The organism is Bacteroidota bacterium (genome assembly GCA_016713765.1).
Lineage (GTDB): Bacteria > Bacteroidota > Bacteroidia > AKYH767-A > 2013-40CM-41-45 > Pollutiaquabacter > Pollutiaquabacter aromativorans.
The window spans coordinates 2,479,869-2,536,470 of sequence record JADJON010000001.1 but is presented as its reverse complement, the minus strand read 5'-3'; the positions used below and the strand labels follow the sequence as shown (position 1 = coordinate 2,536,470).

Genomic DNA, 56,602 nt, shown 5'->3' with positions numbered 1-56,602 from the left:
TTCACCACCTGGTAGGGGTGCTCGGAGCGCAAGGCTTCGATGAAACCGTCGTATTCCGGTTGGATCTTCGTGTAGAATGCAGGATACAGGATCGGAAGTATCCTGAAGTGGGTGAACTTGATATCGTAATTGAGAACCGTCAAGTCCGGGCGGAAATTTTCCGCGATCCGGTAGTAGTAATACTGGATCACCGTTGTCCAGTCCGAGATGATCACGACACTATTCCTCGGAGCCGATGCATCCAGCAATTCCATGAGATCCCTGCTTACCGGATACGTTTTACGGTTGTGTGCGGCGTAACCGGGCAGTGAAAAATTCAAGACTAAGGCGATGGGAACGAGGATGCGCGCCCAGGGTTTAGCAGTGAGGGCAAAGATACCTTCGGCAAGCGGAATGCTAAGAATCAGAAACGGTAGTAACATATAGGCATCGGTACTGGCCCATTGGTTATTACGAACCTGATAGATGAAGAGCAAAGCGTAAAAGCAAAGGACGACCAACGCCGTCAATCGTCTGCGGCTTCTGAACATTTCGTAAACTCCCCAAAAAAACGGTATCAGGAAAATGCCCAGTTGTTGGGCCGTCAGGTTGAGGAAGTAAGGGAAACGAACCGCCATCATGCCCGACGAAGTGTCGGTAATGTTCTTCGTATAGGCTCCGCCACGAACATGAAAGAAGAGTGCACCAAGGTCTTTCGGTTGTCCGAACATGAAGGCATAGTCCGATTGCGCTCTCCAAAACATCCAGGCATAACAGGTCAGTGTAAAAACTGCGGCGATAAGCGTGAATCGAATAAAGTCACGTGAGCGGATGGCTGCAAGGAGTTTCGAAAATGTACCAGCTTCGGCAGCAGACTTCTTCTTTTTCGTTGATTTCGATTCAATGGCAGCAACGTAAAAGAAGTCGGACAGGAAGAAAAACGGAATGAAGGGAGAGAACACGATCATGGTAAGGTGATGGTTACTCAGACCCAAAGCCCAGCCGATGGAAGCGAGGAGGAGATAGGGGAATCTGCCGGATCGCTTCCAACTGGTCAAACCGAACAACAGGAGTGCCATGGCGAATACCTGGAATCCGTATACTTCGATGGTGTTGGCCCAGGACCAGGTAACCGGCCCGAGGCCGAAAGCCAGTGCGGCAAAGGCGGCGGATAGTTCCAGTCGAACACTCGCGTTTGACTCCTGGCGGGAAAGGAGCAGGAAATTCCGAAGCGCCAGATAGAGCAACGCGATTGCGGTGCTAACCAAAAAAACTGAAAACAGGTTGAGCCGGGTAATCAGGCTTGAACTGAAGACCGAGCTCAGGCTGTTCCAGATCATTCCGCCCAGGATGTAGGCCGGTGTGCCCGGTGAATGGGCGATGGATCCGAGTTTGATGACCAACGCGAATTCCGCGGCATCGTCAAACATCAGCGAATCGGTACAGGTCAGAAAGTAATGGAAGAAAGGGATCAGGAAACAAGCGAGAAGCAGAACGGTAGGGAGGTAGCGTGGTGCTTGCATGGGTCAGGGCGCTAAATGGAGGAGTGCTTCGAGCTGTCGGTGCCAGATGAGGATGATGACTCCGGACACAGCCACCAGTACACCTATCAAGGACTTTCCGGTGATCTTCTCCCGGATCAGGAAGTAAGATAAGAAAAGGGCAACGACCGGCACAAGCGAGAAGATGGTCTGGGCTGCAGCGGCATCCAGGTATGCTACCGTAAATAGTGACAGACTGACTCCGAGTGTCGGACCGAAGATCGTGCCCAGGACGGCAAAGCGAATACCGCCTTCCTTGTTGATTAGGATGGGGAATACGGTTTGGTTCCACTTCCGTGTTAGCAGGATCATGATCAACAAAGAAAGCGTTCCGATGGAAAGCCGCATAAAGGTCGCGTGGACGGGATGAAGCGGCAAACCGGCCGCAGCCTGGTCCAGCATCCCCTTCTTGGCCAAAACCAGACCGGCGCCCTGGCAAAAGGCTGCCAACACACCGTAGATGATTCCCTTTGCGATCGAACCGTAACGCGTGTCGCTTGCCCGTTCGCGCTCGGATTTCGAGAGGGAGATCCAGATAACGCCGGCAATGGTGATGACCATGCCGAGTATTCCTGCCCAGGTCATGTGCTCGTCCACGATCAACATGCCGGTGACCAGTGCTGCGCCCGGAGCAAATGTGGTCAGGACACTACCCAGTCGGGCCCCCAGCACAGCATACATGGCAAAGCCGAAATAGTCGCCCACGGTAAGACCAATGATCCCTGATAGCCCGAGCCAGCACCAGGCTGGAAAGTAATGTGAACCGAAGATCGCTAGAAACGAAGGGGGAAACATGAAAGCAAGGACGGCAATGAAGCAAGTTGCGAGGACAAGCCGGAAGAAATTCAACGGCCCGATTCCCAGTCTACGTGCAGCCTGCGTAAAGGGAAAGATTCCCATCGCCCAGGTGATCGTGGTCAGCAGGGCGAAGAGTACACCTAAGGGATGCAGATCACTTCCGTGCATATTCCCTTTCGCCAAAGATTGCCGAACCGATCCGGATCATGGTGCTTGCTTCCTCCAGGGCTATCCGGTAGTCGGATGTCATTCCCATCGACAGCTCCGTAAAATGTCCGGCTGCTTTCGGGTAGCGGGCCTTGCATTCGTCGAAGACGGATTTCAGGTGTCGAAATTCGGCACGAATGACTTGTTCCTCATCGGTATTGGTGGCCATCCCCATCAGGCCGCTAACCTGAACATGCGGGAGTGCTCCGGCATCCAGCTGATCGAGGATCGAATACAGTTCGGATTCGGAAAGTCCGAATTTGGTTGCCTCGTTGGCAATGAAAACCTGCAATAGGCAATGGATCATCTTACCCGATTTGCCTGCCTCCTTATTGATCTCCGATAACAAGCGTTTACTGTCGACGCCGTGTATGAGGTGCGCATAGGGAACGACCTGTTTGACCTTGTTGGTTTGAAGGTGACCGATGAAGTGCCACCGGATATCCTGCGGCAATTGACCGGCTTTTTCACTCAACTCCTGGACATAATTTTCGCCGAAATCTCGTTGACCTGTCTGATAGACAGCCTCAATCGCAGCTACAGGTTTGGTCTTGGAAACAGCGACCAGGCAAGCGTTATAGCGTGCGCAGGTTTGCTGCAGTTCCGCCAAAACCTGGGGGTTGAAAAGCATGGGTTAAAGTTAAGCGGCTCAATGGGGCTTTCGCGGTCGGTTTGTAAAACATTTACCCCGCCCGAATGTTGATGGAGCGTGGGAAAATTCGTGGTTGCCGGTGGACGTACCGGAATAGGAAGAGCGCTCGTGAATCGCCTGACTAACGCTGGTCACGATGTGCTTATCCTGGGGCGGACGCATCCCGACAGCTTACCCGCAGGCAGCTCCTTCTGCGAAGTTGATTTTGGAAATCCTGAAGCGCAATTACCCGTTGTGGAAGGACCCATCTCCGGACTTGCATACTTGCCCGGTACGATCCGTCTCAAACCCTTCCGAGGTCTCAAAGCGCATGACTTCCAGGAGGATTTGCAAATCAATGCGCTGGGCGCGATCCGCTTGTTGCAGCACGTGGAAGGTAATTTGAAAGGAAGGGATGGTGGGGCTTCGGTGGTTTTATTCAGTACCGTGGCGGTGCAGACCGGAATGCCCTTTCACAGCAGTATTGCCTTGGCTAAAGGTGCTGTGGAAGGTCTGGCACGCTCTCTTGCAGCCGAATGGGCGCCCTCTGTTCGCATAAATGTGATTGCACCCACCCTGACCAATACAGAACTCGCCAGCAGCATGCTCTCCAACGACCAGAGAAAACAAGCAGCGATCGACCGGCATCCGTTGAAGCGCATCCTTGACCCGGAAGAGCCGGCCTCTCTTGCCGAGTGGCTTCTGACGGGTGCTTCTCAGAGTGTCAGTGGAAAGGTTTTCAGCATGGATGCTGGTATCGGTTCACTGAAAACGGGTTAACTTTCGGCGCATTCCGGTGAAGAAATCCGACTTGCCGCATAAGATCTGTGTAACCTGTTCCCGACCGTTCAATTGGCGAAAGAAGTGGAAGAGAACATGGGAGCAGGTCCGTTATTGCAGTGAGCGTTGTCGCAAGTCCCGAAGTACGAACTAGCATGAAAAAGTGGCACAGTTTCATTTCCGTACCGATCATGGCCTTGATCGCATCCTGTACCCGTACTGCCGAGCGACCTGACGATTCGGGTCGTAGCGCCGCCCCGATTGAATTCCATTCACTAGTCGCCAAAAACCTGGAGGGTGACCTGGTTGGCTTCGATCAATTCAAAGGCAAGACCATCCTGCTGGTGAATACGGCGAGTGAATGCGGCTATACACCCCAATATGAAAAGCTGGAGAAGCTTTACCAGCAATACTCAGGCCGCCTTGTCGTTGTCGGATTTCCTTCGAATGATTTTGGAGGACAAGAGCCGGGTGATGCAACGCAGATCCGTTCCTTTTGCTCGAATAATTATGGCGTTACATTTCCCATGTTTGAGAAAGTGAGAACATCAGGACGTGATATCGCGCCGGTTTATTCCTGGCTGACCGATAAATCGAAGAATGGCTGGAACACGCAGGCGCCCACCTGGAATTTCTGCAAATATCTCATTGATGGAGAAGGTCAGTTGCTTGCCTTTTTCCCTTCATCGGTTGAGCCGGATGATCCGGCAATTCTCCGTCTGGTCAAATGAACCAGTAAGTCAGGACGAGCACAATAAAGAATAGCTCACTGAGCATTATGGGCGATAAAACCTTGCTACCTTCGTTTGGTCGAAATGACACCCGCCTTAACTGTTGAGAATTTCCGAAAGACCTATGGCTCTTTTGTCGCGGTCGATGATTTGTCCTTTCATGTTGACCAGGGCGATATCTACGGCTTCTTAGGACCGAATGGAGCAGGGAAGAGTACAACCATTCGCGCACTGCTTGGTCTGATCCGGCCTACCGGTGGTCAGATAAAGATCTTCGGACAATCGCTCGCGGCGGATCGGGCAGGTGCGATGCGTCGTATCGGATCGATCGTAGAAAAGCCGGATTTCTATAAGAACCTGAGTGGAAGGAAAAACCTGGAGCTGTTTGCCTGGCTCAGTAAGGTAAGGGATGCTCGCCATCGAATCGATCGGATGCTGGAACTGGTCGGATTGTCTCAGCGTGATCGCGATGCCGTGAAAGGTTATTCCCACGGAATGAAACAACGGCTGGGCCTTGCGCAAGCTTTGTTGCATGATCCGGATCTGATCATCCTGGACGAGCCCACGACCGGACTTGACCCACAAGGGATCGTCGACCTTCGCAAATTGTTGTTGCAGTTGCAGGCAGAAGGCAAAACCATTTTCCTTTCTTCCCACATCCTGTCCGAGATCGAGCTGATCGCCACCCGAATGGTGATCATCAACAAGGGCAGAGCGATCGTTGAAGGAACAGTAGCGGAGTTGTTGAGCCGGGAAGATCTGGTGGTTTCCTTTAGTTTTCTTTCAACGCCTCTTTCCAACAATCCGCCGGATGATTTTCCCTGGATCGGGCGCATTCAGCAGCGTTCCTCTGATCACTGGATACTATCCTTATCAGACGACGAGATCCCTCGCGTCAACGAATGGCTGGTCGGTCGTGGCATGGCTGTTACGGCTATTCAGTCCCGCCGGAGATTGGAGGATCTGTTCGTCCGATTGACCATGGAAGAAGGGACGATGAAAGGAGGGAAGTCGCGATGATCCGCCTCATTTGGCTCGAGTTGTTGAAGATCGCGGCCCGACCCAGAAGCTACATTGGCTTCGCGGTGATCTTTATCTTTTGCACGCTTGTACAATTCGCGTTGTACGCGGACGGGATGGAGTACATCCAGTTCGTTACGCAGAACGTAGAGCAGTCGTTTGTATTTGAAGGGAAGATCCTGAACGGAAGCCTGGTTTGCTTTGTGATCTTGCAGGCGTTGATCTTGCAAATTCCCCTGCTTGTCGCCCTGGTCACCGGCGACCTCATCTCCGGGGAGGCTGCCATGGGTACCTTGCGGTTGTGGTTGACCCGGCCTGCATCGCGGGCCTCCATCCTTTTTTCGAAATTCTTTGCAGGACAGTTGTATACCTTCCTGATATTAGTCTGGCTGGGAATACTTGCATTAGGGGTCAGCTTGTTGATCTTCGGACAGGGCGACCTGATTGTCTTGAAAACCGACGAACTGGTGATCATCCCGGCCTACGATGTGCTGTGGCGATTCTTTGCCGCACTGGCCATGGCATTTCTGGCCCTGTCACTGGTTGGCGCTTTGTCGATGTTATTGTCCTGTTACTCCGACAACTCAATCGGCCCGATTATCACGACCATGGCGATCATCATCTTGTTTACCATCATCGGCTCCCTGGATGTGCCGTTGTTCGAACGCATCCGTCCTTATCTGTTCACGACACACATGAATGCCTGGCGCAGTTTCTTCGAGGAGCCGATCCCATGGGAGCAGATACGCGACTCGGCGATCTTTGTCTTTGGGCATATCATCGTGTTCCTCGGAATCGGCCTTTTCCACTTTAACCGGAAAGACATCCTTACATGATCCGTCGACTATTGCCACTATTACTCCTGTTTGGCGTGATGGAGCTTTCCGCTCAGGATGCGCGCGAACTCTTGCGTGATCTGAACGGTAAGTTCCGCAAAGTCCGGGAGTATCAGGCCGATGTGCTGATCCGGACCGATATCAGTTTCGTCAAAGCATTGCCTGTGCAGGCAAGCGTATTCTTCCGTCAGCCCGACCAATTCCGGATCAAGTCGAAGGGTATCGCCATGCTACCCCGGCAAGGGTTCGATCAGGTGGTACGAACCCTGGCCGATACAGCGAGTTATGTTCCTGTCCTGCAGGGAAAAGAGGTAGTCGAAGGGCGGGAATTGCAATTGCTCAGCGTACTCCCTTTATCCGACACTTCCGATCTGATCCTGGGAAAATTCTGGATCGATGTTTCGGAAAAGCTGATTCGACGCTCTCAGGTGACCACTCGGTCCAACGGTACGATGACCAGCGATTACTTCTTCGGGTCCCAACGGCAGTACGCCTTACCCGATAGCATGGTGTTTACCGTTGACACCCGGAAATTCAAGATACCCAAAGCGGTTGCCGCGGATCTGAACAACACGAAAAGTTCAAAACCCATTGATCCGAAAGCGCGGGAAAAAGGGAAGATTTATTTACGTTTTTCCAATTATCGTGTGAACCAGGGACTGCCTCCGGATGTTTTCAAATCCAAGTGAGCAGTTCTCCACGATATCATACGATTCGTCTGATCCTGGGCGATCAGCTTAATGCAAAGCACTCCTGGTTCAGGAGAAAAGACGATGGGATCCTGTATCTGATGATGGAGGTCCGTCAGGAAACGGATTATGTCGTCCATCATATCCAAAAGGTATTGGCTTTCTTCCACGCGATGCGATCGTTTGCGGAAGCCCTGACCGCGGCCGGGCACCACATTCGTTATCTGAAACTGGACGATCCGGATAACCAGCAGGACCTTACCCGAAACATTGATCAGATAGCGCGGGCAACAAAGGCGCGCAGGCTTGAATACCAGCTACCGGATGAATATCGGCTCGATCTGCAATTACGCAACGCTTGTCTTCCGACGGGTGAACCGTATGTCTCCTGTGACAGCGAGCATTTTTATACCGAACGGACTACGCTGGCCGATCATTTTTCAGGGAAGAAGACCTACCTCCTGGAAAGCTTTTATCGCATGTTGCGCAGGAAACATGGGGTGTTGATGGCTGGAGATGAACCCGAAGGATCGAAGTGGAATTTTGATCAGGAAAATCGTAGCCGGTATGACGGGAAAGTCTCAGTTCCAACGGAACTACAGTTGAAGCATGACGTGACGGATTTGTATGCGACTGTGGTGCAGGTCGGGGTTAGGACGATGGGACGCGTCGACCCGAAAGCATTACCATGGCCGAAGAACAGGAAGGAGTCGCTTCGGTTGTTGCACTGGTTTTGCGAACAACTGCTTCCATTTTTTGGCACCTATCAGGACGCGATGAAATCCGGGGAGCCATTCATGTTCCACAGCCGCTTGTCCTTTTCCCTGAATACGAAAATGCTCTCACCCCGGGAGGTGGTGGATGCCGCGGTGGCTGCCTACCGCGATCGCCCCGACTTGATATCGCTTCCACAGGTCGAAGGATTCGTGCGACAGATCCTCGGGTGGCGGGAGTATGTCAGGGGAGTTTATTGGGCGAATATGCCCGGGTATGCGGAGCGAAATTTCTTTTCCCATGTCAGGGAATTGCCCGGTTGGTATTGGAACGGTGAAACCGGAATGAATTGCCTTCATCAAACCATCCGGGGAAGCCTGGACAACGCTTACGCCCATCATATTCAACGGTTGATGATCACCGGCAACTTTGCCTTGCTGGCAGGTGTCGATCCACGTGCTGTTGACGATTGGTACCTGGGCATTTACATCGACGCGATCGAATGGGTGGAGATCACGAACACCCGCGGCATGAGCCAATTTGCGGATGGAGGGCTGGTTGGAACAAAGCCATATGTCTCCTCGGGTAACTATATCGATAAGATGAGTGATTATTGTTCGGGTTGCGATTACGATCGGAAGTCACGGCATGGTGATAAGGCCTGCCCGTTCAATTCCCTCTATTGGCATTTTCATCAGATCAATCGCCCGCTGCTGGAGAAGAACCCGCGCATCGGGATGGTCTATCGTACCTGGGATAAGATGTCGGCAACGGAACGGGATAAAACACTGCGCCAGGCGGAATATTACCTGGAGAACCTGGACAAGCTTTGAACGTCTTAGTTCAGGAACCGGATCAGCACATCGCGAAGAAGCGTCAGATCGACTTGTTCCAGAGGATGGGGCGTCCCGGCGAGCGAAGAAAGTGAACCGTTGTTCAGGTAGCCCAGCACGCGTTGCGTCTCTTCCAGCGAAACCATTTTATCCGCATCACCCAGACCGAGGCAGATTTCGTGCGTCATGAAGAGGAAGTCTTCCTCTTTCAACGGGTGACTTCCCAACCATTGCATCATGGCGGCGGTGGATCGAACGACTTTTTCCCAATGCTCCTCGCCATGACGCTGAGCGAGTGAACGCATTAAAGCGGGCACTTTTTCCCGGATTTTCTCCGGCTGAAGATTCGCCTGTTCCCGGGTGGCGATTTCAGGATTCCAGGAAAGCTTGGTTCCCAGGGTGAAAAGGCGGCGGACGCGGTCAGGTTGCAAGTGCAGCAACCAAAGGGCCGCGTAACCGCCCATGCTGTAACCGAACATGTCTGCCCGTTCGACCTGATGTTCATCCATCACCTGAGTGATGGCAGCAGCCAGGTCATCCATCGTGAACGGGGTGGAATGCACAGCATCTGTTCCGTGCCCGGGAAAGTTGACGGAGATGACGCTACGGTCATCCAGCAATTTAGCCAGCGGTTGCAATTGGCGGACATCGCCTAAGGCTCCGTGTAATAAGACTAACGGCAGGGGGGACATAGGAAACCTCAGCGATTGAATTGTCGAAGGTGATGGTCAAGGTGTCGATACCCCAACCTACCCCATTCTTTTCTGCTCATCTTCCCAAAAGCCGGATGGGCCGGCATCGGATGGTTTAGCGGAAGTTCGCGAACTTTTTCCAATAATCGCTGAAGTTGCTCACGATCCGATTCGAAGGTGGTTGGGGGCGTTCCCTTCTTCAATTGGTCATAGTCGGGAGAAGTTGGGAATTTCCCTTTTTGCCATTCGGGTCCGTAAAGCGCCATCCATTTTCCGACGGTCCGCAAAAGCAAATTGCTCAGATTGCGTGTTGGTCGAATTCCTAATACCTCCCGGATCGGGTCGCTGCAATGGACGACCATTTGGTGGACGTTCATAGTGCCCCATTTTCGCTCGGCATCTGCATTCAGATTCTGGATTCGCTGCAGGATGGAATCGAAATCGGGTGGGTGAAAGAGGTTTTGATTCGACGACATGGATCAATCTTCCAGGGAGTGAAGAATCAATCCACTGCGCAGTTTCGGTTCAAACCAAGTGGTCTTCGGAGGCATGATTTTACCGCTGTCGGAAATATCGATGAGTTGCTTCATCGTAACCGGGTACAAAGCGAAGGCAACTTTCATTTCTCCGCTGTTCACGCGGCGTTCCAATTCACCGAGGCCGCGAAGACCGCCCACAAAGTCGATCCGCTTGTCTGTCCGAAGATCCTGGATGCCAAGAATCGGTTCCAGGATCTGTTTCGACAGGACGGTAACGTCCAATACACCGATCGGGTCAGCGTCATCGTACGTTCCGGTTTTGGCGGTGAGTTTATACCATTGTCCGTCGAGGTACATGCTGAATTCGTGGAGTCGCGCAGGACGGTACGCCGCGGCACCGACCGTTTCGACCAAGAATGATTTACGGAGCGAATCGAGGAATTGTTCGTTGCTCAAACCGTTGAGATCCTTGACAACACGGTTGTAATCCATGATGGCCAACTGGTTGTCAGGAAAGTGGACAGCCAGAAAGAAATTGAACGATTCTTTGCCTGAATAATCCGGTTTCGCTTTTCGTAACTCCTGACCAACCAGGGCAGCGGCAGCGGTACGGTGGTGACCATCTGCGACATAGGTAGCGGGTATCCCGGCGAATAAATCAACCATCTGGTTGACCGTTGCGCCATCCGAGATCACCCAGAACTCGTGACGAATACCATCGTCAGCTGTAAAGTCGTATTCGGCCGGAGCTTGAACTACACCCGCGACGATCTTGTCGAGCGCAGGAACATTCGGGTATGCGAAGAACACGGGTTCGTAGTTGAGCTTCGATACGCGAACGTGGTTCTTGCGGTCTTCCTCTTTATCCGGACGGGTCAGTTCGTGCTTTTTGATGATATCGTTGAAGTAATCATCCACCGCGGCGGCGGCTACGATGCCAAACTGCCGGCGACCCTTCATGGTCTGGGCATAGATGTAGAGGCAATCGGTCTTATCCTTGAAGAAAACGCCATCCTGAACCATCCGATCGAAGTTCGATTTGCCTTTGGTATAGATCTCTGGCGCATACACATTGTAACCGTCAGGAAAATCGATCTCCGGCTTGATTACATGGTAGAAGGACAGATTGTTTCCGGCGGCTTCTGCACGAGCCTCCTTTTCGTTCAAAACGTCATAAGGCTTCGAAGCGATCTTCTCAACAAGTTCTTTCTTCGGACGGATTCCTTTAAAGGGGCGGATGATAGCCATGGTGGTGGGTAGTTGATTCGGGTTTCGGGGACTGGTAGCTGGTAATTTGTAATTAGTAATTAGTTATTCGTAATTCGTTCATACCAGATGCCAGCTACACATTAATAGTCTTTCTCCAGTTACTATTAAAGTTTCGCTATTCGCTCCTGCCTTCGCTAAAGCTACGGCAGGCAGGATTCACTCCCGCCTTCGCTATAGCTACGGCGGGCAGGATTCACTATTTACTGTTCACTGTTCACTGTTCACTATTCACTATTCACTATTCACTATTCACTATTTAATTCAACCCCAAAATCTCCTCCATCGCTTCCGTAAGCGCTTCCATATCCTCGAGTGTCAGGTCGCCCATGTGTCCGATGCGGAAGGTCTTGTCCTTTAGACTTCCGTAGCCATTGGAAATGAGCATGCCGCGTTCACGTAAGGACTTGTTAAGCGCGCCGATGTCGGTTTTGCGGGTATTCTCGATACAGGTGACGGTCATCGATTCAAAGCCTGGCTGAGGAAACACCCGATAGAAGTGGGAAGCCCAGTTGATCATGTATTCGGCCATCTCGACATGCCGGATGAAGCGATTCTCCAGACCCTCTTTTAGAATTCGGTCAAGTTGAAAGTCCAACGCGAACATGTGTGCGATGGAGGGAGTACAGGAATATTGATAGTCCTTCTCGTCGACATACTTCACCAAGGTACCCAGGTCCAGGTAATATCCTCTTGGACCGATAGCCTTCAGACGCTCTTCCGCTTTCGGTGAAATGCTCGCCAAAGCCAAACCCGGTGGAAGAGCCAGTGCTTTCTGTGAACTGGAAATGCAAACATCGATTCCTAATCGATCCACTTCAACCTTTACACCACCGAGCGAACTGACGGTATCGACCAGCCAGATCACATCCGGATACTTGGAGACAACCTCTGCGATGCTCTCGATTGGATTCTGGATGCCGGTACTGGTTTCGTTATGGGTAACCGTCACCACGTCATACTGGCCGGTTTTGAGGTAATGTTCAACGGTCTCCGGCATAGTCGGATGTCCGGGTTCTTCCTCGTGCAGGTCGGCTTCGATGCCGTTGAGACGAGCAAGTTCCCACCAACGCTTGCCGAACGCCCCAACCGAGAATACGATCGCTTTCTTTTGCGTCAAACTTCGAATGGCCCCTTCCATCAAACCGGTACCTGAAGAAGTACTCAAAACGATCTTGTTGGTGGTGTACATCAACTGCTGCAACTTTTCGCTGATGCCGCGCTGCAATGCACTGGCCTCCGCAGTGCGGTGCCCGATAGGCGGTGTGGCCATCTTGGCCAGGACGTCAGGATGAACGTAGGTAGGGCCCGGTATGAAGAGTTTTTTGATTTCCATTTTTAAGCTGGACCGGCTCGGTCGAGGGTCGCAAATTTACGAGTTTTGGAGGGAAGATTCGGCGTAACTGTTCAAATGCGATTGGCAAACGGTGAAGAGTGAACAGTGAACAGTGAATAGTGAATAGTAAACAGTAATGAGTGAAATTTTATCTTCTTGTCCGTTTTTGACTAAAAACCCCATCACAAGTCACTAATTACTAATTACCAATTACTAATTACTAATTACTAATTACTAATCTCCAATCTCTACCGCTCAACACCCTTCCGCCCGCCTTTCTGGTCGCCTCGTATATCTACGTTTTTCATGAGGTTCCATCGTCCGCGTTTGAATCGGTAGCCGTCGTATCGCCCGTCGGGTCCCGACATGGGATCGTCGATGCCGCCTGACAAATGATCAAACAGTATCATCCGTTTCCCCGCTTCATAGCGAAGCGCCATGCTGGCCATGGAGTTGAAGGTGAATACCCGTCGACTGCTGTACACTTTTTCGTTACGAAAAAGCGGGTAGCCGAAACGCGGTTCGTTCTTTTCAAAGTAAAGTACTTCGATCACTTTTTGTGTTTGCCGTTCCGATTTCCCTTTCCAGCCCAACAGGGTATAGAAAGTTCGCGAGCCTTTCTTCACCGTTACGAGCTGATAGTAAACGCAGCCCAGCCAGCGATTGGCTCTCAGTTTCTCTGACTCGGGTTTAAGGATCACCGTAGTGGAGTCGGACAGTTCAAACAGGGAGATCGATCCCGACTTCGGATCACGAACCTGAAGGAAGCCATGGAAATGGTAAACGTCACCGGCATACGACGGAACTACCCATGAATACAGACGAAAGCGCTTGTCTTCCGGCTCCACAAGTCCCAGGTTGGATGCACCCTGATAGGGAGGAGCTGAAAAGCTGAGAGAATCCTTTAAGTACTCCTGTAAATGCTGACGAAAGATCATATTCGCCGCAGCCCGGGTGCTGTCATCCGGTCCGCGTTGAAGGGACTTGACAAGGCTATTTACGGAGTCGGCCGATAGGGGAAAGGGTCGGGCGGTTTGTCCCTTGACTGCTTGTTGTCCAACCAACCAGCAGCAAAGGAGGAAAGAGATTCGTCCCAGAGACATGGAGTAAAAATAAGAACCGCGGTACGAGAACGCACCGCGGTTACTTTTATTCGATCAACAGTCGGATCATGCAGCGTGCATGCGATCCTTCTTGGCTGAAAGTTCATCTTTCGATTCGCGGAAGTCCGGATCATCAACACAACAGTCGACGGGACAAACCGAAGCGCACTGCGGCTCGTCATGGAAGCCGACACACTCCGTGCACTTATCCGTAACGATGTAGTAAATATCCGTGGCAACCGGAGATTGGGCGGCGTTCGCATCGATCTCGGAACCGTCCATGCGTTTCACCATACCCTTCAGCGAGGTGCCGTCGGAGAAGCGCCACTCAGCTCCGCCTTCGTAAATGGCGTTGTTCGGACATTCGGGTTCGCAGGCGCCGCAGTTGATGCACTCTTCGGTAATCTTGATGGCCATACGGTGTTTCCTTTCTACTTTTGAGGTTTCGTAACGGGGAACAAAATTAAACAGAATTTCTTCCCTTCAAAATTTTGCAAAAATCAGACACTATGTCCCTCCAAGCCATCGAACATTTAGGTGCCTGGTTTCGCCAAACGGCTGGAAATCAGGGGGATAGGCCAGAGTTGGGAGAGGAGATCGAAACCCGGCTGCGAGCGGTCGCTGTCAAGAATCCCTGGTTCAGCCGGGAACAGGTGGTTGCGGCTTTTCAGGCCTGGGGACAATGTCTGCAACCCGATGCCATTCAGAGGTGGTTAAACGCTTACCCGGCTTTACGACAATCGCGGTCCTCCAAAGTGATTGGTGTCATCAATGCGGGCAATATCCCATTGGTGGGATTGCACGACCTTCTGACGGTCTTGATCACCGGTCATGCCTATATCGGAAAGAATGCTTCCGATGATTCATTCCTTTTACCCTGGATGGCCGAGAAGTTGATCGAGGCGGACCCTGCTTTGCGATCCCGCATTCAATTTGTCGAAAGGCTCCAGGGTATGGACGCTGTCATTGCCACCGGTAGTGACAACTCCGCGCGTTACTTCGAGCATTACTTTGGAAAATACCCGCACATCATCCGCAAGAACCGGAATGGTGTAGCAGTTCTGACCGGACAGGAGACCGCAGCGGACCTGACGGCGCTGGGAAACGATATCTTTCGTTTTTTCGGCCTGGGTTGCCGGAACATATCAAAACTCTACGTGCCGGCTGACTATCAATTCGATGATTTCTTTTCGGCTCAGGTTGGCTATGCCGATGTCATGAGTCATAACAAGTACATGAACAACGTGGACTACAACAACACGGTGTTCCTCATGAAAAGCTTGCCTTTCCTTTCAAACAACTTCTTATTGCTCAGGGAAGATCCGGCCATCGCTTCTCCGATCGGCGTTCTGCATGTTGAACGGTACGCATCGCTTCCGACCCTGGCTTCCCACCTTCATGAGCAAGCCGAAAAATTGCAATGCCTTGTCTGCTCGAAGAATACGGAAGAGGCCTTGAAAGCCGGAAATCCTGACACCTTATCCTTTGTCCGCTTCGGCACTACCCAGTTCCCATCCCTCTGGGACTACGCCGATGGCGTTGACACGGTAGAATTTCTGCTGGGATTAGCCTGAAGAAAGCTTTTAATTGAGGGCGGATACAGAAAAAGTAATTGTCAATCGTAAGTCAGGAGTAATTGGTAATTAGAAACTAGTAACTAGAAACTAGTAACTAGAAACTAGTAACTAGAAACTAGAAACTAGAAACTTGTCAGTGCCTGAAATAGGTTGACCATAAAATCGACCAAATCATGGCAACCAGAAAGGATTACGAATTAAGCCTGGAGCAGCGCTCTCAGCGGACGTTTAGTGAGAATTTTAAGCGAAAGAAGGTTCAGGAGCTAGAAACCGGCCTTACCCGGGTATGTGACCTAAGTAAACAGTATCAGGTGTCCGGGACCTCGATTTATCGCTGGATCGCTAAATTTGGGAGTATGGCAAAGAAGAAAGAACGGCTGATCGTAGAGGGTGAAAGCGACACGCGCAAGCTCCTGGAACTTCAGAGAAAGATCGCTGAGTTGGAACGAAAATTAGGTCAAAAGCAGATCGAATTGGAGTTCAAGGACAAGATGATCGAGATAGCAGAAGAAATGTACCGGGTTGACATAAAAAAAAAGCTAGGCTCGCAACTATCCGATACTTCTGGTTCCGGCGAGAACGGCTAAGCTGTAGTTTGAACTACTTCTATCAAAGTATCGGCATCAGCAAGCAGGCCGTACACAAGCTCATAGACGTTTACATGAGGAATCAGGACCAGCAAGAGCAATTGCTCCGGGTTGTATACCAGGTCAGGAAGGATCATCCGACCATGGGGATGCGGGATATGTACTACAAGATCCTTCCTTCTCATATGGGCAGAGACAAGTTCGAGCACTTGTGTAAAGTGCAGGGGTTGTGGAGTGTACGCAAGCGCAACTTCCATCGTACGACCGATAGCAGCGGGGTGATCCGATTCGCCAACTTACTTGAGGGAATGACGGTTACCGGAATCGATCAGGTGTGGCAAAGTGATATCACTTACTTGGAAGTGAATGGCAGGTTTTACTACCTCACCTTCATTGTAGACGCCTTCTCCCGCAGGATTGTCGGTCACCAGGCGTCAGCGAACCTGCACACCGTTGATACCACCTTGCCAGCATTACGCATGGCTGTAAAGACGCGAGGAGACTCTATACGATCAGGGCTTATCATGCATTCGGATGGCGGGGGCCAGTATTACGCCAAGGATTTTTTAGACTATACGAGCCAACTGAAGATGCAGAATAGTATGTGCGAATATGCCTGGGAGAATGGAAAAGCTGAACGAATCAATGGCGTGATAAAGAACAACTACTTACGGCACCGAACAATCAACAATTTTGAAGATCTGGTACGGGAGGTTGACCGGGCGGTGGCACTCTACAATCAGGAAAAGCCTCATAAAGCGTTAAAGAGAAAATCACCCACAACCTTTGAGTTAGAATGGGTAAAATTGCAGCAGCAACCAGTACCGAAGATGACAGCGTCATTAGCGGCAAATACCAGATTTACCGGGGCATCGAGCCCCGTGTAAATCTGAGCAACCAGACCTCAGAATCCAGCTGTATTAATGGCAAATAACAATCAAACGAGTTACTAAAAACGGTCAACCCTAGTTAGGCATTGACAACTAGTAACTAGAAACTAGTAACTAGAAACTAGTAACTAGTTACTAATTTCTAGTTTACAATCCCAACGTACCAATTACCAATTACTAATTACTAATTACTAATTACCAGTTACCAGTTACCAGTTACCAGTTACTAGCCTCCATACCCCCCGATAAAGTGAAACAACCGTCCCCAGCGTACCTTGTTGAAGAAGGACGCATTCCGATCGAGGCTCATCCAGATCATGACGGCTTTACCGACTACGTGGTCTTCGGGAACGAAACCCCAAAAGCGTGAGTCGGCTGAATTGTGGCGGTTGTCGCCCATCATGAAATAGTAATCCATCTTAAAGGTATAGCTCGTTGCCGGGCTTCCATTGATAAGGATCTGTCCGTTCCGCTCTTCGAGTTGATTGCCTTCGTAATCGGCAATCACCTTTCGGTACAACGCAATGTTGGAAGAATCGATCTTGATGGTCGCGCCTTTTTTCGGAATCCACAGCGGCCCGAAATTGTCAACATTCCAACCGAAGCGGGGATCGAACGGGAAAATGAAGTCCTGATAAGCCGATTTCGGGATCAGATTTTGTTCCACCAGTTTTACGTTCCCGAAGTGCTTCATTTCTTCAGCACCCGTTTTCGTCATGTGGAAACTGTATTCAACCGGTGAGATCTGCTCGCCGCTCTGACGCAAGCCAAGTCGTTGAACGGCCTGTTCGCTGAATCCCGTGCCATCGGTAATGACGTGGTAACTCGATTGTGCCTGCTCCGGCAGGGGTTGCGATTGCCCGTCAATGTACACCTGCTGATCCCGGATCTCGATGGTGTCGCCGGCAATGCCGACGCAGCGTTTGATGTAGTTTTCTTTCTTGTCGACCGGTCGTCCTTCGTTTTCAGCAGGCCAGTTGAAGACCACGCAATCTCCGCGATGAACACTACCGAATCCCGGTAAGCGATGATAACCGATCTTGATCCATTCGAGGTAGGATTTACCGCCTACCAAGGGCAGGGTATTGTGCGCGAAAGGAAACGAGAGCGGCGTCATCGGTACCCGGGCGCCATAGCTGACCTTGCTGACGAACAGAAAATCGTCCACCAGGAGGGATTTTTCCATCGATGGAGTCGGGATGGTATAGGCTTCAATCAGGAAAGTCCGGATGATCGTAGCCGCGATGACAGCGAAGATGATCGCGTCGATCCATTCTCGTGTGGCGGATTTCCGTTGCCCCGGTTTGGGTTTAAGCAGGAACCAGACACCGACGGTGAAAATTCCGAAGACAATGTCTTTAATAAGGTCCCAATTGATGCGGAATCGTGCCATATTGAATTGTTTTTCGCGTGGAGCGAATTGTTAACGTGCGAAGGTAGCCCCGCCTTGCACCCTTGGCGGTTAATGGGGTGTTAAAATTTACACATCAAAGACTTAATAAGTCCTTCATGCCGAACACCCCGCGCTTGCCAACCACCCATTCGGCAGCCATCAGGGCTCCTGTGGCGAAGCCGGTCCGGTTGTAGGCCTTGTGGATGAGTTCGAGTTCATCGGCTTCGGAGACGTATTTCACCACATCGGTGTCCGGAACATCGTCTTCCCGGGAAGAGAACACCGGTAGCTCGCCTTTACTTTCCGGACCTGCAGTTACGCTCTCATCATGCCGATAGGCGTGCCAGGCGTGCAAGCGGTCGAGGCGACCGACGATCTGCTCGGCCAGCGAGATCGCGGTACCGCTCGGAGCATCGAGCTTCTGCAAATGGTGAGTCTCGTGAATGAGCACTTCGCGGTAGGCCGGTTGACGATTCATGAGCTCGGCTAACCGTTCGTTGATAGCGAACAGGAGGTTGACCCCGATGCTGAAGTTGGAGGCTGTAAAAAGGGTATGTCCACCCAGTTTACAGCGGGCATCCACATCCGCTTTGTGCTCGTACCAGCCGGTGGTGCCACAAACGATCGGGATCCCTGCATCGAAACACCGGTAGATGTTCGCGACCGCGGCATCGGGTTGTGTAAACTCGATCGCGACCTGCGCAGCCTTTAGCGCTTCGGGTGTGAGTGCTGCGATCTCCTCACGGTCGACTTTAAGCACGATACGATGACCGCGTTCTTCCGCAAGTCGCTCAATGGTTTTTCCCATTTTACCGTATCCGATCAACGCGATATTCATGGTTTAGGGAATTGTCAGGGTAAAACGAAAACCCGCCGCAGGAACAGCTTGCCGACTATCCAGCAATCCCGGACGGATGGATAACGATAACTGGTCGGAGACGTCAAAGTCGCGCAGTTGGGAGTCCACATACGCGTCGACGATATTCAGTATGTAAACAACACCGCCCAGGATATAACAGAGATCCCGGTTACGACGATAGTAATCCTTCCTTACCTGAAGATCGCTGGCACTCAGTCGGGGATACGCGTCAACCGTCAGGGGATCCGTATCAATCCGTGCTGCATAGGCGCTTTTGTAGTCCTTGTAATACTGCTGATTGGTACCTGCGAAGTATACGAGCGCTCCGAGTCCGCCATAGAGGATCGGCAACTTCCAGTACTTCTTGTTCATGATCTGGCCGGCGCCCGGAAGAAGGGCCGATGACAAGGCCGCCCGGTTGGCCCGTTTGTTCTGAAGAACCGAAAGTGAATCCTGGTCAGTCCGTTCTTGCGCCGAAGTCTGCAGTGTTACATGAAACAACAGCAGCAGGAGCAGGGCAGTGGAGCAGGGACGAAATGCCGGGAACGGCGATCGGGAGTAGATCCTGCTTGCCGTCATCCGGTAGATCAATAGTTCAACAGTTCGAGGATGCGGTTAAGGTCTTCGTCGCTCCCGAAGGGAATGGTGATCTTACCGGAACCGTCTGACTGATGACTTAACTGAACTTTGGCGCTGAAGTGACTGGAAAGAACTTTTCGGATCTTTTCATATTCGAACTGCTGCTGCGAAGCGGAGCGACCGGAACCTGATGCGCTCTGACTTTCACGCTGGCTTCGTTTTCCGGAAGCCTGGCGGGCACGTTCTTCCACGTCGCGGACACTCAATTGCTTTTCCAGGATTTCCTTGAAAAGCAGCAGTTGATGACCTATGTCGTCAACTCCGAGAATCGCACGTGCATGTCCCATCGTGATCCGGTTGTCGCGCAGTGCGGCCTGGATCTCGGGCGGCAATTTGAGCAGGCGGACGAAATTGGTGACCGTTGTGCGGTTCTTCCCAACCCGTTCGCTGAGTTGTTCCTGGGTAAGGCTGCACTCTTCGATCAGACGTTTGTAACTGATCGCCACATCAATCGGGTTAAGGTCCTGCCGCTGGATGTTTTCGACCAGGGCCATTTCCAGCATGCCTTGATCATTCGCTACACGGATGTAGGCCGGGATGGCTTCCAGTCCCGCCAGCTTGGAAGCACGGAAACGCCGTTCGCCGGAGATGATCTGGTACTTATCGTAGCCGAGTTTGCGGACCGTGATCGGCTGGATGATGCCTTGTTCCTTGATCGATTGGGAAAGCTCTTTCAGTTCCTCCGGCTTGAACTCGGTCCGGGGCTGAAAAGGGTTCGGTTCAATCTGCTCCAGGGGAATGACGGCCACGGAACCCACTACGCCGGTTGGCGTGGGAGCATTGGCTCCTGATGAACGGGTCGTGACGTCGGTCTCGGCGCTTTCGAGCAGGGCGCTCAGTCCGCGGCCCAGTGCGCTGCGTTTGTTATTGCTCATCGGTCACCGGGATTTTCTTGTCCGACTCCTTGATCTTGGTCAGGTTGTTCTTCTGCAGGATCTCGCGGGCAAGGTTGAGGTAGTTGACCGAACCTTTACTCGTCGCGTCGTGCATGATGATGGTCTGACCGAAACTCGGCGCTTCGCCCAATTTGGTGTTTCGCTGGATGATCGTGTCGAATACCATCTGCTGGAAATGGGTTTTCACTTCTTCCACCACCTGGTTACTGAGTCGCAGACGGGAATCGTACATGGTCAGCAGGATGCCTTCGATCTCCAGTTCGGGGTTCAGACGACTCTGTACGATCTTGATCGTGTTGAGCAGTTTGCCCAGACCTTCCAGGGCGAAGTACTCGCACTGTACCGGGATGATCACCGAATTGGCCGCCGTCAGGGCGTTGATGGTAATGAGACCCAGCGATGGAGAACAGTCGATGATGATGAAATCGTATTGGTCCTTCACCTGCTCGAGCACTTCTTTCATCTTCCGCTCGCGGTTGGGCAGGTGGATCATTTCGATCTCCGCGCCGACCAGGTCGATGTGAGACGGAATGAGGAAAAGGTTCGGGGTGGTGGTCTTCTGGATGATATCCTTCGGGTTCACCTCGTTGATGATGCACTCGTAAATGCTCGTCTTGATCGTGCGCGGGTCGAAGCCGACGCCGGAGGTGGCATTCGCCTGCGGATCGCTGTCGATGAGCAGCGTCTTGAACTCCAATACCGCCAGACTGGCGGCCAGGTTCATCGCCGTTGTGGTCTTTCCGACGCCGCCTTTCTGGTTGGCGATGGCTATGATCTTGCCCATATCGTGTGTTTCTATTATCGTTGCTGGTAGAGCTACCGTAGGATCAATGCTCCAGTGTTTGACCGACCAGCATCAGGGTGAGTTGCTTGCCGGCTGAATCGAATTTCTTTTTCGCTTCGTCATGATCGATCTTGATCATGTCGAAGGTGTCATAGTGCATGCCAATGATGCGATCGCAGCGGATAAAGTCCGACGCGATGACGGCATTGTCGATGCCCATCGTGAAGTTGTTCCCGATCGGCAGGAAGGCGAGATCCATCTTCTTGTAATCACCGATCAGTTTCATGTCGAGGTGCAGCGCGGTGTCTCCGGCATAATAGAACTTCCCATCGGGTGTCTCGATCAGGAAACCCATTGGATTCCCTCCGTAGGTCCCATCGGGAAGCGAGGAACTATGAACCGCGTTCACACATTTGACCTTGCCGAACTCGAAGATCCAATGACCGCCTATGTTCATCGGATGGACCTTTTTGTAACCCTTGCTTTGAACCCAGGAACAGATCTCCCAGTTCGAAACAACAGTAGCGCCGGTCTGATTCGCCAGGCTCAACAGATCGGCGGTATGGTCAGCGTGACCGTGTGAAACCAGGATAAAATCTGCTTCGATCTTTCCTGAATCAATGTTTGATGCCAGCGGGTTTTGGCTGATAAACGGATCAAAAAGCAGCTTTTTTCCGTTTATTTCAACCAAAAAACACGAATGGCCGTAGTAGGTAATGCGCATAATCAGTGACCTGCAAAGATAACCGGACTGCCGGTTATAAGTCCTTGAAAGTTACCAACAAAACGACTAAAAAACGGCCTTTTAGGGCAATAATTGTAACACTTGTCTGTTGATCAATCCGGTGAATTCGGTCTGGGAAGACACCCGTTTACCCGTATCTTTTTCCAATGCACCCGACGCTGACCGGATCTGCCACCCACTGGATCATCGTATTGGAATCGGCCTTTTTTGCCGTACTCTTTCTTCAATCAGGATTGGATAAGCTGCTGAATTGGAAGGATAATCTCGGGTTTCATCAAAGTCATTTCGCGACTTCGCCTTTGGCCCGTTGGGGCCGACCGATGTTACTGCTGTTAACGATGCTCGAGTTGATCGCCGGCGGTTTGTCTGTTGTTGCTCTGCTGTTGCAATGGACGAATCCCGGGAGTCCAATCATTCTCTGCGCGTTTTATTTACCGGCCTTGGTATTTCTCTGTTTGTTTTTCGGTCAACGGATCGCGAAAGACTATGCAGGCGCGGCGGCCCTGGTGCCGTATTTCCTCCTGGCGCTTTTCGGAATACTCGTAGCCGGTTGATCAGCGTCCCTGTTTCAGTACGTTGAACAGCGAGTCAAGTCCGGCATTTTTTCCTGATGCCGTATAAGGATGTTCCGTTTCCCATGCCCTCACCTCCGCGATGCGTTCGTTGCCTACAGGGTGGGTGCTCAGGAAGCCGGGGATGGAGAGATCGTGATGCGCTTCCAGTTTTTCAAAGAGCTCCCGCATTCCGCTCGCCGCTATGTCATTCGCCATTAAAGTTTCCAGCCCGATCCGGTCGGCTTCGCTTTCGTAAGCCCTGGAGTAGGATAGATTGCGCAAGGCATTCGCATTGTCGGCCAATACGGCCATCACGCCATTGACATCGCTCAAGGCAACCGAGATGAACAGGTAGCCTGCAAGACTCCGGCTGAGGAGTTTCATCGAGTGTCGTTGCGTGACGTGCGCGTTCTCGTGACCGATGAGGGCGACCAATTGTTCCGGGCGATCCAGTAGTTTCAGGATGCCGCTGTAAACGACAATGTTTCCATCAGGCAGGGCAAAGGCGTTTTCTTCCTTGGAAACAACGACGGTAAACTTGGGTTGGCGATCGCTCGCTGGTAGCTTCAATTGAGCCGCGAAAGATCGCAGTGCCTGGGTCTTCACCGAGTCGATTTCTTCATCGACGACGAAGCTGTCATAAAAGGTGCTGCCCATGGCCGAGTCGTAGCGCTCCGGCAACAGGCTGACCGCTCGCTCCGCCACCCAGGGTACCACAAACCAATAGGCGAAGGCGATGCCACCGATCAACAGCAGGGCGATCAACAGATGCAAGCCGGCGCCGCCGTGTACGAGTCGGGAATAGATTCCCTGGTGCCCCTTGCGACGAAGCGTTTGAAGTAGTTCGGCCCGAAACGATTCATCCCGGATCTCCAGCGATTCTTCCGGGTTTTCGCCAAAGCGTAAGCGAAATACTCCGGATGTGTTTTCAACTTCCAGATCAGACAGTGGAATAAAGCGAGCGGTTCCGCCTTCATCGTGCAGTACGAGCACGTCATGATCCTCCTGGATCACCAACCGGGCGGTCCTCGGAACGGCGCTCTTTCCGTCGAAGTGAATTCCTCCCGCAGTACCCGACATCAGATCACGAAACCGAAGTCGAGCAGGTCGGAAATATCCTCCCCGGTCGCGTCGGTGTATTGGGCTTCGGTTTGTTCCAGCCGGTTGAAGTCGATCGTGCCTTCCGGCTGGATGTTCCGAAACACATATTGAAGGCTACGGGTCACCACCCAGGCATAGCCCAGTCCGAGCGTGAAGATCAGGATCAGGATGTTGACGATGGCCATTCCGAAAATACCCCCGCCGGTAATCGTCGAACGGAACTTAACCTCCCGTTCCTCATCGTGCAGGCTCAGGTTGTTGACATAATAGTTGAACAAGTCACGCTGCCACCAGGCAATGTAGATGCCCAAGGTCAGAATGGTCAGGAAGTAGCCCTTCAGGTTCAGGACAAAGTAGTCGCCTCCGTTTCCCTTGTAGCGGAATTTCATGTTGCCGAAACGCACATTGTTCAGGACGTAATTGCGCAGGTTCATGCTCATCCAGGCGCCGTAGATACCGAAGGTGATAACGGTGAAGAAGATCCACTTGAAGAAATTCACGAACAATTCGTTCCGGTCGCCCCGGTAGCCGAAGCGAATACCCCGCCAGGAAGTCCGGGACATGCGATAACGGTAGGAGCCGTGTATGGCCAGCGGAATCAGTGCGAACAGTCCGCCATATAAGATCACCAATCCCAGCAGCGGGTGGTTCGTAAACGCGCATCCGATGAAGGCGGCCATCAATATGCCAAAGATGATCAGGGCTTTGATGAACCCTTTGAACATTTCCTTGCCGGTACCGTGGAAGGTGAAGCGGTTCTCTTCGAATTCCGTCGCGCCGTACAGGTACTGGAGTTCACGCGCCTTTGCCCAGGGGTAATACAACCCGAGTGTAATGACGGTCAACAGCCAGTTGACGATGATGATGCCGAAATATTCTCCTCCGTTACCGGAGAATGACAGCCGATAGTTGCGGGTAGGGGGTGGCGCCAGGTGAGAACCGGCATCGGTGTTGGTGACGTTTTCCATGGTGAAAGTGTGGAGTAGGGAATAGCGGAAATATAAAAGCCCCCTGATCGGGGGCTTGAGAAGGGGTTATCCGGATCACTTACCGAGATCGTCGAAATCGACATCCGAGTAAGAACTGTTACCGGATTGATTGTGATGATGCACCGGAGGCTCGGGTTGAACGGTCACGACGTGATTCATCGCTTCCCGCATACCGTCCATGAACTTGTCAAAATCCTCCCGGTAGAGAAAGATCTTGTGCTTCTCGAAGAACGGATTGCCATCGTCACCGATCCGCTTCTTGCTCTCGGTGATGGTGATGTAATACTCATTGGATCGCGTGCTCTTTACGTCAAAAAAGTAGGTCCGTTTTCCGGCACGCACGGATTTGGAAAACACTTCTTCGCGGTGATGATTATGCTCCGACATACGGGCAGTTGTGTAAGGGTTTGAGCAAAAATAGAAAATAAATCCAATGCGCAAGGACGACTTTCCGGCCCTTTAACCTCATAGTTTGTCGCGCAGGAAGTGCCCTGTATGGTTACCCTCCGCCTTGGCCAGCTCGTCCGGAGTACCTTCAAAGACGACCTGCCCGCCATTGACCCCGCCTTCCGGTCCCATGTCGATCACCCAGTCGGCACATTTGATCACATCCGGGTTATGTTCAATGATGATCAGGCTGTTACCTTGTTCCAGAAGCATGTCGAAGGCCAGCAGCAGCTTACGGATATCGTGGAAATGCAAGCCCGTAGTGGGTTCGTCAAAGATGAAGAGGGTATGGTCGTGGGAGTTGCCTTTGCCCAGAAAAGAGGCCAGTTTGATCCGCTGGGCTTCCCCACCGCTCAGGGTGCTCGACGATTGTCCAAGTTTCACATAGCCCAACCCGACATCCTGCAACGGCTTCAGTTTCGTCGCGATCTTTCCGTCGTTTCCAAAGCTCTTGATCGGTGAGCTGAAGAACTCGATGGCTTCGTCGACGGTCATATCGAGCAGTTCGGCAACATTCTTTCCCTTATAGCTGACATCCAGGATCTCTTGCTTGAATCGCTTACCGCCACAGTTCTCGCAAACCAGGTGGATGTCGGCCATGAACTGCATCTCGATCGTCACCTGTCCTTCGCCTTCGCACACTTCGCACCGACCGCCTTCCACGTTGAACGAGAAATGCGCCGGCTTGTACTTCCTTGCTCGCGAAAGCGGGAGGTCGGCATACAGAGCGCGGATTTCATCGTACGCTTTGACATACGTGACCGGATTGGATCGCGAGGATTTTCCGATCGGATTCTGGTCCACCAGCTCGACGGCGGAAAGCTTGTTGTAGTCGCCACTGATCTTGTCGTACAAGCCACTCTCATCACCAAAGCCTCCATGGATCTTCTTGAGAGCGGGGTATAGCACTTTCCGTACAAGGGATGTCTTTCCGCTACCGCTCACACCGGTCACCACGGTCATGAGCCCCAACGGGAATTTCACGGTAATGTTCTGGAGGTTGTTTTCCCGGGCGCCTTCCAATTTGATATAGCTGGTGGCCTTCCGTCGACGGTACGGTAAGGGGATACGTTCCTGACCGCTCAGGTACTTGCCGGTATAACTGCGGGTCTCCGACGCGATCTTTTCGACCGTTCCTGCATATACCAGTTCTCCTCCGAGTCGTCCCGCATCCGGGCCGATGTCGATCAGGTGATCGGCCGATCGCATGATCTCTTCGTCGTGCTCAACCACCACCAATGTATTCCCGACGTCCCGAAGGCTAAGCAAGACCTGGATCAGGCGCTGGGTGTCACGCGGGTGCAGTCCGATGCTGGGTTCGTCCAGGATGTACATGCTGCCTACCAGGCTGCTGCCCAAAGAAGTTGCGAGGTTGATGCGCTGCGACTCACCGCCGGAAAGGGTATTCGACAGGCGGTTGAGCGTCAGGTAGCCGAGTCCGACATCACTGAGGAATTGGAGACGGTTCGTGATCTCCAGCAGGATGCGTCGGGCGACTTCCTGCTCGTAGGCGTTCAGTTGCAGTTCCCGGAAAAACCGGAGACTTTCACTCACCGGCATCAGCACAATGTCCGTGATCGATCGGCCGGTGATCTTGACATAGGTTGCGTCTTTCCGAAGGCGAGTTCCGCGGCATTCCGGACAGGTGGTACGGCCGCGGTAACGGCTCAGCATCACCCGGTACTGGATCTTGTATGTTTGTGTCTCCACCCATTCGAAAAACTCCCGTATCCCTTTGAAATACTTGTTTCCGTTCCACAAAAGCGCGCGTTCTTCCGTTGTCAGCTCGAAAACCGGCCGGTGGATCGGGAAATCAAACTTATAGGCGGTCTTGACCAGTTGATCATTCCACTCGCGCATCTTCTCGCCGCGCCAGCAGACAATGGCTCCTTCGTACACCGACAAACTTTTATCGGGAATGACCAGATCCTCGTCGATGCCGATCACGGAACCGAATCCTTCGCACTTCTTACATGCGCCGTAAGGATTGTTGAAAGAGAAGAGCGCAGTGCTGGGTTCTTCGAATTCAAGGCCGTCGAGCTCGAAGCGATTCGAGAAATCATGCTCGCTGGTTGCTCCATTTTCCGGCTGTACGAACACTTTACAACTGCCGTGTCCCTCGTAAAACGCCGTCTGTATAGAATCGGCGATACGCGAACGGTTGGCATCGTTGTCGGATTCAAGTGCAAAGCGGTCGATCAGGACCCACAAATGGCGTGCAAAGCGCGGACCACCGGTCTCAACGGGCAATTCCTGTTTCTTCTTTCGTCCGCTTGCTTTGACCTGAGCCGTCTGAATGCCCAGCGATTCGGAAAGCTGACGCAGGAAGAGCGCCTGATCCGGTTGCAGCAATTCTTCGATCCGGTGAATGTCCTGGTTGACCTGCAAACGGCTGTAGCCTTTTTGCAACAGTACGTTACATTCTTCTTCCAGTGTTCGGCCGGGATGGAGCAGGAGCGGAGCGAACAGCTGCGCCCGGGTACCTTGCGGGAAGGCGATCAGGAAATCCACGACATCATCCACACTATGTCGCTTGACTTCTTGTCCGCTGACCGGTGAATAGGTGTGTCCGATCCGGGCAAAGAGCAATTTCAGATAGTCGTAGATCTCCGTGGAAGTCCCGACGGTCGAACGCGGATTGCGGGTGTTGACCTTTTGCTCAATGGCTACCGCCGGAGAAATGCCTTTGATGTAATCCACATCCGGCTTGTCCATCCGTCCGATGAACTGACGTGCATAAGAACTCAGGCTTTCGACGTAGCGACGCTGCCCTTCGGCATACAGCGTGTCGAACGCAAGGGAAGATTTCCCGGATCCTGAAAGCCCGGTGACCACCACGAATTGGTTGCGTGGAATCGCTACATCCAGGTTTTTCAGGTTGTGGACGCGTGCACCTTTTATTACGATAAAATCGCGGGGATCCAGTTTATCAACGTTCGACATAAAGCGTCTTGGCAATCTGCGAAGGTACTGAAAAAGGGCCTTTTTTGGCGGATCCCCCTGCCTTGTGTAAGGGAAAGGTTGGAAGAATGTAAGATTCCTGTTGAAAAAAGCCGGAATAATCGAAGGCCGCATTTGCTTTTCTCAAAACCATTCGCTACATTTGATTAAACGTAACCATCCGGCTACGTTTTCTTTTACCCACAACGCCCTATAAAAGGAGGAATCATAGCGCTACATCTACTCTAATAAGACGACTCACCGTTCTATTAAGCAGAAGCGACTATGGTATCATTCCAACGGATGGAGGATAAAGACCTTGTGCGTCTTTATCAAGAGGGCAATCAGCAAGCCATTAACGAACTGATCAACCGCTACAAACAGCGGGTGTATTCGGCTATTTTCTTTCTGGTCCGCGACCGGGATCTGGCCGACGATCTCTTTCAGGAGGCTTTCATCAAGATCATTCAGAGTTTGCGCAGCAAGCACTACAGCGAGCAGGGGAAGTTCCTGCCCTGGGCCTTGCGCATCGCGCACAACCTGGTGATCGATCACTTCCGCAAGGAAAAGCTGATGCCCATGCAGCGGGATACGGACGATTTCAGCGTGTTCGATATCATCCCGGCCAATAACCGCAACGCGGCCGACCAGATCATTCACGACGAAAAGCTGGCCTTTGTCCGCAGTTTGTTGGAACGGCTGCCGTTCGAGCAACGGGAGGTGGTGATCATGCGCCACTACGGCGGTCTGTCGTTCAAGGAGATCGCCAGGGTGCTCGACATCAACATCAACACCGCTCTGGGCCGGATGCACTATGCGATCCTGAAAATGCGGGAAATGGTGAAAAAAGAGCCTCATCGGGTGAAAGGGTAAAAAAAGTCCCCGGCTACAAAATATGCCGGTCGGGCAGGCGTTATGCAGTCATACCAAAACAAACTGCATGGGCCAACGCTCTACTCCCAATTCCCTCGAACTTTATCTCTACGCGTGTAACGAAACCGGACTGGCAGAAAGCGACCGGGTTCAACGCGCAATCGACGGCGACCCGCTGACGGCGGACGCGTACTCCGAAGTGCTGGAGGTGATCTCCGCGCTGGATGCGACCAAAATTCCCGGACCATCGGATGCACTGGTTTCCCGCATCCTGGCGGTTGCCTGAGAAAATTTCAATCGGGGTGAAAATAAAAACAGCGGGATGGTTCCCGCTGTTTTTATTTCTCTCTGACCTTGTGTGTTTCTCGTTCGTTTAGTGCATAGGCAGGTGTAATTGTTAATGAATCGAAGATATTTCACGGCCATCCGCAGCTCAAGATTTTTAGGTTTCCGGCATATTTATCCCTGTGAATGCACCCTGGAAAAGGGTGAACGTCGGCCTGCTATCTTTGCAGCATGACCCGGAAAGAGCGTTTTGAAGGCGTTATCCGCTATTTCGAGCAGGAGCGTCCCGTCGCGGAGACTGAATTGGAATACACGGACCCTTTCGAACTCCTGGTAGCTGTGATCCTTTCGGCCCAGTGCACCGACAAACGCGTCAACATGACCACGCCGGCACTGTTCGCGGCCTTCCCGGATGCCGCTTCCATGGCGGTGGCCACACCGGATCAGATCTTTCCGTACATCCGCAGCATCAGTTATCCCAACAACAAGGCGAAACACCTGGCCGGCATGGCGCGCATGCTGGTGGAGCGATTCAAGGGCAAGGTGCCTTCCTCTGTAGAGGAACTCGTGCAACTCCCCGGAGTAGGACGGAAGACCGCCAACGTGATCGCGTCGGTCGTGTACAACTTGCCGGCGATCGCGGTGGATACACACGTGTTTCGTGTTTCGGCAAGGCTGGGCCTGACGGTGCGTGCAAAGAACCCCTTACAGACGGAACGACAACTGGTAAAATTCATCCCAGAAAACAAGCTGGCCATCGCGCACCACTGGCTGATCCTGCACGGACGCTATGTCTGCATCGCACGCAAACCCGCCTGCGAAGGTTGCGGACTCACCCGCTACTGCAAGTATTTCGAATCGACCTTCCTGAAGAAAAAGGACATTAGACCTCGTAAAGTCCCGCCGCGATCTTCTCGGTGAGCGCCTTCGGAACAAAACGCGTGAGCAGAGCCGACACCGAATTGGTGACGCCCGGAATGATCTCGTTCTTTCCGGCAAACAACCCTTTCACGGCAAACTTCGCCACGGCTTCGGGCGTCATGTTGAACTTGCTTGCGCGTTGGATCATCTTCGGATGATGCATTCCGGCCTGCGACATGAAATTTGTTTCGGTCGGTCCCGGACTCAGGCAGGTCACCGAGACACCTGACTTCTTCAACTCAATCCGCAAGGCCCGGGAGAACTGCAGGATGAATGCCTTGGAAGCTGCATAAAGGGCCAGGGTCGCGACCGCCTGGTAGGCAGCGGTGCTAGCGACGTTCAGGATGTAGGCCGGTTGCCGGGATTTCAACAAGGGCAGCAATCCATGTGTGAGCTCCACCGGTACGTGCATGTTGATGCGCATCATCGCGTCCTGTTCTTCCAGGCTGAGTGTGTCGAAGCGGCCCCAGGCGCCGTATCCGGCATTGTTGACCAGAACGTTCACCGGCAGGTTGTTCCGTTGCACTTCCTGCAAAACGGCGGTAACCGATTCAGCCTGGGTGAGGTCCAGCGCCATCGGACGTACCTCCGCTGCTCCGGCTTTTCGGGCAAGTGCCGCGGTTTCTTCCAGCAGTGTCGCGGAGCGAGCGACCAGCAGCAAAGAATAGCCGCGGCGGGCAAGTTCCAGGGCGATAGCGCGACCGATTCCCTTACTGGCGCCGGTGATGATTGCGTAGGATTGAATCATGTTGAAGGATAAAAAGAAACCGGAACCACATGCTGGCTCCGGTCTTCTGTTCTTTATCGAAGAATCGCTTCCTTAGCGGACCAGCTTTTGGAAGTGATGATAGAGCGGAGTGGGGCTGCCGTCGTCTTTCGGTTGGTACTTTCCAAGAATGACCGGAATGTACATGACACGGCGACGGGAAGCCGCGCCTTTGTGCGGCGACATCGCGACGCGGTGCCAGATGCGACCATCGTGCACGACCATGTCGCCGGCTTTTGCGTCAACGAGCATCTCGTTCTTGTCTTCTTCGTTGTTCATGAAGTAGGCCTTCTTGAACAACATGGAGAAAAGGTTCTGCTTGTGCGTGCCGGGGATGATGCGCAATCCGCCTTTGTCGGAAGATGAGTCGTCGAGGTAAAGGCCTACGTTCAACATGGGCATGATCTTCTTGCCGTAGAAGATATCGCGCATGCTGTCGGTATGCCAGCCCATCTGGCGGAAATTGCTGTTGTCGGTATTGACGTAATGATTGAATACCACGCCGTCCTTTTCATTCTCGGCGATACGAGCGCCATCAGGCATCAGCACCTTGAGCGCCTTCACCCGCTGACTGTTCACAAACGCGTGGACAGGTTCACAGTACTGGGAAGTGAAGCAAAAACGATGAACGATGGTCTTGTTATTCTCGTCTATTCCGAATTTGATCGGAACGCCGTTGATCTTCTTCACACCTTCCCGGATCCATTTCGACTGGATGTCCTCGGTAGACCGGATAATATCGGCCACTTCCTGCGGACTGGCTACGCCGGAGAAATGGATAAAGCCGTTTTTGTTAAAGAATGCGATCTGCTCCGGTGTGAGTTGGTCACCCAGCTTGAACTTCGGATAGGATGCGTTATTCATCAGCTTTTTAGGTCAGAGTATTGGACCGGTTGTAGACCGGCAAAGGAATACACGCAGAAATAACTTCCTGTGAACCCCCTATACGGGCAAAAATAGGCCTTCGAATAGTTACTTCCAAAACTGTCTATTCTTGATTTTCAACAATTTAACGCTCTATTAAGGATTCTTCGGTGGCTGGAAAGGAAGGTGCATCCGGAATTAGAGAATCAGACTAATGGGAATCGAAGGGTAAAGGTGGTGCCTACCTCGGGTTCACTCTGAACATCTACATCGATTTCGTGGATCTGGGCGATACTACGAACGATCGGCAACCCCAGGCCATAGCTCATGCCGTCTTCCGGACGGAAGCGCTTGAATCGGTCGAAGATGAACGGGAGTTGCTCCTCCCGGATCCCGACTCCGCTATCCTGGATGGTCAGCACGTAATGTTGTTCACCCGACCAGCCACGGATCGATATTCTGCCTCCGGGTTTATTGTATTTGATGGCGTTGGATACCAGGTTGAGCAACAAGGTATGCAACAGGGATCGGTTGCAGTTTCGCACGACGAAGGGATCGACCCATTCCTGAACTAATCGCAGGTCTTTTTCGTGCACGCGGTCTTCCAGTTCGGCGACGACGTCGGTCATCAATTCCTGCAGGTCGGCTTCTTCGTTTCGGAGATATTGGTCGTTATCGATCTTCGAGATGTACAACAGTGCCTTGACCACCCGCGTCAACCGCGACAAGGTCTTCTGGGATTCGACCATCTTGGCCTGTATCTCCTCGGGGACGTTGGGATCGTTGAGGATGTTCTCGACCCGGTTACGCAGGATGGATACCGGCGTCAGCAATTCGTGCGATACATTGGTGATGAATTCCCGCTCTGTCCGGAACGACTCCTGCACTTTCTGCATCATCTCGTCGATCGAACGGTCGAGGTAGTTGAATTCGTAGGTGTTGGTCTTGATGCTCACCGGCCGGTAACCGGTCGGGTGATTCATCTGTCGCAACTTCTCGTTGATGATGCGGTTGAACGGCCGCAGGATCAATTGGACAAAACCGATATCGAGAAAGATGGAGATCAGAACGACCACCAGCATCAAATCGACCGTGAAATTGCGAATGGTGTGGTTGAGCTGATCGATCGTGCTCATGCCTTCCCCGATCTGCAGTTGGTACAGCTGGTTGTCGTACAGGAACGCCTGACGCAGTACGCGGTGCTTGACCGCTTCGTTTTCGATCAACTGGGTGGTGTCCCGAAAACTCGGTTTACCGAAGTCCTTCGGATAAGCGGTGAGCGGAGAAATCGAGACGTATTCTTCTTTGAAGACCGAGTAGGAGTCGAAGCTGCAATCCTGATCGAGGGTGATCTCGTTCAAGCCGCCCTTTCCGATCATCATCATCATCTTGTCGCGGCGAGCCAACAGACGTTTGTCCATATGACGTAGCACGACACGTTCGATGATGAGCGGGATCACCAGGCCGATGGCCAAAATGATCAGCGCCTTCGAAATGGCGTTGTAGAGTGCGAGCTTGACCTGGAGTTTCACGGTAGGATCCTTGTCCGGCCGCAGCTCAAGGCATGTTCAACCGGTAACCGATGCCGCGGACGGTTTCGATGAAATCGGCATTGGCGTGCGCGGATAATTTCTTGCGCAGGTTCTTGATGTGTACGTCGATATAATTCGATTCGTAGTCTTCTTCCAGGATGTCGCCCCAGATATGTTCCGTCAACTGCACCCGGGTGATGACCCGGTTCTTGTGCAGGGCCATGTAATGGAGGATGTCGAATTCCTTCTTGGTGAGGTTGACCGTATCCTTGCCGAACAAGAGCGTCCGGTTCTGGATGTCCATCACGAAATCGTGGATCGGGATGGTGTTGTTCTTAAGTCCGTGCTTTCTGCGCAGGATCGCCTGCATCCGGGCCTGCAATTCGAGCAACGAAAAAGGCTTAGCCAGATAATCATCGGCGCCGAGGTCAAGTCCGGTGATCTTGTCGTCGATGGAACCGCGGGCGGTGATGAGAATGAAAGCGGCATCTTTTCCGCCTTCCTTGGCTTCTTTTAGAAGCTGAAAACCGCTGGTATCCGGCAGTCCGACATCGAGCAGGATGAAGTCATACGAGTTGACGAAGATTTTTTCCGATGCGCTTTTGCCGCTGAATGCCACATCGCAATGATATCCTTGCTTGGAAAGGAAGATCTCGATCTCGTGTGAAAGCTGGCGTTCGTCTTCTACGATCAGTACGTTCATTGTAAGTGTTCAGAGTGCGTCAAGACAGTCGAGGATCGTGGTACAGGCCCGCTCGATGCCGCTTTCATCCAGGATGAGCGGAGGAGCGATCCGAAGACAATCCGGAGCAAACAGGAACCAATCGGATATGATTCCATGTGCGGCAAGTTCCGGAATGAGACGCTGTACCAGGGTTTCGCTGCCGAGATCCAAAGCTAACAATAATCCCTCGCCTCGAATTTGAAGAATACGTGAATGTTTTAACCGCTTCATGAACTGTTCACCGGCAACACGGGCGCGCTGGTGGAGTTGATCCTCGCGCGTGACTTGCAATCCCGCCAGCGCGGCAGCGCAGGAAAGCGGATGACCACCAAACGTGGTGATGTGCCCCAGTACCGGATCATGCGCCAGTGTTCGCATGAGTTGCGGTGAAGCGAGAAAGGCGGCCAACGGCAAGCCAGCGCCGAACGCCTTACCCAGGATCAGGACATCCGGAACAATTCCTTCCGCTTCAAACCGGAAGAGAGTTCCGGTTCGTCCCATGCCGGTTTGGATCTCGTCGAGCAGGAGCAGGGTGCCGGTCTCGTCACAACGTTTTCGGACAGCTTGCAGATAGCCCGGGTCAGGGACACGAACCCCGGCTTCAGCCTGGATGGGTTCAAGGATGACGGCTGCGGTCCGTTCACTGATGTTCGACAGCGCGACCAGATCGTTGAACGGTAACTGGCGAACGTCGGGAAGCAAAGGACGGAATGCACGTTTCTGCCATTCGGCGCCACCGATACTCAGGGCGCCATGTGTACTGCCGTGGTAACTTTTTTCAAACGAAACCAGCTCCGTTCGTCCGGTGGCTCGCTTGGCCAGTTTCAACGCGCCCTCCACCGCTTCGGACCCGGAGTTGGTGAAGTAGCAACTGCCCAGTGATGCCGGAAGCAGGCTGGTCAGTTCGCTCGCCAGTTCAACCTGCGGTGACAGGATAAACTCTCCATACACCATGACATGCAGGAAACGATCCGCCTGGCGGTGGATCGCTTCGCGGACACGCGGATGCCCGTGCCCAAGACTGCTGACCGAAATGCCGGAAATCAGGTCCAGGTAGCGGCGTCCGTCAGGATCAATCAGCTCGCATCCTTCCGCATGGGAAAATACCAAGCCGGGCGGCAGCAGACTCGTCTGTGCCACATGACGGAAAAACGCTTCGCGAAGGGTGGAAGGTGCCGGATTGTCCACTTCGCCCGTTAAAGGACGGTAGCCAGTGCTTCCAGCAATTCGGCTTCACTGCATTCGATGTCCTTGCGCTTTTGAAAGAAGTGTTGGCGAAGCAGGAGTCCGCGAACAGTAACACGGGTGGTCTGTCCTTCAACTTCTTCTACGATCAGGTCCATCTTCAGGCTGGGCTTGCTGAGCGAAAAGGAACTTTCCGCGCAAATGCTGCCGCGCAACATGTCGATGCTGGTAACGCGCATGCCAAGGCGGTTCAGGGCGCCACGGGTGCGACGAAACACTTTTTCGTACGGGTACTGGAAAACCGAAGTTCTCATGGTGTGATGAGTTAAGTAAGTAAGGTGATAAGTACAGGTTGATGTCGTTCACCGTCGCACATCACTGCCCGGATGGCGAGTGCGCACAGATGCAAACGGTGAAAGGGGAGTGTGTGATTCCTGAACAAATATAGTCGTGGGGAACTCATCTATCAACAGGCAATTGTGAATTTCGCTCGTTTTTAGATGGGTGTTGGTAAGTCAGGTTACTGATAAGCCTTCGGTTAAGTTGATTTTTTCCATCCGAATGACAGGAAATCACGCTAAAAGGCAACTTCAGATGGGTGGTTGATGTTTAACTTTGATAAAATAAGTTGAAATGATCCGTAATCTTTCGAGTTTTCTGACGACGGTGTTCATCGTTCTCTCGGTCTTGAGTTCCAGAGCACAGGTTCCCGAAGCAAAACTGAATCTGGGCCTTGCCCGAAAAGTCGCGACAGCCGAACGTTCTGCCACGATCACGGTTTTGGTCAAAGGTGACCCCGCAGCTATTCGAACCTACACAGAGACCCACGGTGGTCACTTTAAGAATTCAGCCGGCGACATTGCCTGGATCGAAACTCCGTTGAACTCCATTGCCGGGCTCACCCGGCTTTCAGCCGTGAAACGGATCGAAGCCTACTCCGGAAGGATGCGTACGATGAACGATACCATGCGGTACCTGTGCAGGGTCGACGAAGTACATCAGGGAATTTCCCCCTTGTCGCAGGCGTATGACGGATCCGGCGTGATCATCGGCTACATCGATTCAGGAATAGACCTTGCGCATCCCGATTTCCAGGATAGCCTCGGATTGTCGCGCGTATTGTGGCTGTGGGATACGAAGTTGCCGGTCAGTTCGAACACGCCGCAACCCTATGGCTACGGACAGGAATGGGACAAAGCCGGCATCGAAGCGGGATTGGCCACCGCCCACACCGGACAGGATGAATATGGTCACGGTTGCTATGTGGCCGGTATCGGATCCGGTGACGGTTCGTCGGTCGGGCATTTCCAGGGTGTAGCCCCGAAGAGTGACATCATTGTTGTCAACTATGACTTCACTGCCCAGGACACCTTGCCGCGCGTTGCGCATGCTGTTGAGTATATCTTCGATAAGGCAGCGCTGTTGGGAAAACCCTGCGTGATCAATGCATCGCTGGGCGATTACTACGGTTCACACGACGGTCGTGATCTCCAGTCGCAATACATCCGCAACCTCATCATCGCGCAACCTGGACGAGCGCTGGTTGCCGCCGCCGGGAATGTGGGTATTGTTTATCCGTTTCATGTGGGTACAACAACAACGGCAGGCGACACGTCCTTTTCCTGGTTCAAATACAACAGCGGGATCCCGGGTGCTTATTGCCAGATCTTCGCGGATACGGCCGATTTCAACAACATATCTTTCGCGATCGGAGCCGATAAGGTCACGCCTGATTTTTCCTTCCGTGGACGTACCGCTTTCCGGAACATCCAGAATACACTTGGACTGGTCAACCTGAATCTGGTCAATGGCGGTAATCGAATTGGCCGGATCCAGCTTTATGGTTCCGAGAGCGATGGAGTCTATTCCCTCGAAGTCTATGTGATCCCGGATTCAACGACATACCATTGGCGTTTTGAAACAACCGGTAACGGACATTTTGATTCCTGGACCTTCGATTGGGTGTTCCAGAATCTTCCGGCTCCCGGAGTATTTCCGGATATCGTCAATTACAATCCGCCCGATACTAACCAGTCGATCGTGAGTGGCTTTGCCTGCCTGGATGAGGTACTGACCGTCGGCAACTACTACAATACCGATCGCCACATCGACTACAACGGTACCTTGCAGGTTTCTCCCGGTGACCGCCCGCGGCAATTAGCCGAGAATAGCAGCCGCGGACCAACGCGCGACGGCAGGATCAAACCGGATATCTGTGCTCCCGGTCATCATATCCTTTCAACCGGAGTGACTACCCTGATTCCCGGGATGATCGCGGCTCAGCCCTGGAAGGTCGCTCCAGGCGGCTATCATGTGACGGGAGGCGGTACCTCTGCTTCAGCTCCCGTGGTTGCCGGTGTTGCAGCGCTTTACCTCCAAAAAAATCCGGGAGCTACTTATCAGGATATCAAAGACGCGATCCTGGGTTGTGCCATGACCGACTCACTGACCTGGGGGCCCTATCCGAATGCGGCCTGGGGCTTTGGAAAGGTGGATGCCTTCGGCGTAATGACCGCTTGTGGCGCAGTGGGATTGTCGGATGAACCGACACCTGACAATGCATTGCTGGTTTATCCTAATCCTGCCGATGGATTTGTGACCGTTCAAATCGCCGATCCTTCCTACGCCGGCAAAGGGCGCATTCGGATCTTCGACATTTCCGGAAGGCTCGTCCTGGAGCCCGCAATGGTGCAGGGTGTTTTCAAATTTTCGACCGAAAACTTCCCGTCAGGTTCCTACCTGATCCAATTCACCGATGATGCAGGTAACACCAGCCGCCAGCCACTGATCATCCGGCACTGATCATTCCGGGAACACCAATTCGAATACACCGGGCCCGCCTGCGTTCGTAAGAACCGGCGGGCCCGATCGTTCTATACAACCGGAACTCGTATTTTTGGCACGTGAGTAATCCTCGTTTTCCTGCCCGGCTTCTGGATCCGGTTCGTTCCCTGTTGAAGGTGCCGTCAAAAATTGTCATTACCACCCACCACCGTCCGGATGGTGATGCCATGGGATCCTCCTTAGGATTGTATCATTGGTTGTTATCCCAGGGGCACACCGTTCGGGTCGTCGCCCCCAGCGATTATCCGGATTTCCTGCAATGGTTGCCCGGTAATGATCAGGTCCTGCAATTCACCCGTGAGCCGGAACAGTGCATCGAACATTTCAATGCTGCAGCGATCATCTTTTGCCTCGACTTCAACTGGATGAGCCGGGTGGAACAAATGGAACCCGTTCTCCGCGGAGCCGCTGCGGTGAAAGTACTGATCGATCATCACCTGGATCCGGAGCCCGCCTTCGATCACATTTTCTCCTATCCGGAGGCTTGCAGCACGTCGGAACTCATCTATCAGTTCATCGTCAGTTTGGGCGGACGTGATCAGGTTTCCAAAGCATCCGCCGAATGCCTCTATTGCGGAATCATGACCGACACCAATTCGTTCCGCTACGAGTCGATGCGCTCCGATACCCACCGGATCATCGCCGACCTGATGGATGCCGGAGCGGTCAACTACCGGATCCACGAGCTGGTCTATGATAATTTCACCGAGAACCGCCTGCGCCTGATGGGGTACGTTCTCAAGGATAAATTGACCGTCCTCCATGAATACCGCACGGCCTACATAGCGCTCAGCGCCGAAGAACATGCCATGTTCAATTTCCGAACCGGCGATACGGAAGGACTGGTGAATTACGCGCTGAGCATTCAGGGTATTCGTATGGCCGCCTTTTTCGCCGAGCGGGAGGGAATGATCAAGATCTCTTTCCGCTCGAAGGACACATTCTCGGTGAAGGAACTCGCTTCCGCCCATTTCAACGGTGGCGGACACCGCAACGCTTCCGGCGGACGATCCGATCTCTCCTTGCAATCCACGGTCGAAAAGTTCCTGGCCTTATTGCCCCTTTACCAGGCAAAATTGCTGTCCGAGTAATGAACAAGAGACTACTAATACTCGCAGGTGTGCTTGCCGGATTGATGGCCTGCCGACAAGAACAGCATCGCCAGCCAGCGGAGGCTGAATTGAAGAAGCGGATGGAAAATGTCAACCGCATACTCGTGGAAGATGAGTCGAAAACCATTACCGATTTCATAACCCGCCATCAGTTTCGGATGAAAGACACCGGTACAGGATTACGGTACGAAGTCATCCGCGAAGGGACCGGACCGGTTCCCGGTCCGAAAGACGAAGTCACCATCGTTTATTCACTTTACACACTTGATGGCACTCAGGTCTATCCTGCGGATACCCTGCATCCGCACGTCTTTCGCCTGGGTGCTGCTCAACACCTGAAAGGCGTAGAAGAAGCGGTTCAATTGGTGAAAGAAGGTTCACGCGTTCGGTTGGTATTGCCCAGCCACCTCGCCTTCGGTATGTTGGGCGATCAGGATAAGATCCCCGGTGCCACACCGGTTTACCTGGATCTCGAGTTAAAGAAAGTCAACCCATGAACAATAAGTACACGATATGCTTCGCCCTCGTGCTGATCTTTCTGGCAAGCTGCCAGCGGAATGGTACGGAAAAGAAGACCGCCAGCGGTTTTACGTATCGGGTTTACAAGAACATAGACGGCCCGAAGCCCAAAGTCGGTGACTATGTGACCATTCACCTCGTCAATCGTACGGCGGACGATAGCATCCTCTTTGATTCAAGAAAAGCCGGACAGCCCATGCGGTTCCGGTTGGAGCGAATTCCGTTCGAAGGATCATTCGAAAAAGGTCTGACCTACATCTCGCCCGGCGACAGCGCTACTTTTTATGTGCCGGCTGATTCCTTGTACGATTACCTGTATATACGAAAGGGTATCCAGGTAGAGCAGGAGAAGACGAGCTTCCGGAAAGGATCCATGATCCGGTTTGATATCAGCTTGCTGCGCGTCGAGGATTATGTGACGGCGGAGCAGGAAATGTTGCAACGTGCTTCCGAAATGGAAAAGAAAGAACGGGAGTCCTTGGCCGGTTATGTACAGGCTCAGCGCCTCGATTCACTCCGGCAGCCGGAAGGCTACTGGCTGCAACAGGTGGAGGCAGGAAAAGGGGAGAAACTGGATTCGGGTAATGTCGTCGTCGTCGAATACACCGGCTACAAACTCGATGGTACGGTCGTAGACGACAGCCGTAATTCAGGAAAAGCCTATCGCTTCCTGCCGGGCGCCCGACAAGTAGTACCCGGTTGGGAACTGGCCGTGAAGGGGAAACGCGTCGGCGACCGATTGAAAATTGTATTGCCTTCTTCTTTGGCTTACGGAGCGGAAGGATTCAGCGACCCCAGAACGGGTACCTACCTGATTGAACCGTACACGCCCCTGGTGTTCGACATCAGGATCCTTGCACAAGAGCCGGTAGAAGTAAGTGCAGGAAAGTAACCGTCCACTGTTTGGATTTACGCACCAAGGATGAAGACACAGGGACGTTTATGTAAACCCGGTTTCTTCTTTTTCCAATCGGCAAGGCTGCTTGTCTGAACGAGCTCTTGTTCGGTTTCCAGGTCCACGGCAATGCACAAAAGCAGGCTCGGGTCACACGTGCGCAAGATGTCGTCGAACAACGCGTCGTTTCGGTAAGGCGTTTCGATAAACAGTTGTGTGGTACCGTTCCTCCGGACTTCTTTTTCCAATTCAATCAATCGCTGTCTTCTAGCGGCATGATCTCGCGGCAGATAACCATGAAAGCGGAACGACTGTCCGTTCAAGCCCGATGCCATGAGCGCCAGGAACAAACTGGAGGATCCGGCAATGGGATGCACCCGGATTCCTTTTTGCTGGGCCAGACGCACCAGGGCTGCACCGGGATCAGCGATGCCGGGCAGTCCCGCTTCGCTGATGATGCCGCAATCATGCCCGTCAAGGACTGGACGAAGCAGGGGAGCGACCGATTCCGGAAGTGTATGCTCGTTCAATTCTGCTATCACGATTTCCTGCAGCGGCATCGGATGCTGGATCGCCTTTAGAAAACTGCGAGCCGATTTCGCGTCTTCGGCCACGAAGTATTTGAGTCGACAGGTCACATCCAGCGAACGCTGACTGAGCAGTCGCTGGTCGCGATCGCCAAGAAAAGTTGGTAAAAGGTAGAGTGATCCGGTCGACATGGTTGATCAAAGCGCTTCGGTCCCTGACCGTGCTTTTCGGATGAACGCGAGGCTGGCCCGTTCCAGCAGATCGTAAACGGAGTGGAAGCCGTCTTCGTCGCCGTACCAGGGATCCGGCACTTCCGCATCGCTCATCGGTTGGAGTTGGTGCAGGAATAGATCGACTTTCTGCCGGTCCTCCTCATTCCGTGCCAATGCGAGCACATTGCTGCGGTTGGATCGGTCCATAACAAAGATCCGGTCGAACCGATCGAAATCGTCGGCTGAAAACTGTCGCGCACGAAGCTGGGAAATATCAACACCGTATTGCTTTGCGGCACGGATGGCGCGTTTATCTGGCGCTTCGCCAACATGCCAGCCACCGGTTCCCGCGCTGTCGACGGTAATCGACCATCCCTGCTCTTCGGCGTGGTGACGCAGAATGCCTTCCGCCATCGGCGAGCGGCAGATGTTGCCCAGGCAGACCATCAGAACTTTCATAGGACAGAACCTGAATTAAGGGATCCGGTAATGGGCCTTGCCCCGAACGACGGCTACCGGTTTTCCGGTGAACTGCCTGCCGATGTAAGGCGTGTTCCGTGAACGCGACCGAAGATGATCGGCCTGCAGGCTCCAGGTATCGTCCGGTGCGTAAACGGTCAGCTCCGCTTCTGCGCCGACTTCGATCCGTGGTAGCTCCAGTCCAAGAACTTTTCGTGGCGCGATGGCGAATGCGTCGATCAGACGATCCAACGGTACCTTGTCCTTCGTTGCCGTTCGGGCGACGCCAAAGGCGGATTCGAGTCCGATCATGCCATAAGCTGCAAGCGAAAATTCCAGTTGCTTGTGTTCGATGTCTTCCGGCCTGTGATTGGAAGCGACGGCATCCAGGGTTCCATCCGAAAGTCCTTCGATCAGGGCCTGCCGGTCGTCTTCGCCGCGCAACGGTGGTTTCACTTTGTAGTGGCTGTCGAAACGTTCCAGGACGGAATCATTGTCGAGCAGGCTGTATGCGGCGACATCAGCGGTTACCGGTAGTCCGCGCTTCTTGGCGGCACGGATGAGCGCGACACCGGCTCTTGAACTGATCGTGGAAAAGTGGAGGGGAGTGCCGGTGTATTCGACCAGTTGGAGATCGCGTGCGATCATCACCGCTTCGGCGATGGCGGGCATTCCTTTCATGCCGGAAAGCGTTGCCGGTACGCCTTCGTTGACCTGGCCAAGGGATCCAAGGAAAGCATCTTCGGGATACACCATCAGTCGACCGCCGAAGTTGCGCACGTAGTCGAGTGCGCGGGTCATCAGCCCGGTATCGCCAACCGGTCGCTGGTCGTCGGTAAAGACACGCGCGCCGGCCTGATACATATCGTACAATTCCGCGAGTTCTTTCCCTTGTCGTCCTGCCGAGATACAACCCGCCACTTCCAGTGCAACCAGGTGTTGGGCTGCGCGGTTTCGGGCGAAGGCCAGCCCGCTCGGATGTTCGATCGGCGGATTGGTCGAGGGCATCAGCAAGACCCGGCTAAAGCCGCCTTGCTGCGCTGCATTCAACCCGTCCTGAATGGTTTCCTTTTGTTCGTCGCCCGGTTCCCGGAAATGCACGTGCAGATCGAACCATCCGGGCGATACTTCCCAGCCTTTGCCGGTGAGTACCTCACCGCGTCGCTGGGTTCCCGCTGCAGCAATTTCTGTGATGCGACCATCGGCGATGACGATATCGCGTTGGCTTCCGTTGAGGGGCGAGCCCGGTAGTCGGATACAGACGTTGCTGAGCGTGAGTTCCATGTCGGAGGTTTAGGTTCGAATGAGACGGATCAGAGCGACTTCGATGGCCAGGAACAGTAAGGCCAGCAGGATGCAGTACTTCCAGAGCTGGATGCCGTCCTGGGCTCGGGTGATGGCGTGTGTAAGATCGGGCGATTGACTATCGACCACATCGGCCGGTATTTGCAGTCCGCGAACGACCTCGTCGATCTCGGTTGGACGAAGATCCGATTCCTTGCGGTCGTAGTTGAAGGAGACCGGACGCAATAACTGTTTGTTCACCTGCAGTTGATACGTGCCGGCTTGACGGACCTGATCGTGGACGTACACCGTACCACCCGATTCATTTTGTCGGAATTCCGGCAGGATATCGAAACCGTCGGATGGTCGGACCAGGTGATACACCTGTTCTCCCGGAAGTAAGGTGTCGCCGGAAGAAAAGCCTGCTCCTTGTCCGATCACGACCGGCGGGTCGATCTCCGATGATCCGCTGAGCGCCATTTTCAACATGACCGGAACAAACAAGGCATGTTGCGGAAAACTGGTGTATTGTGGATCAAGTGGGGAAGCGAGCACCAGCACCTGCCCGGTTCCGAATGGGAAGCGCTGCAGAAACGGACTCCCGTTCTCCAGCCGCATCAGCACATCGCTTCGACGGTTGGAAGCAGCGCTCAGGTTGAAATAGCCATTGACCAGCGGCAGGTCCGGGTTCTCCGGGAGTGCTTTGCCTTTTTCGAAGACATCCCGGAAGAGCGGATCGTTCGTTTCGACTTTCCCGACCCGTGTGGCTTGTTCTACCAATGTGCCGGGAAAAGGCAGGTCAAACCGTTGCGCGAGGGATTGATAAGCTTCCCGGTTGGGAGCTGCCGGTGGAAGCAACATCAGCTTGCCCCCTTTACGTACGTAACGCTCGAGTTCCTGAAGGAGCCCGGAAGATGGAGCTTCCACCTGGTTCAGGATCACCAGGGGCGGTGTCGTGAGCGCATTGTAGTCGGCTTGCCCGACCGGCATCGAACGATACCGGAAATAAGGATCCCGACCGAACAGGGCATCCAGGTAAGGACTCGCGCCTGTGCTGCCGTTGATGGCAACGATGGGAACATCCGTTCGAACACGGAAGGTGAAGTGAAAGGTATCGTCGAAGGTGACCGGGTAATCCGTCAGGCTCACGATCGCTTCCTGCCAGCCCGGATTTTGGATTGTGAAGGCCAGGCGGACTTCCTGTTGCGCGCCGGCTTCCAGCGGAACGCTGGCGAGTGCCTTTTGATAACCGTTGATGGTAAGCCGGACCGGAATGTTCTCCAGCGATTTTTCGCCGCTGTTGCGCAGGCTCACGATCAGTTCATTGGGACTGCCCAGTTGCACCACCGGCGACTCGAGGTAACAGGTGTCGATGAACACATTCGACGTCGCGTTCGCCTTCAGGGCGAGCAGGTGGACCTTCACACTGGAATCGGCCGGGGCGGAAGCCATATCGGCGATGCGTCGCTGGAAATCCGATAACAGGTAAGCGTCGAAGGAAACACTGGCCGGCAACTTACCTGATTTGAGTCCGTCGCGTGCCCGCAGCAGGACCTCACCGGCGGTGCGTGCAGCCGGTCCGGCCTGTACCGCGTCGATCCATTGCAGGGCTTCGTCCCGGTTGACCAGGTGCTGGTGCCGGGCTTCGAAATCGTTGGTGACCAGCAGGAATTTGTCGGAAGGTGAGAAGGCCAGGGCGATTTCACGCGCTTTCTTCCTGGCTTCATCGAGCAAGGTTCCGTAACTACCCTGGGCCTCCATGCTGAAGGAGTTGTCGATCCAGATGGCTACCCGGCGTTCAGCCGCACGTTTGGCGGCGGAACTGGCCGGCAGGTAGGGCTGGGCAAAGGCGAGGACCAGGAACGTAACGGCCAGCAGGCGGGAAGCCAGGATGAGCAGGTTACGCAGGCGGGACCGGTTCTGGGTGTCCTGCCGGATCTCCTGCAGGAAACGGACGTTGGTGAACAACACCTTCTTGTAACGCCGGAAATTGAAGAGGTGAACCAGGATCGGAATCGCCAGGGCGAAAAAGGCGAAGAGGAACTGCGGGTTCAAAAACTGCATTGCGTCAAAGATACGCAATCAGAAGCGTTCGAATACGCCCAGCCCGAACAGGGCATAGTCGTACTTCACGGGATCCTCCGGGCACAGTTTCCGCAGGGCGGCGGTCAGTTCTTCGGCGGCCTGCCAGTCGTTGGATTTGCGTTTCAACAGGCCGAGTTTCCGGCCAACCCGGGCCGAATGGACGTCGAGCGGGCAGATCAGCGAAGCGGGTTGCAGTTGTTTCCAGATACCGAAGTCCACACCGCGCTCGTCGTGGCGCACCATCCAGCGCAGGAACATGTTGATCCGCTTGGCGGCGGAGCCTTTGACCGGATCAGAGAAATGTTTGTGGGAGCGGGCGGGTCCGGGCTCTTCGAAAAAGCGCCGGCGGGCGCTGCTGATGGTGTCGCGCAGCGGAGCATCGGGGCAGGCCGGGGTAAATAGACCCTGGAGCCCATCGTTTTCGCGATAGGCCCGTTGCAGGGCGCGGAGAAAGTAGAGGCAATCGTCCGGGTGGAAGGTTCGGTGGACAAAACCCCGGAACGGTTTCAGGTCCTTTTCTGAAAAACCCCGCACGAAAGCGGCGGGTGAGTCGTCCATCCAGCCAAGCAGGCGGGAGGCATTCTTCAGGATCACCGGTCGTTGTCCCCAGGCGATGGTCGCGGCCAGGAAACCGGCGATTTCGATATCTTCTTTGTTGCGGTAACGATGCGGTATGGAAACGGGATCGGTTTCGATGAAACCCGGCCGGTTATACCGGTCGGTCATATCGTCCAGAAAGTTCCGTAACTCCGCCGCCGACAGTCGTGCCATCGACGGCGAAGCTACTGCGTTGCCCTCAATGGAGGAGACGGACGAGAGCGAGGGCGACGCAGAGCAGCAGCACTAGATCCACCAATACGTACTTGAAGCGGGACATGACGGTTTGGATTGAGGGTTAGGACTTACTGCCGGACCAGGTTCCCGACAACCAATAAGCGGGAGACCTTTTTTCGTGGCTTTTGTTTGGATCGATATAGTTGGGGTTTAGAAGTGGCGCTTGCGGCGGCGATCCGTGCCGTGCACGATCGCGTGGGCGAAATACATCTGTTCGAGCAGTTCCTTTTCCTGGTCGCGCAGTACGTCCGGCTTCTTGTCCTGTCCGTGCTGGGAACCGTGCGCGTCCTTGTGCGCTTCGTGGGGTTTACGGAATTCGGTGAACATGGTATTGTGGTTTTGATTTTGTCAGAAGACGAAGTCCTTGAGCTGGTACACATCGAGCGGCTTCTGCAGGAAGCGCACGACGCTGGGGTGCATCAGGGCTTTGTGTTTGTCGGTGGTATCGGTTGAGGAGGTGACGATTACGATTTTGCACTTGCTGCGAACGAAATCGGGCAGCTCCGAAAACCGGCGGATGAACTCGAAACCGTTCATTTCCGGCATGTTCAGGTCCAGGAAGATCAGCTCCGGCACTTCCGTAAGCCGCTGTACCTTTTGCAAGTCCTCCAGCACCTTAACCGGGCTGTATTCCTTGCGGATCTTTTGCGATACCGATACCGCGTTCAGTATCGTTTCGTTGATGAAGAGGTCCACATCGCTGTCGTCGATCAGGACGACCTCCCGGAACCTCGGCTGAGGCCTTGTCTCCGGCAAGACCTCGATCGGTTGGATTTTTTTAGCAGTCATGTCAGGTGCTTCAAGTAAGTACCCAAAAGTACCCCCGCACCCTGCCGACAAAAAGGGACAAAACGCAAATAAATAGACATCCATCCACCCTCCCGGGGCAGACGGATGTCTTTATTTTTGCGAAAATTTAGCTGTTTATGGAATCTGTCATAATCCGGCATCAAGCCGTCAATCGTCCACTCCTTTCTTTTAAATGTTTGGAAATCAATCTTTTAACCATGTAAGCCAAAAAAAGACTCATCAGTTGCTTTTTTTAGACATTCGTTTTTCTCACTTTTCGAGAAGTGGATCTACCTGATCGGTTACGATAATGTCCTCTTTCGCATTCGGGTCCCCGAATACGGCAACGGACTGTAAAGCAGCATCACCGCCGAGATCATGGTAATTGGCATTGGAGCTGATCTTGGAGTAGATCTCGGCATTGATGGAAATCGGTTTCCCGGAGTTATCCGGACTTAACCCAAAGAGGGCGAGAATAGAAAGCAATAATTCCAGCATGTTGGGAATGTTTTGGGGGTTGTATCCGCAAACTATTCCCGAATGAGAGTAACGGTTATCACAACCATATTGATCTCTTACACTGTAAGAAATTCACTCAAATCGAGTTAACTCATGAACCCGCTGAGTTCATTAAAATCAATGCTTCTAAAGCTTAAGAGGGAGGAGATAAAGTCTCTGGTCCTTTTTTTAAATTTTCAATTACCCAACCCAAAGGAAGATTCAAAAAGTTCTCAGCTTGTAAAAATGATCCTTGATGACCCCAACTATTCATCATTGGATTTGCAAAGAGCAATCTACGGTCATGCGAATAAAGTTGCGTTTTACAAGCTGGTTTCGAGACTAAAGCAGAAGGTTCTAGAAGTTATGTTGTTCGATCAACACTTAGAGGGAGAAGCATACAGCCCTCGAAACAGGATGATCTATACCCTTAGAAAGAGATTGTTAGAAGTCGATATCCTATTCAATCGAGGCATTGTTGATGAAGTAGAAAGTAGGTTGAATGACTTAAAGAAGGATGCGAGGAAGTATGAACTTTATGATGTATTGTTTCAAAGTAATGTTGTTTTAAGGAGATATTTCATCACGAGGAAACGCACTAAGTCTCTTGAAAACATCTCCAATGAGATTGCTTTTTACAAAAAAACTGAATTTTTATTTGATCAAGCTGGAAGTGAGTTTAACAGAATGATGAATAAAATCAATTTTTCATTTACCAGCGAGGAGTATTCGGAAGAGCTAACTGTCTTAGTTGATAACTTAAGCCAGTGGTTTCAGGAAACGGACTCACCTACTATTGGATACTATTACTTACTCTTGAAATTGGAGTTATTGCAATCAACTAGTAATTATGATCAAGCCGAGAAAGTACTTGACCAATTACATCGCTTACTTTCTCTTCATCCTGGGTTTACAACCTCATCTCGCCAAGGAACATATTTATTGAATAGGGCGAATAACTACATTTACCTAAGCAATTTTGAAGAGTCTGTACATTATGTTAATCAGGCCATCTTAGAGTTTAATGGCTATGCCTTAAATATAGTTCTTTCGGAAGAAGTTCTCTTTTATGCAAAGTACTATTTAAATGATTATAAAGAATGTCGTGATATACTTGAGCGGGTAAAAAAGAGATTTAGATCTATCGATGAAACAGTAGTTAATCGGTTTAGATATTATCAAGCTACATTATATTTTCAAGATGGCAATTATGAAAAGGCTTTGGGCGAGTTGTCTTCTTTGCCGGAGATAGCGAGAGATAAAGAGGGATGGAATGTAGCACGAAAAGTCTTGCAAGTTCTCTGTCTTATCGAAAAAGAAGATTTTGATTCTGTTGATCTCAGTGTTTTTAGTTTACAAAAGTACCTTAAACGGATACAGCGTCAAAAGCACTTGAATCCAAGGTATCTTGTTATTATTAGAATACTTGTGAAACTTATAAATGAAGGTTATGATTATAAAACTACATACGAAAAGAGAAAAAAGTACTTTCAGCTCCTCTCGAGTAAGACTGGCGAATACAAGTGGAAGATAAAATCACCAGAGCTGATTGTTTTTAACAAGTGGTTTGAAAGAAAATTAATGTCAAGTATCTGAATTTTTTGCTTATATTATCCATAATTTAATGTTTGATATTTCTAATAATTGTCCGCTACTTCGCCAAAAGATGCTTGAAAGAAATGTTGGCGCGAACATTAAGGTTACCATTGATTTTGTCTTTGTTTAATTTTCTATCTCTTAAAACTATTGATGGAAGTAATTGTATTGGTGTACCTTCTGACACGGTTTCTTTTTTAAATCAGTCTCGGATCTCTCTTTCCGGATCATATCAACAATCAAGTAGAGATAATGGAGACTCAAAAAGCGTGCTTTGTGTTTTTACTGATGGGCTCTTTTACAGAGAACTTGATTCTGTTCTTCGTGGTAATCTTTCACTTCAAATTAAAGGTAGACTGTTTTACATTCGTCAAGAAAATGCGACTTGGCGAAAGTCAGAAGATCTTTGGTCAAGTCAAATTGATTGGTTGAAAGGAAACTCAAATATACTCAAAACATCATTGATTATTCAATTGGAAAGTCCGTTACTTAATAAGTATGAGTCTAGTACGAAACTTAAAGAGGAAGGCTTATTCCTGCCATTTACCCTGCACTTTGCTTATGGGTGGACGTTATTGTCTAGATCCGGAAATTGGAGAGTTGACCTACTGATATCAGATTTTCGATATAGAAGGTATAGGACGGTAGGAGATGAGAAAGTTGGCCAGATAGCTGAGATGGGGGCGTATCTACAAACGAGCTATCGTCAGTGCTTTCTTAATAAGATTGTAGCCACATTTAATTTTAGTGGAGAGTTTTCTCACGCTATGTTGGATGGGTATGGTTATCAGTCTTCATTGAAAGTAGATTGGTTAGCATGGAAATTTCTTCGATTGTCAATTTTGTCAGACGCGAATAGAAGCCGAATTACAGGTCAATTTGAATGGACTGCATTGGCTATGGCCGGGTTTGGTTTTGATTGGAGCCGCTGACGGGCGTGGGGGTGTTCGATTTCTGTGTATCTTGACCTGGTTCGCTTGCGATTGAAGGAGGGGATTGGACTATTCTAAATCCGCCTCTCCTTTCTACGAGTTCGAAGAGGCTGGTAGGGCTAATATTGTGAATCTCACATAGTCGTAGAAAGTTCTTCATGGTGATGTTCTCCCCATTCTCCCATCTCCAATAGGCAGTTCTGTTTAGATCGAATTCATAGCTAAACTGTTCTGCTGATCGATAGCCCTTTTTAAGGCGTAGCACCCTGAAGGTTACGCCAAGATTGATCATGCACTCGCTTTTTTTGGATGGATTTTTCATCTTTTTTTTGTGAAAATTGCGAGCATTTGATCGGCAACTGATGGACAATATTCAACTTAGAATAGACAGGGTTTTGGTAGCGTATTGTGGATTGAAGTGGGCAAATGCCCAAAGAATTAGCCCCAGGGAGATTCCGACGGATTTTTTACATTGCAGAATAGACTAACTATTACATGTGAATGGTATGAGCCAGTACCAACGGGTGAAATCAATCATACATAGCTTAACTTCTGCTGAAGCGAAATATTTCGAGAAGCAGCTTGGAAAGAAGGACTCAAATATTCGATTGCTTTATAAAAGGATAAGATCGGATCATTCTGTATCGAAGATGGCATTATTGGAGGGTGGGGCAGATGTAAGAAATCGAATGAAGTTGAATGAGCTGATTGCAAGATTAGAATGGACCTTGTTGGAATATCTATCTGATTGGGATGTAATTCAGTTAAGCGGATACCATAAGAGGGCTAAGACATATTTTGTGCAGGTTAAATCCCTGTTACATTATGATATGTTGCAGTATAGGGGTTTGAGATTCGATTCGGTAGAGAAGCTAACCTCTATTCAAAAAAGATTAGAGTCAATTGAATCATTTGAACTTTTATACTTTATCTTACGAAGAAAGCACAGAGTCGTTTCTCAATATGGTACGAAGGCGGAGATTAGGAGAGGTGAGAAGGCTATTCAAGAATTGGAATTAGTGACTAATTTAGTGACACAATGTGAAATATTGAGAAATAGATTTCATGATGCTTCTTTGAAGAGTATTTCGAATCTGAAATTGATTAAAGAGATCGAATCTGTTATTGAAAGGATACAAGGACTGAAAAATATGAATCGATACCTTGCATTAAAGAGGTATCTTGAGTTTTTTAGAGGAATATATTCTTTTTATAGACATGACTTTGCCGGTGCGATGGTTTCATTTTATAATACTTATCGTATTAATAAAGAGAGAGAGGAATTATACCTAACCAGTTTTAACTCTACATCACTTGCTAACATGGCTCTATGCTTAGTAAGTTTGGGGCGTGTGGAATCAGCTAGAATTGTGATTAATAAGTTTCTTGACGATTTACGCTTACCACAAGATCAAGCGATCGGCTATTTTCTATTGGCGAAATTGAGCTATCAATATGAGCAAGGGGGTATTGAAAACTTTGTAAGGGGTAAGTTGATTGAACTATTAGAGCATCGATATATAAATGAAGCGCTGCGAATGAAGGCGAATATTCTCTTATGTATGGATGGAATTAAATCAGGTTTGGATTATTACCCGCTCGTTAATAAAGTTCTGGCTTACAACTATCGTAAGCTCAAATTGGATGATGAGATTGCTATTCGTATTCTTCAAATTCAATTGTATTTACAATATTACCCGAATAGCCATAGGATTGATAATGCGATAGAAAATTTGAGAAAAAAGGTGGCAAGATCAATTGGCCAGACTTTTAATGAGCCTAGATGGCGAACAATATCTTCATTGTTATCATTACTATCAAAGCGTGGATATGATTACAAAATTATACTAAAGTCTCGACAGAGTGAATTTCAAGCACTTTCCCTTAATAAAGAGACTAAGTGGATTGGCACCTCCCTCGAATTCCTCCCCTTCGAACACTGGTTCAAATGCATGGCGGAAGGGAAGCCCTATACGCATCCGCCATACTTGAAAGAAAAGAAGGTGGTGGACTATACCAAAGCGGACGCGCGAGTATCTTTGCGTTGATGTCGTTGGTTCATTTGCCGGAAGAGTACCTGAAGTTGGTTCGGGAAAGCGGTTGGCTGTTGCTGGATACCCGTTCACCTTCGGAGTACCGGCAGGCTCACATTCCCGGGGCGATCAACCTCCCGTTGCTCAACGACGAACGCCGGGCCGCCGTAGGCACTGCCTATAAGCAGCAAGGCCGGGACGCGGCTGTTTTGCTGGGGTTTGAGTTGGTGGGGCCTTCCTTCGCGGGCTTTGTCAAACAGGTCCGGGAATGGACTGAAAACCGCGAAATTTCGCTGTATTGCTGGAGGGGCGGCATGCGCTCGGGTATCATGGCCTGGGTGCTGGAACTGGCCGGGTACCGGGTGCACGTCCTCAAGGGCGGGTACAAGGCCTACCGGGCCCGGGTAAGGGAGCAACTGGCAACACCTTTGCCCCTGCGGGTCCTGGGCGGTCGTACCGGCAGCGGAAAGACCGAACTCCTCCAGGCCCTGGCAGCCGCCGGGGAGCAGGTCATCGACCTGGAAGCCCTCGCCAACCACAAGGGCTCGGCCTTCGGCGGGCTGGGTCAGGAGCCCCAGCCGTCCAACGAACAGTTCGAGAACCTCCTGGCCGAGCGTATCGGAAAGCTGGATCCCGCTCGCCGCGTCTGGATCGAGAACGAAAGCCGCACCATCGGCCGCGTCAAGTTACCCGACACCCTTTACGAAGCCATCCGCAACGCACCCGTCACCGAGCTGGTCGTACCCGACTCCGTGCGACGCGAACGCATCCTGCACGAATACGGAAGCTTTCCCGTCGAGCAACTCGCCGAGAAAACCGCCCAGCTCCAAAAACGCCTCGGCCTCGAACGCACCCGCACCGCCGTCACCGCCCTCCACGAAGGCCGCCTCCACGACTGGCTCGACTGCATCCTGCCGTACTACGACAAGACGTATGACTATGGTAATTCGTTGAGGGAGGAGGGGAGTCTTATAAAAGTCGTTTCTAAAACCAATGAATCCTATACGGACATTGCCAAACGTATTATTAGCATTTCATGAAGCAAAAGATGTTCGTGTTAGGTGCCGGCTCCTCGAAGGATATCTATGGTGATTTCTATTCGGGAGCTGAGCTCTTTCATATGGTTGTCCACTACTTTTTTCCTCAGCGTAAAAGCAATGGTATAGGGTATGTTTCTGACATGATGAATCAGATTAGTTCTAATGCTGTAGCAAATATATCGGACGATGAGCTCCTATTAATTCGAGAGAAACTGTGGGAGCGTGACGCGCATGATTATGTCCAAGTGATTAGAAAAAGTAGTCATGCTACTTACAGCATTGATAAATTTATTAAGGAAGATCTTGGCAAACTCCGAGACGATTTGCGTAAAAGAGCTACAATATGGATCAAAGCATCAATTACTCACCTTATTAAAGGAATGGAATATGCATACTTTGAGAGTGAAAAGAAGTTTTCTCAATATCAGAATTCATGGATTTATGGCTTAATAAAGCATGCAGAGGGTATAGGATTTGAAAATTTTTGCAGGAGGTTTTGTTTTGTAATTTTCAATTATGATAGATTGTTTGAGTGGTGCTTTATGAAATATTATCAAGGATCAGACTTCGACATGACCGCGCTGAGGGGAATCGTTCATCATCCATACGGTAGTCTGGGTGCGTTAGTAGATGTGCCATTTGATAAGAACAATAATGAGAGGGGTATCTTGCAGAAAGCTTTGGGATCTATGACTACGATGTATGAAAGAAGCGATTCAATAGATATTGATTTGTTCAATGAGTTTGCCGAGAGATTTGATCTTAGCCATATATTTTTTATGGGTTTTGGATATGATAAATTCAATCTTCGGTTCTTCGACAAGATTTTAAAGAATCCAGACATCTTGAAGTCAGGTACTGGCCGAAACTTAAGCGATGAACTCAAAGTTCTGCTTAATGGAAAGTCAATAGAAACTGTGGATATGTATTGTAGGATGTTCTATGATGGCTATATCAAGAAAGAACTTCACTACTATTAGATTTACCCCAATGGCATTTCAACATGATTCACAGAATCAATTGGATTAGTATTCTTGGCAACAATTTCTATACCTCGCATCTCGTCTCTTGTCCCTGCCTACGCTAAAGCATCGGCAGGCAAGCCTCGCACCCCGCACCTCGTCCCACGTCCCTCGTCCCACGTCCCTCGCCCCACGTCCCTGCCTACGCTAAAGCTTCGGCAGGCAAGCCTCGCACCTCATCCCTCGTCCCTCGCACCTCGTCCCCCGTCCCATGTCCCAATCTCCCCGTCTCACCCAACTCTCCCGCGGCTCCGGCTGTGGTTGTAAGATCGCGCCGGCTGTTTTACAGGAGATCCTGCACGGGCGTACCGCGCCGGAGCATTTTCCCGGTCTCTGGGTGGGCAACGACCGCAGCGACGACGCGGCGGTGCTCGATCTCGGCGACGGTCGCGGACTGGTCAGCACGGTCGATTTCTTCATGCCGATCGTGGACGATCCCTTCGACTTCGGTCGCATCGCCGCGGCGAATGCCCTGAGCGATGTGTACGCCATGGGCGGACAACCCGTCATGGCCCTGGCGATTCTCGGATTTCCGGTTGATAAGCTATCGCCGGCGGTAGCCGCCACCATGCTCGACGGCGCCCGTGCGATCTGCGAAGAGGCGGGCATCCCGCTCGCGGGCGGACATACCATCGACGCTCCAGAGCCGCTCTTCGGATTGTCGGTGAACGGGCTGGTCAGCCGCGATCACCTCCGCACCAACGGAGGCGCCAGACCGGGCGATCGTATCTACCTCACCAAGCCGCTGGGTACGGGCATCGTCGCCGCGGCCCTGAAGCGGGACAAGGCCGATCCGGCACACGTACGGGCGGCGGTCGATTCCATGACCCGACTTAACACGCTTGGCAGCCGGCTGGGAAAAGAGCCAGCCGTACACGCGCTCACCGATGTCACCGGCTTCGGACTACTCGGTCACCTGGCCGAGGTCTGCGAAAGCTCCGGCGTATCGGCAAGGATCGATTACCAGAACGTGCCACTCTTGCCGGGTGTAAAAACCTATATGGACCAGTTCATCTTTCCCGATAACACCTACCGCAACTGGAACAGCCTCGAAAAAAAAGTCAGCGGCATCAACGGCCCCGAGTTCATCGCGCTATGCGATCCGCAGACGAGTGGGGGATTACTGGTGACGATCGAGCCGGGTTATACGATTTCCGGCGACTTTGGCAGCGATTTATGGCAGATCGGCTTGGTCGTTGATCGCGCTGAAATGCTCGTCGAAGTACACTGAAGTGGTGAGAAGTTTAGTACCTTCCATGGCGAATCCGGTACTCATACGATGGTAATGTTTTTCCGCACATTGTTATTGTTGGTTTTTGCTTCCGGGCTTGTGCAGCAGTGCAAGGCTCAGTCATATTCCATTCCCGGCGCTCAAATCCAGCCCCAAATTGTTTTTCCGATATTTTTTGAAGACCGATTTGGTGGTAAAGATACGCTATATGCAGGTTGGGACCCCTCGGCGGACGAGTCATTTGATTCATCTGTTACTGCAGTTTTTGGTGTGCATCCTGTTGCTAGGGATACTTCCGGCTTATTCGCTTATTGGTTATCGGGTAGTACTTATTATAAAGCGAATGTTAGTGGATACGGCCTGGATAGTTCATTCCCACGAATATATCTAATCGCGATAGACAATTCCTGGTTCCCTCTTAAGATAAGTTGGGATAATACTGTATTGCATGATTTGAATATGCCCTTTGCCGATGTTTCTCCTGCCCCTTTGGCGCAAATACATTTTTATTCACTATCAACCGACTAAACTTCAAGGCAGGGATTTAGCTTGAGTTTTGTTTGTTTTTGGGCGTTTTTCAATCTTGGTTCAATGTACCCCTACCTATGTAAAGGTCAGGGATTGTTGAATGGATGTTTCCTTCTTTTTCAAGTAGGTTCTGTCGGTAGATCGTATGAGTTTGATGGCATCCACCACGCTTATGAGATGAATGCGCAAGATGGTTGCAATGGCCGAGAAGGCCTTTTTCGTATTGGCCATTTTCTGTAAAACTGTTAGCAGCAATTGTGCGATTAGCGTACACCAGATTTGCGTTCTAATCGCTGTTACGTTCTCCCCGTAGAAATAATGCAATTGAAAGTTTTGCTTCATTTTCTTGAAGAGTAACTCGATACCCCATCTTTTCTTGTAGACCAACGCCACCTCTTGTGCGCTGATGTCAAAGTTATTGGTGATGAAGACCAGCTCCCGCCCCCGCTCATCACGGTACTGCACCCGGCGAAGCAGCAGGGTTTGTTGACTGTTGTCGATCGCCTTGTATTGGATCACGATTACCTCTTCACCAAGAACCCCGGGCTCCCCTTTGGGTAGCAATTGTTGCGGAACAACTTCAGCTACCTGATAAATCGCATTCTCCTTCTGTCGCGTGACAAAGTAGATGTCCTGATTAGTCCATCGGGCAAATTGTTCATAGACGTTGTAGGCCTTGTCAAATACGACCATGCTGTGGGCGGGGAGTTGTAGGTTCTTAAGAAACAACCGGTCATGCTGACGGGCCTCGGTTATCTTAACGAACCTTGCAACGGATTGTACCGCATCAATCAGCATATGCACCTTGAGTCCGCCTTTCTTCCTGCCATCGCCTTTGGGGTTGCGCCCCACACCCTTTAAGATGTCTCCAAACAGTCCAATGGTCGTAGAGTCGACAATGAGTAACTCTTTGAACGTTAGGCCATATGTTCGGCTGTCCGACAAAAAAGAACTGTAACGCTTCACCAATTCATA

Annotated in this window: 59 protein-coding genes (2 of these 59 only partly in view); 25 read left to right on the top strand and 34 right to left on the bottom strand. The window is 51.7% G+C overall.

Going from position 1 to position 56,602, the window contains the following annotated elements:
- The 3 genes in view from IPJ96_09885 to IPJ96_09875 are tightly spaced (at most 3 nt apart) and all read right to left on the bottom strand, a layout consistent with a single transcriptional unit that may run on beyond the window.
- Window positions 1–1,502, bottom strand: partial view of a DUF2723 domain-containing protein gene (locus IPJ96_09885; protein MBK7910659.1) — the 5' portion only. The gene continues 439 nt to the left of window position 1, outside the view; 1,502 of the gene's 1,941 nt are visible here — the first part of the coding sequence; its start codon is at window positions 1,500–1,502; its stop codon lies beyond the left edge, outside the window.
- Window positions 1,503–1,505: 3 nt separating this feature from the next.
- A complete protein-coding gene (locus IPJ96_09880; protein MBK7910658.1) occupies window positions 1,506–2,486 on the bottom strand; it encodes a DMT family transporter in 981 nt (326 codons plus the stop codon).
- The gene (locus tag IPJ96_09875; protein ID MBK7910657.1) at window positions 2,473–3,156 is read right to left on the bottom strand and encodes a YggS family pyridoxal phosphate-dependent enzyme; all 684 of its coding nucleotides are present in this window, start codon (window positions 3,154–3,156) and stop codon (window positions 2,473–2,475) included. Before IPJ96_09875 ends, IPJ96_09880 begins: the two co-directional genes overlap by 14 nt.
- A 78-nt stretch (window positions 3,157–3,234) precedes the next feature.
- Here IPJ96_09875 and IPJ96_09870 point away from each other — a divergent pair, with 78 nt between their 5' ends.
- The 7 genes from IPJ96_09870 (at window position 3,235) to IPJ96_09840 (ending at window position 8,759) form a co-directional block, all read left to right on the top strand.
- Complete coding sequence (locus tag IPJ96_09870) at window positions 3,235–3,936, top strand: SDR family oxidoreductase (GenBank protein MBK7910656.1); 702 nt, start codon at window positions 3,235–3,237, stop codon at window positions 3,934–3,936.
- A gap of 16 nt (window positions 3,937–3,952) precedes the next feature.
- Window positions 3,953–4,090 (top strand): DUF2256 domain-containing protein, encoded by a 138-nt coding sequence (locus tag IPJ96_09865; GenBank protein ID MBK7910655.1) that lies wholly within the window; start codon window positions 3,953–3,955, stop codon window positions 4,088–4,090.
- A gap of 1 nt (window position 4,091) precedes the next feature.
- Window positions 4,092–4,667: a glutathione peroxidase gene (locus tag IPJ96_09860; GenBank protein MBK7910654.1), complete on the top strand. Its 576-nt coding sequence runs from the start codon at window positions 4,092–4,094 to the stop codon at window positions 4,665–4,667.
- 84 nt (window positions 4,668–4,751) lie between these two features.
- On the top strand, window positions 4,752–5,687 hold the full coding sequence (locus tag IPJ96_09855; GenBank protein MBK7910653.1) for an ABC transporter ATP-binding protein: 936 nt from the start codon (window positions 4,752–4,754) through the stop codon (window positions 5,685–5,687).
- Window positions 5,684–6,523: an ABC transporter permease subunit gene (locus IPJ96_09850; protein ID MBK7910652.1), complete on the top strand. Its 840-nt coding sequence runs from the start codon at window positions 5,684–5,686 to the stop codon at window positions 6,521–6,523. The genes IPJ96_09855 and IPJ96_09850 overlap by 4 nt, the downstream gene beginning before the upstream one ends.
- A complete protein-coding gene (locus IPJ96_09845; GenBank protein ID MBK7910651.1) occupies window positions 6,520–7,212 on the top strand; it encodes a hypothetical protein in 693 nt (230 codons plus the stop codon). Before IPJ96_09850 ends, IPJ96_09845 begins: the two co-directional genes overlap by 4 nt.
- 29 nt (window positions 7,213–7,241) lie before the next feature.
- Entirely contained in the window at window positions 7,242–8,759 is a 1,518-nt protein-coding gene (locus IPJ96_09840) for a cryptochrome/photolyase family protein (protein ID MBK7910650.1), read from the top strand.
- A 5-nt stretch (window positions 8,760–8,764) separates the two neighbouring features.
- On the opposite strand, the gene IPJ96_09835 is transcribed toward IPJ96_09840, so the two are convergent.
- The 6 genes from IPJ96_09835 to IPJ96_09810 form a co-directional block, all read right to left on the bottom strand.
- Window positions 8,765–9,451 carry an alpha/beta fold hydrolase gene (locus tag IPJ96_09835; protein MBK7910649.1) on the bottom strand — a complete coding sequence of 229 codons (687 nt, stop codon included), beginning with the start codon at window positions 9,449–9,451 and terminating at the stop codon, window positions 8,765–8,767.
- Between the two features lie 8 nt (window positions 9,452–9,459).
- Entirely contained in the window at window positions 9,460–9,927 is a 468-nt protein-coding gene (locus IPJ96_09830; protein ID MBK7910648.1) for a DUF1569 domain-containing protein, read from the bottom strand.
- Between the two features lie 3 nt (window positions 9,928–9,930).
- Entirely contained in the window at window positions 9,931–11,178 is a 1,248-nt protein-coding gene (locus tag IPJ96_09825) for a DUF1015 domain-containing protein (protein MBK7910647.1), read from the bottom strand.
- A gap of 277 nt (window positions 11,179–11,455) precedes the next feature.
- The gene (locus tag IPJ96_09820; GenBank protein MBK7910646.1) at window positions 11,456–12,532 is read right to left on the bottom strand and encodes an alanine--glyoxylate aminotransferase family protein; all 1,077 of its coding nucleotides are present in this window, start codon (window positions 12,530–12,532) and stop codon (window positions 11,456–11,458) included.
- A gap of 248 nt (window positions 12,533–12,780) precedes the next feature.
- Window positions 12,781–13,635 (bottom strand): hypothetical protein, encoded by an 855-nt coding sequence (locus IPJ96_09815; GenBank protein ID MBK7910645.1) that lies wholly within the window; start codon window positions 13,633–13,635, stop codon window positions 12,781–12,783.
- A 66-nt stretch (window positions 13,636–13,701) separates the two neighbouring features.
- Window positions 13,702–14,052 carry a 4Fe-4S dicluster domain-containing protein gene (locus tag IPJ96_09810; protein MBK7910644.1) on the bottom strand — a complete coding sequence of 117 codons (351 nt, stop codon included), beginning with the start codon at window positions 14,050–14,052 and terminating at the stop codon, window positions 13,702–13,704.
- 179 nt (window positions 14,053–14,231) lie between these two features.
- On the opposite strand from IPJ96_09810, the gene IPJ96_09805 reads away from it, so the two are divergent.
- The 3 genes from IPJ96_09805 to IPJ96_09795 all read left to right on the top strand — a co-directional run bounded on the left by IPJ96_09805 (window position 14,232) and on the right by IPJ96_09795 (window position 16,686).
- A complete protein-coding gene (locus tag IPJ96_09805) occupies window positions 14,232–15,209 on the top strand; it encodes an acyl-CoA reductase (GenBank protein ID MBK7910643.1) in 978 nt (325 codons plus the stop codon).
- A gap of 176 nt (window positions 15,210–15,385) precedes the next feature.
- Entirely contained in the window at window positions 15,386–15,799 is a 414-nt protein-coding gene (locus IPJ96_09800) for a transposase (GenBank protein MBK7910642.1), read from the top strand.
- A gap of 8 nt (window positions 15,800–15,807) precedes the next feature.
- Window positions 15,808–16,686 carry an IS3 family transposase gene (locus tag IPJ96_09795; protein MBK7910641.1) on the top strand — a complete coding sequence of 293 codons (879 nt, stop codon included), beginning with the start codon at window positions 15,808–15,810 and terminating at the stop codon, window positions 16,684–16,686.
- A gap of 229 nt (window positions 16,687–16,915) precedes the next feature.
- Here the strand turns inward: IPJ96_09795 and lepB are convergent, their stop codons facing one another.
- From lepB to IPJ96_09765, 6 genes are all read right to left on the bottom strand, one after another.
- A complete protein-coding gene (lepB, locus tag IPJ96_09790; protein ID MBK7910640.1) occupies window positions 16,916–18,082 on the bottom strand; it encodes a signal peptidase I in 1,167 nt (388 codons plus the stop codon).
- A gap of 94 nt (window positions 18,083–18,176) precedes the next feature.
- Entirely contained in the window at window positions 18,177–18,920 is a 744-nt protein-coding gene (dapB, locus tag IPJ96_09785; GenBank protein ID MBK7910639.1) for a 4-hydroxy-tetrahydrodipicolinate reductase, read from the bottom strand.
- A 3-nt stretch (window positions 18,921–18,923) separates the two neighbouring features.
- Window positions 18,924–19,520, bottom strand: a complete 597-nt coding sequence (locus tag IPJ96_09780; GenBank protein MBK7910638.1) for a hypothetical protein — start codon at window positions 19,518–19,520, stop codon at window positions 18,924–18,926.
- An 8-nt stretch (window positions 19,521–19,528) separates the two neighbouring features.
- Complete coding sequence (locus tag IPJ96_09775) at window positions 19,529–20,455, bottom strand: ParB/RepB/Spo0J family partition protein (GenBank protein MBK7910637.1); 927 nt, start codon at window positions 20,453–20,455, stop codon at window positions 19,529–19,531.
- On the bottom strand, window positions 20,445–21,260 hold the full coding sequence (locus tag IPJ96_09770; protein ID MBK7910636.1) for a ParA family protein: 816 nt from the start codon (window positions 21,258–21,260) through the stop codon (window positions 20,445–20,447). Before IPJ96_09770 ends, IPJ96_09775 begins: the two co-directional genes overlap by 11 nt.
- A 43-nt stretch (window positions 21,261–21,303) precedes the next feature.
- Window positions 21,304–21,984 (bottom strand): metal-dependent hydrolase, encoded by a 681-nt coding sequence (locus tag IPJ96_09765; GenBank protein ID MBK7910635.1) that lies wholly within the window; start codon window positions 21,982–21,984, stop codon window positions 21,304–21,306.
- 167 nt (window positions 21,985–22,151) lie between these two features.
- Here IPJ96_09765 and IPJ96_09760 point away from each other — a divergent pair, with 167 nt between their 5' ends.
- Complete coding sequence (locus IPJ96_09760) at window positions 22,152–22,559, top strand: DoxX family protein (protein MBK7910634.1); 408 nt, start codon at window positions 22,152–22,154, stop codon at window positions 22,557–22,559.
- Here IPJ96_09760 and IPJ96_09755 read toward each other — a convergent pair whose 3' ends face one another.
- The 4 genes from IPJ96_09755 to uvrA all read right to left on the bottom strand — a co-directional run bounded on the left by IPJ96_09755 (window position 22,560) and on the right by uvrA (window position 28,039).
- Entirely contained in the window at window positions 22,560–23,639 is a 1,080-nt protein-coding gene (locus IPJ96_09755) for a M48 family metallopeptidase (GenBank protein MBK7910633.1), read from the bottom strand.
- Window positions 23,639–24,628 (bottom strand): DUF898 domain-containing protein, encoded by a 990-nt coding sequence (locus IPJ96_09750; GenBank protein ID MBK7910632.1) that lies wholly within the window; start codon window positions 24,626–24,628, stop codon window positions 23,639–23,641. Before IPJ96_09750 ends, IPJ96_09755 begins: the two co-directional genes overlap by 1 nt.
- Window positions 24,629–24,703: 75 nt before the next feature.
- Window positions 24,704–25,036: a PUR family DNA/RNA-binding protein gene (locus tag IPJ96_09745; GenBank protein ID MBK7910631.1), complete on the bottom strand. Its 333-nt coding sequence runs from the start codon at window positions 25,034–25,036 to the stop codon at window positions 24,704–24,706.
- A 78-nt stretch (window positions 25,037–25,114) separates the two neighbouring features.
- Window positions 25,115–28,039 (bottom strand): excinuclease ABC subunit UvrA, encoded by a 2,925-nt coding sequence (gene uvrA / locus IPJ96_09740; protein MBK7910630.1) that lies wholly within the window; start codon window positions 28,037–28,039, stop codon window positions 25,115–25,117.
- 282 nt (window positions 28,040–28,321) lie between these two features.
- Between uvrA and IPJ96_09735 the strand changes: the two genes are divergently transcribed.
- From IPJ96_09735 to nth, 3 genes are all read left to right on the top strand, one after another.
- Window positions 28,322–28,909 (top strand): RNA polymerase sigma factor, encoded by a 588-nt coding sequence (locus IPJ96_09735; protein MBK7910629.1) that lies wholly within the window; start codon window positions 28,322–28,324, stop codon window positions 28,907–28,909.
- Between the two features lie 67 nt (window positions 28,910–28,976).
- Window positions 28,977–29,195, top strand: a complete 219-nt coding sequence (locus tag IPJ96_09730; protein ID MBK7910628.1) for a hypothetical protein — start codon at window positions 28,977–28,979, stop codon at window positions 29,193–29,195.
- A 230-nt stretch (window positions 29,196–29,425) separates the two neighbouring features.
- Window positions 29,426–30,115, top strand: coding sequence for an endonuclease III (gene nth / locus IPJ96_09725; protein MBK7910627.1), 690 nt, complete (start codon window positions 29,426–29,428; stop codon window positions 30,113–30,115).
- On the opposite strand, the gene IPJ96_09720 is transcribed toward nth, so the two are convergent.
- The 6 genes from IPJ96_09720 to IPJ96_09695 form a co-directional block, all read right to left on the bottom strand.
- Entirely contained in the window at window positions 30,078–30,863 is a 786-nt protein-coding gene (locus IPJ96_09720) for an SDR family oxidoreductase (GenBank protein ID MBK7910626.1), read from the bottom strand. The genes nth and IPJ96_09720 overlap by 38 nt on opposite strands.
- 72 nt (window positions 30,864–30,935) lie before the next feature.
- Complete coding sequence (locus tag IPJ96_09715) at window positions 30,936–31,745, bottom strand: phytanoyl-CoA dioxygenase family protein (GenBank protein ID MBK7910625.1); 810 nt, start codon at window positions 31,743–31,745, stop codon at window positions 30,936–30,938.
- Window positions 31,746–31,951: 206 nt separating this feature from the next.
- Complete coding sequence (locus IPJ96_09710; GenBank protein ID MBK7910624.1) at window positions 31,952–33,277, bottom strand: HAMP domain-containing histidine kinase; 1,326 nt, start codon at window positions 33,275–33,277, stop codon at window positions 31,952–31,954.
- Between the two features lie 25 nt (window positions 33,278–33,302).
- On the bottom strand, window positions 33,303–33,980 hold the full coding sequence (locus IPJ96_09705) for a response regulator transcription factor (protein MBK7910623.1): 678 nt from the start codon (window positions 33,978–33,980) through the stop codon (window positions 33,303–33,305).
- Window positions 33,981–33,989: 9 nt separating this feature from the next.
- On the bottom strand, window positions 33,990–35,189 hold the full coding sequence (locus tag IPJ96_09700) for an aspartate aminotransferase family protein (GenBank protein ID MBK7910622.1): 1,200 nt from the start codon (window positions 35,187–35,189) through the stop codon (window positions 33,990–33,992).
- Between the two features lie 8 nt (window positions 35,190–35,197).
- A complete protein-coding gene (locus IPJ96_09695) occupies window positions 35,198–35,500 on the bottom strand; it encodes a hypothetical protein (protein ID MBK7910621.1) in 303 nt (100 codons plus the stop codon).
- A 319-nt stretch (window positions 35,501–35,819) separates the two neighbouring features.
- Between IPJ96_09695 and IPJ96_09690 the strand changes: the two genes are divergently transcribed.
- From IPJ96_09690 to IPJ96_09675, 4 genes are all read left to right on the top strand, one after another.
- Window positions 35,820–37,988 (top strand): S8 family peptidase, encoded by a 2,169-nt coding sequence (locus IPJ96_09690; protein MBK7910620.1) that lies wholly within the window; start codon window positions 35,820–35,822, stop codon window positions 37,986–37,988.
- Window positions 37,989–38,119: 131 nt separating this feature from the next.
- Window positions 38,120–39,121, top strand: coding sequence for a bifunctional oligoribonuclease/PAP phosphatase NrnA (locus IPJ96_09685; protein MBK7910619.1), 1,002 nt, complete (start codon window positions 38,120–38,122; stop codon window positions 39,119–39,121).
- Window positions 39,121–39,639, top strand: a complete 519-nt coding sequence (locus IPJ96_09680; protein MBK7910618.1) for an FKBP-type peptidyl-prolyl cis-trans isomerase — start codon at window positions 39,121–39,123, stop codon at window positions 39,637–39,639. Before IPJ96_09685 ends, IPJ96_09680 begins: the two co-directional genes overlap by 1 nt.
- A complete protein-coding gene (locus IPJ96_09675; protein ID MBK7910617.1) occupies window positions 39,636–40,553 on the top strand; it encodes an FKBP-type peptidyl-prolyl cis-trans isomerase in 918 nt (305 codons plus the stop codon). The genes IPJ96_09680 and IPJ96_09675 overlap by 4 nt, the downstream gene beginning before the upstream one ends.
- A 17-nt stretch (window positions 40,554–40,570) precedes the next feature.
- On the opposite strand, the gene IPJ96_09670 is transcribed toward IPJ96_09675, so the two are convergent.
- The 8 genes from IPJ96_09670 to IPJ96_09635 all read right to left on the bottom strand — a co-directional run bounded on the left by IPJ96_09670 (window position 40,571) and on the right by IPJ96_09635 (window position 47,245).
- Window positions 40,571–41,275, bottom strand: coding sequence for an SAM-dependent methyltransferase (locus IPJ96_09670; protein ID MBK7910616.1), 705 nt, complete (start codon window positions 41,273–41,275; stop codon window positions 40,571–40,573).
- A gap of 6 nt (window positions 41,276–41,281) precedes the next feature.
- Entirely contained in the window at window positions 41,282–41,755 is a 474-nt protein-coding gene (locus IPJ96_09665) for a low molecular weight phosphotyrosine protein phosphatase (protein MBK7910615.1), read from the bottom strand.
- Between the two features lie 15 nt (window positions 41,756–41,770).
- Window positions 41,771–43,039 carry a dihydroorotase gene (locus tag IPJ96_09660; GenBank protein ID MBK7910614.1) on the bottom strand — a complete coding sequence of 423 codons (1,269 nt, stop codon included), beginning with the start codon at window positions 43,037–43,039 and terminating at the stop codon, window positions 41,771–41,773.
- 9 nt (window positions 43,040–43,048) lie between these two features.
- Complete coding sequence (locus IPJ96_09655; protein MBK7910613.1) at window positions 43,049–45,103, bottom strand: BatA domain-containing protein; 2,055 nt, start codon at window positions 45,101–45,103, stop codon at window positions 43,049–43,051.
- A gap of 18 nt (window positions 45,104–45,121) precedes the next feature.
- Window positions 45,122–45,886 (bottom strand): TIGR02757 family protein, encoded by a 765-nt coding sequence (locus IPJ96_09650; protein MBK7910612.1) that lies wholly within the window; start codon window positions 45,884–45,886, stop codon window positions 45,122–45,124.
- Window positions 45,887–46,108: 222 nt separating this feature from the next.
- Window positions 46,109–46,285 carry a hypothetical protein gene (locus tag IPJ96_09645; protein ID MBK7910611.1) on the bottom strand — a complete coding sequence of 59 codons (177 nt, stop codon included), beginning with the start codon at window positions 46,283–46,285 and terminating at the stop codon, window positions 46,109–46,111.
- Window positions 46,286–46,306: 21 nt separating this feature from the next.
- On the bottom strand, window positions 46,307–46,747 hold the full coding sequence (locus tag IPJ96_09640) for a response regulator (protein MBK7910610.1): 441 nt from the start codon (window positions 46,745–46,747) through the stop codon (window positions 46,307–46,309).
- 270 nt (window positions 46,748–47,017) lie between these two features.
- Window positions 47,018–47,245: a hypothetical protein gene (locus IPJ96_09635; protein MBK7910609.1), complete on the bottom strand. Its 228-nt coding sequence runs from the start codon at window positions 47,243–47,245 to the stop codon at window positions 47,018–47,020.
- A 114-nt stretch (window positions 47,246–47,359) separates the two neighbouring features.
- On the opposite strand from IPJ96_09635, the gene IPJ96_09630 reads away from it, so the two are divergent.
- From IPJ96_09630 to IPJ96_09600, 7 genes are all read left to right on the top strand, one after another.
- Complete coding sequence (locus IPJ96_09630) at window positions 47,360–48,841, top strand: hypothetical protein (protein ID MBK7910608.1); 1,482 nt, start codon at window positions 47,360–47,362, stop codon at window positions 48,839–48,841.
- Window positions 48,842–48,915: 74 nt separating this feature from the next.
- A complete protein-coding gene (locus IPJ96_09625) occupies window positions 48,916–49,773 on the top strand; it encodes a hypothetical protein (GenBank protein MBK7910607.1) in 858 nt (285 codons plus the stop codon).
- 506 nt (window positions 49,774–50,279) lie between these two features.
- Complete coding sequence (locus IPJ96_09620) at window positions 50,280–51,821, top strand: hypothetical protein (protein MBK7910606.1); 1,542 nt, start codon at window positions 50,280–50,282, stop codon at window positions 51,819–51,821.
- On the top strand, window positions 51,821–52,846 hold the full coding sequence (gene mnmH / locus IPJ96_09615) for a tRNA 2-selenouridine(34) synthase MnmH (GenBank protein ID MBK7910605.1): 1,026 nt from the start codon (window positions 51,821–51,823) through the stop codon (window positions 52,844–52,846). Before IPJ96_09620 ends, mnmH begins: the two co-directional genes overlap by 1 nt.
- On the top strand, window positions 52,843–53,826 hold the full coding sequence (locus IPJ96_09610) for a hypothetical protein (protein ID MBK7910604.1): 984 nt from the start codon (window positions 52,843–52,845) through the stop codon (window positions 53,824–53,826). Before mnmH ends, IPJ96_09610 begins: the two co-directional genes overlap by 4 nt.
- A 253-nt stretch (window positions 53,827–54,079) precedes the next feature.
- Window positions 54,080–55,099 (top strand): selenide, water dikinase SelD, encoded by a 1,020-nt coding sequence (gene selD, locus IPJ96_09605; protein MBK7910603.1) that lies wholly within the window; start codon window positions 54,080–54,082, stop codon window positions 55,097–55,099.
- A gap of 54 nt (window positions 55,100–55,153) precedes the next feature.
- On the top strand, window positions 55,154–55,627 hold the full coding sequence (locus tag IPJ96_09600) for a hypothetical protein (GenBank protein MBK7910602.1): 474 nt from the start codon (window positions 55,154–55,156) through the stop codon (window positions 55,625–55,627).
- Between the two features lie 75 nt (window positions 55,628–55,702).
- Here IPJ96_09600 and IPJ96_09595 read toward each other — a convergent pair whose 3' ends face one another.
- Window positions 55,703–56,602: the 3' portion of an IS4 family transposase gene (locus IPJ96_09595; protein MBK7910601.1), read on the bottom strand. 321 nt of this gene lie beyond the right edge of the window; 900 of the gene's 1,221 nt are visible here — the last part of the coding sequence; its start codon lies beyond the right edge, outside the window; it ends in the stop codon at window positions 55,703–55,705.

Coding starts and splice junctions, on each gene's coding strand:
- IPJ96_09880 (MBK7910658.1), bottom strand. CDS start 2,486: ATGCACGGAAGTGATCTGCATCCCTTAGGTGTACTCTTCGCCCTGCTG.
- IPJ96_09875 (MBK7910657.1), bottom strand. CDS start 3,156: ATGCTTTTCAACCCCCAGGTTTTGGCGGAACTGCAGCAAACCTGCGCA.
- IPJ96_09860 (MBK7910654.1), top strand. CDS start 4,092: ATGAAAAAGTGGCACAGTTTCATTTCCGTACCGATCATGGCCTTGATC.
- IPJ96_09855 (MBK7910653.1), top strand. CDS start 4,752: ATGACACCCGCCTTAACTGTTGAGAATTTCCGAAAGACCTATGGCTCT.
- IPJ96_09850 (MBK7910652.1), top strand. CDS start 5,684: ATGATCCGCCTCATTTGGCTCGAGTTGTTGAAGATCGCGGCCCGACCC.
- IPJ96_09845 (MBK7910651.1), top strand. CDS start 6,520: ATGATCCGTCGACTATTGCCACTATTACTCCTGTTTGGCGTGATGGAG.
- IPJ96_09835 (MBK7910649.1), bottom strand. CDS start 9,451: ATGTCCCCCCTGCCGTTAGTCTTATTACACGGAGCCTTAGGCGATGTC.
- IPJ96_09830 (MBK7910648.1), bottom strand. CDS start 9,927: ATGTCGTCGAATCAAAACCTCTTTCACCCACCCGATTTCGATTCCATC.
- IPJ96_09825 (MBK7910647.1), bottom strand. CDS start 11,178: ATGGCTATCATCCGCCCCTTTAAAGGAATCCGTCCGAAGAAAGAACTT.
- IPJ96_09820 (MBK7910646.1), bottom strand. CDS start 12,532: ATGGAAATCAAAAAACTCTTCATACCGGGCCCTACCTACGTTCATCCT.
- IPJ96_09815 (MBK7910645.1), bottom strand. CDS start 13,635: ATGTCTCTGGGACGAATCTCTTTCCTCCTTTGCTGCTGGTTGGTTGGA.
- IPJ96_09810 (MBK7910644.1), bottom strand. CDS start 14,052: ATGGCCATCAAGATTACCGAAGAGTGCATCAACTGCGGCGCCTGCGAA.
- IPJ96_09800 (MBK7910642.1), top strand. CDS start 15,386: ATGGCAACCAGAAAGGATTACGAATTAAGCCTGGAGCAGCGCTCTCAG.
- lepB (MBK7910640.1), bottom strand. CDS start 18,082: ATGGCACGATTCCGCATCAATTGGGACCTTATTAAAGACATTGTCTTC.
- dapB (MBK7910639.1), bottom strand. CDS start 18,920: ATGAATATCGCGTTGATCGGATACGGTAAAATGGGAAAAACCATTGAG.
- IPJ96_09780 (MBK7910638.1), bottom strand. CDS start 19,520: ATGACGGCAAGCAGGATCTACTCCCGATCGCCGTTCCCGGCATTTCGT.
- IPJ96_09775 (MBK7910637.1), bottom strand. CDS start 20,455: ATGAGCAATAACAAACGCAGCGCACTGGGCCGCGGACTGAGCGCCCTG.
- IPJ96_09770 (MBK7910636.1), bottom strand. CDS start 21,260: ATGGGCAAGATCATAGCCATCGCCAACCAGAAAGGCGGCGTCGGAAAG.
- IPJ96_09765 (MBK7910635.1), bottom strand. CDS start 21,984: ATGCGCATTACCTACTACGGCCATTCGTGTTTTTTGGTTGAAATAAAC.
- IPJ96_09760 (MBK7910634.1), top strand. CDS start 22,152: ATGCACCCGACGCTGACCGGATCTGCCACCCACTGGATCATCGTATTG.
- IPJ96_09755 (MBK7910633.1), bottom strand. CDS start 23,639: ATGTCGGGTACTGCGGGAGGAATTCACTTCGACGGAAAGAGCGCCGTT.
- IPJ96_09750 (MBK7910632.1), bottom strand. CDS start 24,628: ATGGAAAACGTCACCAACACCGATGCCGGTTCTCACCTGGCGCCACCC.
- IPJ96_09745 (MBK7910631.1), bottom strand. CDS start 25,036: ATGTCGGAGCATAATCATCACCGCGAAGAAGTGTTTTCCAAATCCGTG.
- uvrA (MBK7910630.1), bottom strand. CDS start 28,039: ATGTCGAACGTTGATAAACTGGATCCCCGCGATTTTATCGTAATAAAA.
- IPJ96_09735 (MBK7910629.1), top strand. CDS start 28,322: ATGGTATCATTCCAACGGATGGAGGATAAAGACCTTGTGCGTCTTTAT.
- IPJ96_09730 (MBK7910628.1), top strand. CDS start 28,977: ATGGGCCAACGCTCTACTCCCAATTCCCTCGAACTTTATCTCTACGCG.
- nth (MBK7910627.1), top strand. CDS start 29,426: ATGACCCGGAAAGAGCGTTTTGAAGGCGTTATCCGCTATTTCGAGCAG.
- IPJ96_09720 (MBK7910626.1), bottom strand. CDS start 30,863: ATGATTCAATCCTACGCAATCATCACCGGCGCCAGTAAGGGAATCGGT.
- IPJ96_09715 (MBK7910625.1), bottom strand. CDS start 31,745: ATGAATAACGCATCCTATCCGAAGTTCAAGCTGGGTGACCAACTCACA.
- IPJ96_09705 (MBK7910623.1), bottom strand. CDS start 33,980: ATGAACGTACTGATCGTAGAAGACGAACGCCAGCTTTCACACGAGATC.
- IPJ96_09695 (MBK7910621.1), bottom strand. CDS start 35,500: ATGAGAACTTCGGTTTTCCAGTACCCGTACGAAAAAGTGTTTCGTCGC.
- IPJ96_09690 (MBK7910620.1), top strand. CDS start 35,820: ATGATCCGTAATCTTTCGAGTTTTCTGACGACGGTGTTCATCGTTCTC.
- IPJ96_09680 (MBK7910618.1), top strand. CDS start 39,121: ATGAACAAGAGACTACTAATACTCGCAGGTGTGCTTGCCGGATTGATG.
- IPJ96_09675 (MBK7910617.1), top strand. CDS start 39,636: ATGAACAATAAGTACACGATATGCTTCGCCCTCGTGCTGATCTTTCTG.
- IPJ96_09670 (MBK7910616.1), bottom strand. CDS start 41,275: ATGTCGACCGGATCACTCTACCTTTTACCAACTTTTCTTGGCGATCGC.
- IPJ96_09665 (MBK7910615.1), bottom strand. CDS start 41,755: ATGAAAGTTCTGATGGTCTGCCTGGGCAACATCTGCCGCTCGCCGATG.
- IPJ96_09660 (MBK7910614.1), bottom strand. CDS start 43,039: ATGGAACTCACGCTCAGCAACGTCTGTATCCGACTACCGGGCTCGCCC.
- IPJ96_09655 (MBK7910613.1), bottom strand. CDS start 45,103: ATGCAGTTTTTGAACCCGCAGTTCCTCTTCGCCTTTTTCGCCCTGGCG.
- IPJ96_09645 (MBK7910611.1), bottom strand. CDS start 46,285: ATGTTCACCGAATTCCGTAAACCCCACGAAGCGCACAAGGACGCGCAC.
- IPJ96_09640 (MBK7910610.1), bottom strand. CDS start 46,747: ATGACTGCTAAAAAAATCCAACCGATCGAGGTCTTGCCGGAGACAAGG.
- IPJ96_09635 (MBK7910609.1), bottom strand. CDS start 47,245: ATGCTGGAATTATTGCTTTCTATTCTCGCCCTCTTTGGGTTAAGTCCG.
- IPJ96_09630 (MBK7910608.1), top strand. CDS start 47,360: ATGAACCCGCTGAGTTCATTAAAATCAATGCTTCTAAAGCTTAAGAGG.
- IPJ96_09620 (MBK7910606.1), top strand. CDS start 50,280: ATGAGCCAGTACCAACGGGTGAAATCAATCATACATAGCTTAACTTCT.
- mnmH (MBK7910605.1), top strand. CDS start 51,821: ATGTCGTTGGTTCATTTGCCGGAAGAGTACCTGAAGTTGGTTCGGGAA.
- IPJ96_09610 (MBK7910604.1), top strand. CDS start 52,843: ATGAAGCAAAAGATGTTCGTGTTAGGTGCCGGCTCCTCGAAGGATATC.
- selD (MBK7910603.1), top strand. CDS start 54,080: ATGTCCCAATCTCCCCGTCTCACCCAACTCTCCCGCGGCTCCGGCTGT.
- IPJ96_09600 (MBK7910602.1), top strand. CDS start 55,154: ATGTTTTTCCGCACATTGTTATTGTTGGTTTTTGCTTCCGGGCTTGTG.